Source organism: Roseivivax sp. (assembly GCF_054552075.1).
The window spans coordinates 167,493-222,805 of sequence record NZ_JBTOLZ010000001.1; the positions used below are offsets into that span (position 1 = coordinate 167,493).

Annotated in this window: 51 protein-coding genes, 1 tRNA gene and 2 riboswitches (2 of these 54 cut by a window edge); of the genes, 33 read left to right on the forward strand and 19 right to left on the reverse strand. The window is 69.8% G+C overall.

Features of this window, described 5'->3' with window-relative positions:
• Positions 1-949: the 3' portion of an NAD+ synthase gene (locus tag ACX938_RS00790; protein WP_459429590.1), read on the forward strand. Its footprint begins 713 nt before the window's first position; 949 of the gene's 1,662 nt are visible here — the last part of the coding sequence; its start codon lies beyond the left edge, outside the window; its stop codon occupies positions 947-949.
• A gap of 94 nt (positions 950-1,043) precedes the next feature.
• Here ACX938_RS00790 and ACX938_RS00795 read toward each other — a convergent pair whose 3' ends face one another.
• Positions 1,044-1,409, reverse strand: a complete 366-nt coding sequence (locus ACX938_RS00795) for a metallopeptidase family protein (RefSeq protein ID WP_459429704.1) — start codon at positions 1,407-1,409, stop codon at positions 1,044-1,046.
• Between the two features lie 129 nt (positions 1,410-1,538).
• Here ACX938_RS00795 and ACX938_RS00800 point away from each other — a divergent pair, with 129 nt between their 5' ends.
• The gene (locus ACX938_RS00800; RefSeq protein ID WP_459429591.1) at positions 1,539-1,967 is read left to right on the forward strand and encodes a DUF1801 domain-containing protein; all 429 of its coding nucleotides are present in this window, start codon (positions 1,539-1,541) and stop codon (positions 1,965-1,967) included.
• A gap of 753 nt (positions 1,968-2,720) precedes the next feature.
• On the opposite strand, the gene thpR is transcribed toward ACX938_RS00800, so the two are convergent.
• A complete protein-coding gene (gene thpR / locus ACX938_RS00805) occupies positions 2,721-3,251 on the reverse strand; it encodes an RNA 2',3'-cyclic phosphodiesterase (protein WP_459429592.1) in 531 nt (176 codons plus the stop codon).
• A gap of 142 nt (positions 3,252-3,393) precedes the next feature.
• On the opposite strand from thpR, the gene gltX reads away from it, so the two are divergent.
• A complete protein-coding gene (gltX, locus tag ACX938_RS00810) occupies positions 3,394-4,722 on the forward strand; it encodes a glutamate--tRNA ligase (protein WP_459429593.1) in 1,329 nt (442 codons plus the stop codon).
• Between the two features lie 530 nt (positions 4,723-5,252).
• Here the strand turns inward: gltX and ACX938_RS00815 are convergent.
• A complete protein-coding gene (locus tag ACX938_RS00815; RefSeq protein ID WP_459429594.1) occupies positions 5,253-5,819 on the reverse strand; it encodes a gamma-glutamylcyclotransferase family protein in 567 nt (188 codons plus the stop codon).
• Positions 5,820-5,911: 92 nt separating this feature from the next.
• Between ACX938_RS00815 and ACX938_RS00820 the strand changes: the two genes are divergently transcribed.
• From ACX938_RS00820 to gcvP, 4 genes are all read left to right on the forward strand, one after another.
• Positions 5,912-6,379, forward strand: coding sequence for an Rrf2 family transcriptional regulator (locus ACX938_RS00820; protein WP_232752447.1), 468 nt, complete (start codon positions 5,912-5,914; stop codon positions 6,377-6,379).
• Positions 6,380-6,385: 6 nt separating this feature from the next.
• A riboswitch (glycine riboswitch) is annotated at positions 6,386-6,472 on the forward strand.
• A gap of 1 nt (position 6,473) precedes the next feature.
• Positions 6,474-6,552: riboswitch (glycine riboswitch) on the forward strand.
• Between the two features lie 77 nt (positions 6,553-6,629).
• Positions 6,630-7,886: a glycine cleavage system aminomethyltransferase GcvT gene (gcvT, locus tag ACX938_RS00825; RefSeq protein WP_459429595.1), complete on the forward strand. Its 1,257-nt coding sequence runs from the start codon at positions 6,630-6,632 to the stop codon at positions 7,884-7,886.
• Between the two features lie 23 nt (positions 7,887-7,909).
• Positions 7,910-8,275, forward strand: coding sequence for a glycine cleavage system protein GcvH (gcvH, locus tag ACX938_RS00830; protein ID WP_232752446.1), 366 nt, complete (start codon positions 7,910-7,912; stop codon positions 8,273-8,275).
• A gap of 95 nt (positions 8,276-8,370) precedes the next feature.
• Positions 8,371-11,220 carry an aminomethyl-transferring glycine dehydrogenase gene (gcvP, locus tag ACX938_RS00835; RefSeq protein WP_459429596.1) on the forward strand — a complete coding sequence of 950 codons (2,850 nt, stop codon included), beginning with the start codon at positions 8,371-8,373 and terminating at the stop codon, positions 11,218-11,220.
• Between the two features lie 241 nt (positions 11,221-11,461).
• Here the strand turns inward: gcvP and ACX938_RS00840 are convergent, their stop codons facing one another.
• From ACX938_RS00840 to ACX938_RS00850, 3 genes are all read right to left on the reverse strand, one after another.
• Positions 11,462-12,322: an inositol monophosphatase family protein gene (locus tag ACX938_RS00840; RefSeq protein WP_459429597.1), complete on the reverse strand. Its 861-nt coding sequence runs from the start codon at positions 12,320-12,322 to the stop codon at positions 11,462-11,464.
• Positions 12,323-12,392: 70 nt separating this feature from the next.
• Entirely contained in the window at positions 12,393-14,906 is a 2,514-nt protein-coding gene (locus ACX938_RS00845; protein WP_459429598.1) for an ABC transporter permease, read from the reverse strand.
• A complete protein-coding gene (locus ACX938_RS00850) occupies positions 14,903-15,607 on the reverse strand; it encodes an ABC transporter ATP-binding protein (RefSeq protein WP_459429599.1) in 705 nt (234 codons plus the stop codon). The genes ACX938_RS00845 and ACX938_RS00850 overlap by 4 nt, the downstream gene beginning before the upstream one ends.
• Here ACX938_RS00850 and ACX938_RS00855 point away from each other — a divergent pair.
• On the forward strand, positions 15,606-16,313 hold the full coding sequence (locus ACX938_RS00855) for an arylesterase (protein WP_459429600.1): 708 nt from the start codon (positions 15,606-15,608) through the stop codon (positions 16,311-16,313). The two genes, ACX938_RS00850 and ACX938_RS00855, sit on opposite strands and share 2 nt — an antisense overlap.
• 197 nt (positions 16,314-16,510) lie before the next feature.
• Here the strand turns inward: ACX938_RS00855 and ACX938_RS00860 are convergent, their stop codons facing one another.
• Positions 16,511-16,717: a cold-shock protein gene (locus tag ACX938_RS00860; RefSeq protein ID WP_232752441.1), complete on the reverse strand. Its 207-nt coding sequence runs from the start codon at positions 16,715-16,717 to the stop codon at positions 16,511-16,513.
• A 286-nt stretch (positions 16,718-17,003) separates the two neighbouring features.
• On the opposite strand from ACX938_RS00860, the gene ACX938_RS00865 reads away from it, so the two are divergent.
• A complete protein-coding gene (locus ACX938_RS00865) occupies positions 17,004-17,234 on the forward strand; it encodes a hypothetical protein (protein ID WP_232752440.1) in 231 nt (76 codons plus the stop codon).
• A 90-nt stretch (positions 17,235-17,324) separates the two neighbouring features.
• Here the strand turns inward: ACX938_RS00865 and ACX938_RS00870 are convergent, their stop codons facing one another.
• The 3 genes from ACX938_RS00870 to ACX938_RS00880 form a co-directional block, all read right to left on the reverse strand.
• Complete coding sequence (locus ACX938_RS00870) at positions 17,325-17,504, reverse strand: hypothetical protein (RefSeq protein ID WP_459429601.1); 180 nt, start codon at positions 17,502-17,504, stop codon at positions 17,325-17,327.
• Positions 17,505-17,586: 82 nt separating this feature from the next.
• The gene (locus ACX938_RS00875; protein WP_459429602.1) at positions 17,587-18,798 is read right to left on the reverse strand and encodes a geranylgeranyl reductase family protein; all 1,212 of its coding nucleotides are present in this window, start codon (positions 18,796-18,798) and stop codon (positions 17,587-17,589) included.
• Between the two features lie 2 nt (positions 18,799-18,800).
• Entirely contained in the window at positions 18,801-19,361 is a 561-nt protein-coding gene (locus ACX938_RS00880) for a L,D-transpeptidase (RefSeq protein WP_232752437.1), read from the reverse strand.
• Between the two features lie 306 nt (positions 19,362-19,667).
• Between ACX938_RS00880 and ACX938_RS00885 the strand changes: the two genes are divergently transcribed.
• On the forward strand, positions 19,668-20,102 hold the full coding sequence (locus ACX938_RS00885; RefSeq protein WP_459429603.1) for an FKBP-type peptidyl-prolyl cis-trans isomerase: 435 nt from the start codon (positions 19,668-19,670) through the stop codon (positions 20,100-20,102).
• A 358-nt stretch (positions 20,103-20,460) separates the two neighbouring features.
• Here ACX938_RS00885 and metG read toward each other — a convergent pair whose 3' ends face one another.
• A complete protein-coding gene (metG, locus tag ACX938_RS00890; protein WP_459429604.1) occupies positions 20,461-22,173 on the reverse strand; it encodes a methionine--tRNA ligase in 1,713 nt (570 codons plus the stop codon).
• Positions 22,174-22,401: 228 nt separating this feature from the next.
• Entirely contained in the window at positions 22,402-22,830 is a 429-nt protein-coding gene (locus tag ACX938_RS00895; RefSeq protein ID WP_459429605.1) for an Lrp/AsnC family transcriptional regulator, read from the reverse strand.
• Between the two features lie 110 nt (positions 22,831-22,940).
• Here ACX938_RS00895 and ACX938_RS00900 point away from each other — a divergent pair, with 110 nt between their 5' ends.
• The 4 genes from ACX938_RS00900 (at position 22,941) to ACX938_RS00915 (ending at position 28,337) form a co-directional block, all read left to right on the forward strand.
• Positions 22,941-24,083, forward strand: coding sequence for a type III PLP-dependent enzyme (locus ACX938_RS00900; protein WP_459429606.1), 1,143 nt, complete (start codon positions 22,941-22,943; stop codon positions 24,081-24,083).
• Positions 24,084-24,130: 47 nt separating this feature from the next.
• Positions 24,131-26,431: a xanthine dehydrogenase family protein molybdopterin-binding subunit gene (locus ACX938_RS00905; protein WP_459429607.1), complete on the forward strand. Its 2,301-nt coding sequence runs from the start codon at positions 24,131-24,133 to the stop codon at positions 26,429-26,431.
• A 192-nt stretch (positions 26,432-26,623) separates the two neighbouring features.
• Complete coding sequence (locus ACX938_RS00910) at positions 26,624-27,091, forward strand: CoA-binding protein (protein WP_459429608.1); 468 nt, start codon at positions 26,624-26,626, stop codon at positions 27,089-27,091.
• Positions 27,092-27,095: 4 nt separating this feature from the next.
• A complete protein-coding gene (locus ACX938_RS00915; RefSeq protein ID WP_459429609.1) occupies positions 27,096-28,337 on the forward strand; it encodes an NAD(P)/FAD-dependent oxidoreductase in 1,242 nt (413 codons plus the stop codon).
• 38 nt (positions 28,338-28,375) lie between these two features.
• Here the strand turns inward: ACX938_RS00915 and ACX938_RS00920 are convergent.
• A tRNA-Tyr gene (locus ACX938_RS00920) sits at positions 28,376-28,459 on the reverse strand.
• A gap of 128 nt (positions 28,460-28,587) precedes the next feature.
• On the opposite strand from ACX938_RS00920, the gene rlmB reads away from it, so the two are divergent.
• On the forward strand, positions 28,588-29,376 hold the full coding sequence (gene rlmB, locus ACX938_RS00925) for a 23S rRNA (guanosine(2251)-2'-O)-methyltransferase RlmB (RefSeq protein WP_459429610.1): 789 nt from the start codon (positions 28,588-28,590) through the stop codon (positions 29,374-29,376).
• Between the two features lie 130 nt (positions 29,377-29,506).
• Here rlmB and ACX938_RS00930 read toward each other — a convergent pair whose 3' ends face one another.
• Positions 29,507-30,364 carry a DUF2189 domain-containing protein gene (locus ACX938_RS00930; protein ID WP_459429611.1) on the reverse strand — a complete coding sequence of 286 codons (858 nt, stop codon included), beginning with the start codon at positions 30,362-30,364 and terminating at the stop codon, positions 29,507-29,509.
• A gap of 521 nt (positions 30,365-30,885) precedes the next feature.
• On the opposite strand from ACX938_RS00930, the gene ACX938_RS00935 reads away from it, so the two are divergent.
• Positions 30,886-31,980 (forward strand): carboxynorspermidine decarboxylase, encoded by a 1,095-nt coding sequence (locus ACX938_RS00935; RefSeq protein WP_459429612.1) that lies wholly within the window; start codon positions 30,886-30,888, stop codon positions 31,978-31,980.
• Positions 31,981-32,018: 38 nt separating this feature from the next.
• Positions 32,019-33,263, forward strand: coding sequence for a saccharopine dehydrogenase family protein (locus ACX938_RS00940; RefSeq protein WP_232752425.1), 1,245 nt, complete (start codon positions 32,019-32,021; stop codon positions 33,261-33,263).
• Between the two features lie 266 nt (positions 33,264-33,529).
• Here the strand turns inward: ACX938_RS00940 and ACX938_RS00945 are convergent, their stop codons facing one another.
• On the reverse strand, positions 33,530-34,240 hold the full coding sequence (locus tag ACX938_RS00945; protein WP_459429613.1) for a DUF4336 domain-containing protein: 711 nt from the start codon (positions 34,238-34,240) through the stop codon (positions 33,530-33,532).
• A gap of 7 nt (positions 34,241-34,247) precedes the next feature.
• Positions 34,248-35,255, reverse strand: coding sequence for a GTP 3',8-cyclase MoaA (gene moaA, locus ACX938_RS00950; RefSeq protein WP_459429614.1), 1,008 nt, complete (start codon positions 35,253-35,255; stop codon positions 34,248-34,250).
• Between the two features lie 76 nt (positions 35,256-35,331).
• Here moaA and ACX938_RS00955 point away from each other — a divergent pair, with 76 nt between their 5' ends.
• Positions 35,332-35,823: a D-galactarate dehydratase gene (locus tag ACX938_RS00955; RefSeq protein WP_459429615.1), complete on the forward strand. Its 492-nt coding sequence runs from the start codon at positions 35,332-35,334 to the stop codon at positions 35,821-35,823.
• Between the two features lie 187 nt (positions 35,824-36,010).
• Here the strand turns inward: ACX938_RS00955 and glmS are convergent, their stop codons facing one another.
• The gene (glmS, locus tag ACX938_RS00960; protein WP_459429616.1) at positions 36,011-37,828 is read right to left on the reverse strand and encodes a glutamine--fructose-6-phosphate transaminase (isomerizing); all 1,818 of its coding nucleotides are present in this window, start codon (positions 37,826-37,828) and stop codon (positions 36,011-36,013) included.
• Positions 37,828-39,183: a bifunctional UDP-N-acetylglucosamine diphosphorylase/glucosamine-1-phosphate N-acetyltransferase GlmU gene (gene glmU / locus ACX938_RS00965; protein WP_459429617.1), complete on the reverse strand. Its 1,356-nt coding sequence runs from the start codon at positions 39,181-39,183 to the stop codon at positions 37,828-37,830. Before glmU ends, glmS begins: the two co-directional genes overlap by 1 nt.
• A gap of 107 nt (positions 39,184-39,290) precedes the next feature.
• Here glmU and ACX938_RS00970 point away from each other — a divergent pair, with 107 nt between their 5' ends.
• Positions 39,291-39,959, forward strand: a complete 669-nt coding sequence (locus ACX938_RS00970; protein WP_459429618.1) for an HAD-IA family hydrolase — start codon at positions 39,291-39,293, stop codon at positions 39,957-39,959.
• 41 nt (positions 39,960-40,000) lie between these two features.
• Positions 40,001-41,188 carry a DegT/DnrJ/EryC1/StrS family aminotransferase gene (locus tag ACX938_RS00975; protein ID WP_459429619.1) on the forward strand — a complete coding sequence of 396 codons (1,188 nt, stop codon included), beginning with the start codon at positions 40,001-40,003 and terminating at the stop codon, positions 41,186-41,188.
• A gap of 278 nt (positions 41,189-41,466) precedes the next feature.
• Here the strand turns inward: ACX938_RS00975 and ACX938_RS00980 are convergent, their stop codons facing one another.
• The gene (locus ACX938_RS00980; protein ID WP_459429620.1) at positions 41,467-41,937 is read right to left on the reverse strand and encodes a pyridoxamine 5'-phosphate oxidase family protein; all 471 of its coding nucleotides are present in this window, start codon (positions 41,935-41,937) and stop codon (positions 41,467-41,469) included.
• Positions 41,938-42,074: 137 nt separating this feature from the next.
• Between ACX938_RS00980 and ACX938_RS00985 the strand changes: the two genes are divergently transcribed.
• The 13 genes from ACX938_RS00985 to ACX938_RS01045 form a co-directional block, all read left to right on the forward strand.
• Positions 42,075-43,238 (forward strand): isovaleryl-CoA dehydrogenase, encoded by a 1,164-nt coding sequence (locus ACX938_RS00985; protein WP_232752416.1) that lies wholly within the window; start codon positions 42,075-42,077, stop codon positions 43,236-43,238.
• Positions 43,238-43,561, forward strand: a complete 324-nt coding sequence (locus ACX938_RS00990) for a hypothetical protein (protein ID WP_459429621.1) — start codon at positions 43,238-43,240, stop codon at positions 43,559-43,561. Before ACX938_RS00985 ends, ACX938_RS00990 begins: the two co-directional genes overlap by 1 nt.
• Positions 43,562-43,565: 4 nt before the next feature.
• The gene (locus tag ACX938_RS00995) at positions 43,566-45,131 is read left to right on the forward strand and encodes an AMP-binding protein (protein ID WP_459429622.1); all 1,566 of its coding nucleotides are present in this window, start codon (positions 43,566-43,568) and stop codon (positions 45,129-45,131) included.
• Positions 45,128-46,732 (forward strand): carboxyl transferase domain-containing protein, encoded by a 1,605-nt coding sequence (locus tag ACX938_RS01000; protein WP_459429623.1) that lies wholly within the window; start codon positions 45,128-45,130, stop codon positions 46,730-46,732. Before ACX938_RS00995 ends, ACX938_RS01000 begins: the two co-directional genes overlap by 4 nt.
• Positions 46,733-46,810: 78 nt before the next feature.
• The gene (locus ACX938_RS01005) at positions 46,811-48,757 is read left to right on the forward strand and encodes an acetyl/propionyl/methylcrotonyl-CoA carboxylase subunit alpha (RefSeq protein ID WP_459429624.1); all 1,947 of its coding nucleotides are present in this window, start codon (positions 46,811-46,813) and stop codon (positions 48,755-48,757) included.
• Positions 48,754-49,407: a glutathione S-transferase family protein gene (locus ACX938_RS01010; RefSeq protein WP_459429625.1), complete on the forward strand. Its 654-nt coding sequence runs from the start codon at positions 48,754-48,756 to the stop codon at positions 49,405-49,407. Before ACX938_RS01005 ends, ACX938_RS01010 begins: the two co-directional genes overlap by 4 nt.
• Before the next feature lie 3 nt (positions 49,408-49,410).
• Positions 49,411-50,283: a hydroxymethylglutaryl-CoA lyase gene (locus ACX938_RS01015; protein ID WP_459429626.1), complete on the forward strand. Its 873-nt coding sequence runs from the start codon at positions 49,411-49,413 to the stop codon at positions 50,281-50,283.
• 11 nt (positions 50,284-50,294) lie between these two features.
• Positions 50,295-51,080: a crotonase/enoyl-CoA hydratase family protein gene (locus ACX938_RS01020; RefSeq protein WP_459429627.1), complete on the forward strand. Its 786-nt coding sequence runs from the start codon at positions 50,295-50,297 to the stop codon at positions 51,078-51,080.
• A gap of 1,339 nt (positions 51,081-52,419) precedes the next feature.
• Positions 52,420-52,785: an NADH-quinone oxidoreductase subunit A gene (locus ACX938_RS01025; protein WP_232752409.1), complete on the forward strand. Its 366-nt coding sequence runs from the start codon at positions 52,420-52,422 to the stop codon at positions 52,783-52,785.
• Positions 52,785-53,309 carry a NuoB/complex I 20 kDa subunit family protein gene (locus tag ACX938_RS01030; RefSeq protein ID WP_459429705.1) on the forward strand — a complete coding sequence of 175 codons (525 nt, stop codon included), beginning with the start codon at positions 52,785-52,787 and terminating at the stop codon, positions 53,307-53,309. Before ACX938_RS01025 ends, ACX938_RS01030 begins: the two co-directional genes overlap by 1 nt.
• 13 nt (positions 53,310-53,322) lie before the next feature.
• Positions 53,323-53,934 (forward strand): NADH-quinone oxidoreductase subunit C, encoded by a 612-nt coding sequence (locus ACX938_RS01035; protein WP_232752408.1) that lies wholly within the window; start codon positions 53,323-53,325, stop codon positions 53,932-53,934.
• The gene (locus tag ACX938_RS01040; protein WP_232752407.1) at positions 53,934-55,154 is read left to right on the forward strand and encodes an NADH-quinone oxidoreductase subunit D; all 1,221 of its coding nucleotides are present in this window, start codon (positions 53,934-53,936) and stop codon (positions 55,152-55,154) included. The genes ACX938_RS01035 and ACX938_RS01040 overlap by 1 nt, the downstream gene beginning before the upstream one ends.
• A gap of 100 nt (positions 55,155-55,254) precedes the next feature.
• A protein-coding gene (locus ACX938_RS01045) for a hypothetical protein (protein WP_232752406.1) crosses the window boundary here: on the forward strand, positions 55,255-55,313 show its 5' portion. The gene runs 268 nt beyond the window's last position; only the first 59 of its 327 coding nucleotides appear in the window; it begins with the start codon at positions 55,255-55,257; the stop codon falls past the right edge of the window.

The following is a 55,313-nucleotide window of genomic DNA, read 5'->3' on the forward strand; positions in this document are numbered from 1 at the left end:
GGCGCATGTGGACCTGACCCGCACCGAGGCCGGCTGGCGCGCCGAGCCCGGCCCGATCGCGGCCCAGCCCGACACCTGGGAGCAGGACTACCGCGCCATGGTCGAGGCGCTGCGCGACTACCTCGGCAAGTCGGGCTTCTCGAAGGTGCTGCTGGGGCTCTCGGGAGGGGTCGATTCGGCGCTGGTCGCGGTGATCGCCGCCGATGCCATCGGGCCCGAGAACGTGCGCTGCGTGATGCTGCCTTCGGAGTATACCTCCGAGCATTCGCTCGAGGACGCCAAGGCGGTGGCCGGCAACCTCGGGTCGCCTTACGACTTCGTGCCGATCGCCAAGGGCCGCGACGCGATCACCGAGACGCTGGCGCCGCTCTTCGAGGGACGCGCGCCGGATGTCACCGAGGAGAACCTGCAGTCACGGCTGCGCGGGCTCCTGCTCATGGCGCTGTCGAACAAGTTCGGAGAGATGCTCCTGACCACCGGCAACAAGTCCGAGGTGGCGGTGGGCTATGCCACGATCTACGGCGACATGGCGGGCGGCTACAATCCGATCAAGGATCTCTACAAGACCCGGGTCTTCGAGACCTGCCGCTGGCGCAACGCCAATCACCGCAGCTGGATGAAGGGCCCCGAAGGTCTGGTGATCCCCGAGCGGGTGATCTCCAAGCCGCCCTCGGCGGAACTGGCCGCCGACCAGAAGGACAGCGATTCGCTGCCCGAATACGAGGTGCTGGACGGCATCCTCGAGGTGCTGATCGAAGAGGACGGCTCGATCGACGACTGCGTGGCGGCGGGCTTCGACCGCGCCGACGCGGTGCGGGTGGAGCACCTGCTCTATCTGTCGGAATACAAGCGCTTCCAGTCGGCGCCGGGGGTGCGGCTGACGCCCAAGGCCTTCTGGCTCGATCGCCGCTACCCGGTGGTGAACCGCTGGCGCGACGGGCGGCGGTAGGCGGGGGGCGCGGGGCTTGTCCGCCTCCGCGCCGCGGCGTCGGGGCGCGGGCGAGCTAGGCCGCGGCTTCGGTTGCGGCGGAGCTAGGCCGCGCTCATTCCCACCAGCGGTCGATCGTGGCGATGTCCTCGTCGGACCAGCCGAAGTGATGCGCCAGCTCGTGCACGGTGACATGGGCCACCAGGTTCTCGATCTCGACATCGCCGCGGTCGCGCCATTCGGCCAGGATCGGCTCGCGGTAAAGCCAGATCGTGTCCGGCCAGGGGGCAGGATCGGCGACGCTTTTCTCGGTCATCGGGATGCCGTCGTAGAGGCCGGTGAGCTCGATCGGATCGGGGATCTCCAGCTCGCGCAGGATCTCCGCGTCGGGCCAGTCCTCGACGCGCAGGACGATCTCGGCCGCTCCGCGCGCGAAGGCCGGGGGCAGGGCGGCGATCGCCCGCCGCGCCATCTCTTCCATCTCTTCGAGGCTGACCTCGGGCACCTGTCTCTCCCGTCTCGCGTCTGACGTTCCGCGAATGTGGGGCGGGCCGGGCGTGATGACCAGAGGCGGTTGGGCAAAGGCCGCGATTCGGGGCAGGCTGGGGGTATGGCAGAGTTGAAGACCCGCCCGATCGGCGCCTCGGTGCCCGCGTTCCTCGATGGCGTCACCCCCGAGCGTCGGCGCGCCGAGGGCGTGGCACTCGACGCGATCTTCCGCGCCGCGACCGGCTGGGAGCCGGTTCTCTGGGGCGAGAGCATCGTCGGTTACGGCAGCTACGATTACACCTATGCCTCGGGCCGCTCGGGGCATTTCCTGGCGACCGGCTTCTCGCCGCGGGCCTCGGCGCTGTCGATCTACATCCTGCCGGGCTACGCCGATTTCGGCCCGCTGCTCGCGCGGCTCGGGCCGTATCGCACCGGGCGGTCCTGTCTCTACGTGACCCGGCTCGAGCGGATCGACACCGGGGTGCTGGGCGAGCTGATCCGCGCCGGGCTCGAGGACCTGGCGCGGCACTGGCCGGTGCAGGGGAGTTGAGGGGGCTTTGGGGGGCGGTCTGATGTTGGGTGCTTTGGCGAGACGTGGGACCATGGTCAGGCAGTCGCTGCCTTGGGCAGCAACAGTGCGTCCCTCAAGACGGTGGTGACCTTCCCCCACCGCCGAAAACCCCACCACCGATGACTTCGCGCAATAGTCACCGCCCGCGCCACTTGCGCCCGAATAGCACCGCAGGTGCCGGGCGCGCGCCGGACCGGCCCGATGGGCCGGCGCTCCTTGGGGTGGCGTGCTTAGCTTTTCTCTAGTCCTGACCTTGCTGGGATTAAACGCCCCGCTCAGAGGTCGGCAGCGCCGGCCCCCAGTCCGCCGCGCGCCCTCTGGCGGGGCGTGTTGAGAGGGTGGCATGGTGCCAACTCTGCCGCGTGCTCACTGCACAACCCAACACCTCAAATCTCCGCGCCGCCCTTGCGCCCGAACAGCACCGAAGGTGCCGGGCGCGCGCCGGACCGGCCCGATGGGCCGGCGCTTCTTGGGATGGCGTGCACAGCTCATCGCGAGCCCTGACCTTGCGGGGATAAAGTACTTAGCTCCGAGGTCAGCAGCGCCGGCCCCCGTTCCGGCGCGCGCCCTTCTTCGACGTTGCGCTCGACGCGGCGCCGCCCCCCCGGTCCGTCGCGCCCTGCGGTGGCGTCGCGCTCAACCTAGCGACAGCACCTGGTCCGGCGCGCGCCCTGCGCCGGCGTCGCGCGCCCTGGGTCGGCGTCACCCACGACGCCGCAACGCCCCCCCCCCTCAGCTCAGCGGAAACTCCGCCAGCGGCTCGTAGACCGGGCCGTCCTTGGTCAGGATCGACTCGTAAAGCACCACCTCCTCGGCGGGGATCTCCTCGACCGCCATGCGGCTCTCCACGCCGAGGAAGCGCGCGAGCTTGCCCTCTTCCTCAAGCGTCAGCCGCTCGGGCAGGCGCGCGAAGGTGACATGCGGGCGGAAACGGCGGCGCTCGAGCACCAGCCCCGCGCCGACCAGCCGCGATTTCACCCGCGCCTGCAGGTCGCGCAGGGCGGCACCGCCCTCGGCCTCCATGGCCAGCGCGGTGCCGAAGCTCGCGATGCCGGAAAGCCGGAACTGGAACCGCGGCGGGCTCAGGGTTTCGAGCGCATCGGCGGCCTCGCGCAGGAGCGCCTCCTCGACCTCGCCCAGGAAGGCCAGCGTCAGATGCAGCGACTCCGAGGGCAGCGCGCGGCCGAAGCCCAGCCGCTCGCCCATGGCCTCCAGCACCTCGGCATCCGAGGGCGGCAGGGGCAGGGCGAGAAAGGCGCGCATGGGGAACCTCGCAAAACCGGGCAGGGTCAGGCCCGAGGCTTGACCCATGGCCGGGCCCCACGCAAGGGCCGCGATATGGACAAGACCCGGCCTTTGTGAAAGACGCAGCCTTCGTAGTCACCCCAAAGCCCGGGACAGGACCATGACCGTCACCCGCTTCGCCCCTTCGCCCACCGGCCATATCCACGTGGGCAACCTGCGCACCGCGCTGATGAATTACCTGATCGCGAAGAAGGCCGGCGGCACCTTCATCCTGCGCATCGACGACACCGACCCCGAGCGGTCGAAGGAAGAATACGTCGACGGCATCAAGCGCGACCTCGAGTGGCTGGGCCTCGGCTGGGACCGGGTGGAGCGCCAGTCCGAACGGCTCGAGCGCTACCATGCCGCCGCCGACGAGTTGCGCGAGAAGGGGCGGTTCTACGAGGCCTTCGAGACCCCCACCGAGCTGGACCTGAAGCGCAAGAAGCAGCTCAACATGGGTCGCCCGCCGGTCTATGACCGGGCGGCGCTGGCGCTCTCGGAGGACGAGAAGGCGGCCCTGCGCCAGGAGCGCGGCGACGGGCACTGGCGCTTCAAGCTCGAGCACCAGCGCATCGAGTGGGAAGACGGCATCCTCGGCGCGATCTCCATCGACGCGGCCTCGGTCTCGGACCCGGTGCTGATCCGCGCCGACGGGCAGTTCCTCTACACGCTGGCCTCGGTGGTCGACGACGTGGAGTTCGGCGTGACCCACGTGGTGCGCGGCTCGGACCATGTCACCAATACCGCGACGCAGATCCAGATCATGGCCGCGCTCGGCGCCGATCATCCGGCCTTCGCGCATCACTCGCTTCTGACCGGCCCGGCGGGCGAGAGCCTCTCGAAGCGGCTCGGCACGCTGGCGCTCAAGGACCTGCGCGAGGCGGGCGTCGAGCCCGAGGCGCTCTGGTCGCTGATGGCGCGGCTCGGCTCCTCGCAGCCGGTGGAGCTGCGGCTCTCGCTCGAGGAGGTGGCCGAGGGGTTCGAGCTCTCGCAGTTCGGCTCGGCGCCGACGAAGTTCGACGTGAACGACCTATATCCGCTGAGCGCGCGCAAGCTGCACCGGCTCTCCTACGAGGACGTGGCCGAGGAGATCGCGGCGCTCGGCGTGCCCGAGGACAAGGCGCCGCTCTTCTGGCAGGTGGCGCGAGAGAACATCACCACGCGCGGCGATCTCGCCGGCTGGTGGCGGATGTTCTCGGAAGGCGGCGATCCGAAGATCGACCCCGAGGATGCGGACTTCGTGGCCGAGGCCATGACGCTCCTGCCCCAGCCGCCCTATGACGCGGAGACCTGGGCGACCTGGACCCAGGCGGTGAAGGAGCAGACCGGGCGCAAGGGCAAGGGTCTCTTCATGCCGCTCCGCCGCGCGGTGACCGGCATGGACCGCGGGCCCGAGATGGCCGACGTGATGCCGCTCATGCAGGTGGTGCGGGCGAAGAAAGGGTGAGTTCGACGGGCGCGGAATTTGGGCGCGCCCGGGCCGGTTGGTCGGGAGTGGGGTGGCGCTGACGCCTGATCAATTTGCCTGTGGGCGGCAAAAGCGCCCCAAGGCGGTCCCCGCGCCCCTACAACGCCAACACCCTCGAACTAACGCAGACCCCCAAAGCACCCCCTTGCGCCCGAACAGCATCGAAGATGCCGGGCGCGCGCCGGACCGGCCCGATGGGCCGGCGCTCCTTGGGGTGGTGTGCGTAGATCGCCTCTAGCAATGACCTTGTTGGGATAAAGCGCCTCGCTCAGAGGTCAGCAGCGCCGGCCCCCGGTCCGGCGCGCGCCCTCTGGTGGGGCGTGTTGGAAGGGGGAGCGGGAGGAGAGGTCGTGTCGCGATCGTCCGGCCGGGCGCTTCGTCCCAAACTCGGGCCGGGCGCTTCGCCCCACACTCGGGCCGGGCGCTTCGCCCCACACTCGGGCAGGACGTTTCGTCCCAAACTCGGGCCGGGCGATTCGCCCCACACCCCGCGCACACCCCGCTTCCCCTTACCCGGTCACCTTCAACCCGCGCTCGGCGAGCGCCGCGTCGACCCAGGCGGTCTCGCCCGCGGTGAGCCGCTGGGCGCGCGGGTAGCGCGGCGTCGCGCGGTCGTCGAGGATCGGCGTGCCGCCCCAGCCGTCGGTGGTCTCGAAGAACCGCTGCGCGCCAGCCTCGCCGAACATGTCGAGATAGCCCTGCAGCACCACGTCGAGGTAGCTCAAGAGGATCGGCCGGCCCGCATGCGCCGGGGTCCGGGTCGCCGCGGGCACCGAGTAGATCGCGATCGAGGCCAGGTTCTCCACCTCGTGCACGACGACCGAGGTCGCATCCAGCCGGTCGTATTCCGCCTCGCGCTGATCGAGCTTTTCCCAGTCCCCGCCGGGGACCGCGGCGATCAGGCCCTCGATCTCGTCGCCGGCGGCCGGAACCGCGGTCAGAACCGCCAGCGGATGGGCCTCGACGGCCACCCAGGCACGGCGCCAGCCGGCCGCCCGGGCCACATGCGCGGGGCGGTTTTCATGGGTGCGCTGGTTCACCAGGGACCCGTAGCCGAAGAAAAAAGGTGTGGTCATGTGACCCTTTAAGGCTGCATGGTGCCGAGAATCAACCGCGTGTAGCCCTCACTGCACGCCCAAAATCCAAGCGGCATTCGGGAGGCGGACCGATGCGCGTCACCAAACGAACCAATATCGCGGTTCGTGTCTTGATGTATTGCGCGGTGCATCGCGACCGGCTTGTGACCAAGTCGGAAATCGCGGGAGCCTGCAACGCATCCGAACATCATCTGGGCCAGATCGTGAACCAGCTCGCGCAGCTGGGCTATATCGAGACCCGACGTGGGCGACACGGCGGGCTGAAACTGGGCCGCGAGCCGGGCGAGATCCGCCTCGGCGCGCTGTTCCGGGCCTTCGAGGCGAAATCGGCGCTGGCCGAGTGCTTCCTGGCCAAGGGCAACACTTGCCCGCTGGTCGGCGCCTGCCGGCTGCAGGGCGTCTTGCACAGCGCCGGAGAGGCCTTCTTCGACGCGCTCGAGGAGTTCTCGCTCTCCTATCTGGTCGACGACAACGCGGCGCTCGACAAGCTCTTCGCGCTGGTCGAGCAGCCGCTTGCCTCCGCGAAGGTGCTCGATTAACGTCTGGCCGCAGCAGCGGGAGAACCGGCCAAGGCCGGTGCCGAAGGAGCAACCGCCCCGGAAACTCTCAGGCTTCAGGACCGTTGCTGGTCAACACTCTGGAGAGAGGCCCGCGCGCCGAGGCGCGGCGGGTCCGCCGAAGGGATAGCGATCTCAGGCACCGGGACAGAGGGGGCGTTCCCGGCGGGCATATGTCCGCCGCCACCTGTGCCGGCGGCGCGCTGCCGGCCGAGACGACGGAGGGGACGCCGTGACCGAGCGGACAGCCGACAAATACGCCGACTGGCAGAGCCATGACTGCGGCTGCGGGATGCCGCATGGGCCCGACGGCGGCCATGCGCCGGGCTGCGACGGCGCCGCGCCTGCGGAGGGCGAGGCCCGCACCGAAGAGGGCCTTCTGAAGACCCCGCTCCATGCCCTGCACGAGGAACTCGGCGGCAAGATGGTCGAATTCGCGGGCTATTCTATGCCCGTGCAATACCCCATGGGCGTCCTGAAGGAACATCTGCACACCCGCGAGAAGGCGGGGCTCTTCGACGTCAGCCACATGGGCCAGGTGCTGCTGGTGCCGCGCAAGGCCGCCGCGGCCGAGAAGCTCGAGACGCTGGTGCCGCAGGATGTCATCGGCCTCAAGGAAGGCCGCCAGCGTTACGCGCTTTTCACCAATGACGCGGGCGGGCTCGAGGATGACCTGATGGTCGCCAACAAGGGCGATCACCTCTTCCTCGTGGTCAATGCCGCCCGCAAGGAGCCCGACATCGCGCGGCTGCGCGCGGGGCTCGAACCCGATGTGGTGGTCAAACATGTGACCACCCGCGCGCTCCTGGCGTTGCAGGGGCCCAAGGCCGAGGCGGTGCTGTCCGCGCTGGCCCCCGAGGTCGCCGAGATGCGCTTCATGGATTTGCGCGACGTGGTCGTCGACGGCGTCGAGCTCTGGGTCTCGCGCTCGGGCTACACCGGCGAGGACGGCTACGAGATCTCCGTGCCCGCCGATGCCGCCGAGGACTTCGCCCGCAAGCTCCTCGCGCATGACGACGTGGCGCCGATCGGGCTCGGGGCCCGCGACAGCCTGCGGCTCGAGGCCGGGCTCTGCCTTTACGGCCACGACATCGACGAGACCACGACGCCCGTCGAGGCGGCGCTTTCCTGGGCGATCCAGAAGGTCCGCCGCGCCGATGGCGCCCGCGCCGGCGGCTTCCCCGGGGCCGAGCGCATCCACGCCGAACTGGCCGAATCCGCCTCGCGCGTGCGGGTCGGGCTGACCCCCGAGGGCCGCGCCCCGATGCGCGAGGGCGTGGCGCTCTACGCCGCCGAGGACGGCGCCGAGCCGGTCGGCGTGATCACCTCGGGCGGCTTCGGGCCCAGCGTCGGCGGCCCGGTGGCCATGGGCTATGTGCCCGCCGCCCTGACCGCGCCGGGCACCGTCCTATATGGCGAGCTGCGCGGCCGCCGCCTGCCGGTCGCCGTGGCGAAGCTGCCCTTCGTCGCGGCCAATTTCAAACGCTGATCAGAAAGAACGAGGAACCCCGCGTGACCAAATACACCGAAGAACACGAATGGCTCGAGATCGACGACGAGAACGTCGTGACCGTGGGCATCACCCAACATGCCGCCGAACAGCTTGGCGATGTGGTCTTCGTCGAACTGCCCGATGCGCCCAAGACCGTCTCCAAGGATGACGAGGTCGTGGTGATCGAGAGCGTGAAGGCCGCCTCCGACATCCTCGCCCCGCTCGACGGCGAGATCATCGAGGTCAACGACGCCATCGTCGACGACCCCTCCAAGGTCAACGACGATCCCGAGGGCGAGGCCTGGTTCTTCAAGATGCAGATCGAGGACGCCTCGGCGCTCGACGAGTACATGGACGACGCGGCCTACAAGAAATTCATCGCCTGAACCGGCGCCGGGCCGGCGGGCGGACAGGGACCAACCGGGCCGCGGCGCGCCAGCAAGGGCGCGGCGCCGGCCCCCGATTTCGAGGGAAGGCGGAGATGAGCTTCAATCCCACCGATTACGACCCCTATGACTTCGCCAACCGGCGCCACATCGGCCCGTCTCCGGCGGAAATGGACGAGATGTTCGCGACCCTCGAGGTCGCCGACCTCGACGCGCTGATCGATCAGACGGTGCCGAAGAACATCCGGCAGGAGGCGCCGCTCGACTTCGGCGAGCCGCTGTCGGAGCGTCAGCTGATCTTCGAGATGCGGCAGATCGCCAAGAAGAACAAGGTTCTGACCACGATGATCGGCCAGGGCTATCACGGCACGGTCACGCCCCCGGCGATCCAGCGCAATATCCTGGAAAATCCCGCCTGGTACACGGCTTACACGCCCTATCAGCCCGAGATCAGCCAGGGCCGGCTCGAGGCGCTCCTGAACTATCAGACCATGGTGTCGGACCTCACCGGGCTCGAGATCGCCAATGCCTCGCTGCTCGACGAGGCCACGGCCTGCGCCGAGGCGATGACCATGGCGGGCCGGGTGGCCAAGTCCAAGAGCAAGACCTTCTTCATCGACGAGAACTGCCACCCGCAGAACATCGAGGTGATGAAGACCCGCGCCGCGCCGCTCGACATCGAGGTGGTGGTGGGCGCCCCCGAGGCGCTGGACCCGGCCTCGGTCTTCGGCGCGATCTTCCAGTATCCCGGCACCTACGGCGGGCTTTCGGACTTCTCCGAGGTGATCTCGCGGCTGCACGAGGCGGGCGCGCTCGGCATCGTCTCGGCCGATCCGATGGCGCTGTGCCTCCTGAAGGAGCCGGGCGCCATGGGGGCCGACATCGCCGTCGGCACCACCCAGCGCTTCGGCGTGCCGATGGGCTACGGCGGGCCGCACGCGGGCTATATCGCCACCAAGGACGCCTACAAGCGCGCGCTGCCCGGCCGTCTGGTCGGCGTCTCGGTCGACGCCCATGGCAACCGCGCCTACCGGCTGGCGCTGCAGACCCGCGAGCAGCACATCCGCCGCGAGAAGGCGACCTCGAACGTCTGCACCGCGCAGGCGCTTCTCGCGGTCATGGCGGGCTTCTACGCGGTCTTCCACGGGCCCGAGGGGCTGAAGGCCATCGCGCAGCGCATCCACCTCAAGGCCGCGACCCTGGCCAAGGGGCTCGAAGAGGCGGGCTTCGCGGTCGAGAACGACAGTTTCTTCGACACGGTGACGCTGGACGTGGGGCTCTTCCAGAAGGGCATCCTGGCGGCCGCGATGCGCGAGGGGGTGAACCTGCGCCCGGTGGGCCGCACCCGCGTGGGCATCACGCTCGACGAGACCACGCGCCCCGAGAAGATCGAATCGGTCTGGCGCGCCTTCGGGATCGACCGCGGCTATGCCGAGGTCGCCGACTACCGGCTGCCCGAGGGGCTGATCCGGCGGTCGGACTACCTCCAGCACGAGGTCTTCCACATGAACCGCGCGGAGACCGAGATGATGCGCTACATGCGCCGTCTCGCCGACCGCGACCTGGCGCTCGACCGGGCGATGATCCCGCTCGGATCCTGCACGATGAAGCTCAACTCCGCCGCCGAGATGATGCCGATCTCCTGGCCGGAGTTCTCGATGCTGCATCCCTATTGCCCTAAGGACCAGGCCGAGGGTTACTCCGAGCTGATCACCGATCTGAACGAGAAGCTCTGCGCGATCACCGGCTACGACGCGATCTCCATGCAGCCCAATTCCGGCGCGCAGGGGGAATACGCGGGGCTCCTGACCATCGCGGCCTACCACGCCGCCCGCGGCGAGGGGCACCGCAAGGTCTGCCTGATCCCGGTCAACGCCCATGGCACCAACCCCGCCTCGGCGCAGATGGTCGGCTGGAAGGTCGTGCCGGTGAAATGCGACGAGATGGGCTCCATCGACCTCGAGGATTTCCGCGCCAAGGCCGAGAAGCATTCCGCCGACCTGGCCGGGATCATGATCACCTATCCCTCGACCCACGGGGTCTTCGAGGAGACGGTGAAGGAGGTCTGCGAGATCACCCATCAGCACGGCGGGCAGGTCTATATCGACGGGGCGAACCTCAACGCCATGGTCGGGATATCCAAGCCCGGCGACCTCGGCGGCGACGTCAGCCACCTGAACCTGCACAAGACCTTCTGCATCCCGCATGGCGGCGGCGGTCCCGGCATGGGGCCGATCGGCGTGAAGGCGCATCTGGCCGAGCATCTGCCCTCGAACCCGGTGTCGGGCCAGGCGCCCGGTCCGGTCTCGGCGGCGCCCTTCGGCTCGCCCTCGCTGCTGCCGATCTCCTGGGCCTACATCAAGATGACCGGCGGCGCCGGGCTGACCCAGGCGACCAAGGTGGCGATCCTGAACGCCAACTACATCGCCAAGCGGCTCGAGGGCGCCTATGACGTCCTCTACAAGGGCCAGGAAAACGGCCGCGTCGCGCATGAATGCATCCTCGACGTGCGGCCCTTCCAGAAGACCGCGGGCGTGACGGTGGACGACATCGCCAAGCGGCTGATGGACTGCGGCTTCCACGCGCCGACGATGTCCTGGCCGGTCTCGGGCACGCTCATGGTCGAGCCGACGGAGAGCGAGACCAAGGCCGAGCTCGACCGCTTCTGCGACGCCATGCTGGCGATCCGCGAGGAGATCCGGGCGATCGAGGAAGGCCGGATGGATGCGGAGAACAACCCGCTGAAACACGCGCCGCACACCATGCAGGACCTGGTGAAGGACTGGGACCGGCCCTACAGCCGCGAGGCGGGCTGCTTCCCGCCGGGCGCCTTCCGGGTCGACAAGTACTGGCCGCCGGTCAACCGCGTCGACAATGTCTACGGCGACCGGCACCTGATCTGCACCTGCCCGCCGATGGAGGACTACGCCGAGGCGGCGGAATAGGGCTTCCGGGCTTTCCGTGAGAACAAGCGAAACGCGCCCCGGCCATCTGGTCCGGGGCGCGTTTGCGTTTGGGCGAGGGGGATCGGGCAGGGGGGGCTGCGGCGCAGGGCGGGGGCCGGTGCGGCGCAGGTTAGGGGAGCGATGATGGCGCCGGGAGAGGGTAGGGGCCAGGCAGGGCCTCTTCGGCCCTCACAGCTGCCCAAGAGGCCCCTCAGCAGGCCCTCCCGGCGCCCAAAGCCCCTCAGTCCAGCAGGAACGACCAGAGGTCGCGCAGCCGCTCCCAGGTGGGCTTGTCGGCGGCGGCGAGCAGGTAGCCCTCGCGCTGGCCGGCGCGGTAGTCCGACCCGTCGAGCATCGCCACATGGCCGCCCGCCTGTTTCGCGATCAGCGCGCCCGCGGTGTGGTCCCAGGGCGTGAGCCCGGCGGAGAAGACGAAATCCACCCCGCCCTGGGCGAAGACCCGGTATTCGTGGCAGCCGCAGCGCAGCTGCATCGCGCGCAGGAGCGTCGGGAAGGTCGCGGCCATGGAGGCGCGCTTCTCCTCGGGCAGGAGGCTCAGCCCGACGAAGCCCGCGAGGTCCTTGATCTCGCCGCCGCCACCGGCGCGGACCGGCAGCGCGCCCCGGCGGCTCTTCACGAATTCCGCGGCGCTTTCGCTGTCGGCCCAGATGCAATCGTCCATCACCGGGTCGTAATGCATCCCGAAGACCGGCACGCCGTAGCGCGCCACCGAGACGATCACCCCGAAGGTCGAGAGCCCGTTGGCGTAGTTCCAGGTCCCGTCCACCGGGTCGACGAGAAAGGCCATCTCGGCCTCGGCGATGCCCCTCTCGATCTCGGGATGCTCCGAGGCGGCCTCTTCGCCGACGATCAGCGCATGCGGGAACATCTGCTGGAGGCCGCGGGTCAGCATCGCCTCGGCGGCGCGGTCGGCCTCGGTCACGAGGTCCTGCGGGCCGGACTTGGTGGCGATCTCGGAAGGCGCGAGGCGGCGGAAGCGCGGCAGGATCTCGGCCCGGGCGGTGCGCCGGACGAGGTTCAGCACCTGGCGCTTCTGCGCGCGGGTCAGCGTGGTGATCGGGGCGGGAAGGCTGTCGGACATGGGCCGGGGGCTCCTGTTGTCTTGGTGCGCGGGGGCGAGGGGTAGACCAGCCCCGCCCCCGTGCCAAGTCTCATTCCCGGGCGCGCAGCACCTGGGCGGGCCGGGCGGCAAGGGGCCGCCAGACGAAGGCGAGCCCCGCCAGGAGCGTGGCCACCAGCCCGCCCGCCACGATACCGAGCGCCGAGGGCCAGATCACCGCGTAGCTCGTCTCCATCAGGAAGACCGAGACCGCCCAGCCGCCGAGGATGCCCGCGACGATGGCCACGAGCCCCGCGCCCGCGCCCAGGAGCGCCGAGCGCAGCGCGAAGCTTTTCAGGATGCGCGGGCGGCCCGCGCCCAGCGTCTTCAGCACCGCCGCCTCGTAGGTGCGCGCCTGTTCGCCCGCCGCCGCCGCGCCGATCAAGACCAGGAAGCCGGTGACCAGCGTCGCCGCCGCGCCCCAGCGCACCGCCTCGGCGATGCCGTCGAGCAGGGTCGAGACCCGGTCGATGGCGTCGCGCACGCCGATCGCGGTGATATTGGGATAAGCCTCCGAGACGGCGCGCAGGATGCGGGCCTCCTCTTCGGGGTCGGCATAGACGGTGGAGATGAAGGTATGCGGCGCCGCCTCGACCGCGGCGGGGTTCATGGTCATCACGAAGCCGATGCCCGCGGTGGAGAAATCCACCACCCGGAAGGAGGTGATCTCGGCGCTGATGTCGCGCCCGAGGATGTTGACGGTGATCACGTCGCCGAGGGACAGGCCCAGCTCCTGCGCCTCTTCTTGGGCGAAGCTGATCTCGGCGGGGCCCGTATGGTCCTCGGCCCACCATTCCCCGGCGACGACGCGGGTGCGCTCGTCGGGCTGGGCGGCATAGGTGATGCCGCGGTCGCCGCGCACGACCCAGTGATCGCCCGCCACCTCGGTCGCCGGCGCGCCGTTGATCTCGGTGATGACGCCGCGCAGCATCGGCGCGCTGTCGACGCGGCTCACCGCCGGGTCGTCGACGATCTCGCGGAAGCCCTCCATCTGGTCCTTCTGGATGTCCACGAAGAAATAGGAGGGCGCCACCTCGGGCAGGTCGCGGTCGATGGCGCTGCGCAGGTTGCCGTCGATCTGGCCGATGGCGGCCAGGACGGCGAGGCCGAGGCCCAGCGACAGGACGACCGAGGCGGATTCCTCGCGCGGGCCGCCGATCGAGGCCAGGGCCCATCTGAGCGCCGGGCGCCCGCGCGCCCCGGTGGTGGCCGCGCGCGCCGCGAAGCGGATCAGGTAGGCCGCGCCCACCAGGATCAGGAGCGAGCCGAGGATGCCGCCCGCGGTCCAGAGCGTCAGCTCCGCATCGCCCGAGAAGACCATGGCCGCGCCGACCAGCGTGACCAGCAGAAGCGCGGTCACCGCCAGGTAGATCGGCGCGGGCAGCGCCTTGGCCGAGGAGAGCGCGTCGCGGAAGAGCGTCGCGGCGCGGACCTCCTCGGCGCGGGCCAGGGGCCAGAGCGTGAAGAGAAGCGCGGTCAGCACGCCGTAAAGCGCGGCCTCGGCCAGAGGCGCGGGGTGCAGCGTGAAGAGCGTCGGCACCGGCAGCGCGTCCGAGATGAGCGGCGCGAAGGCCAGGGGCACGCCCGCGCCCAGCACCAGCCCGATGGCGATGCCGACGACCGCGAGCACGCCGACCTGCAGGAAGTAGGTGAGGAAGATCGTCTCGCGCGTGGCGCCGAGGGTGCGCAGCGTGGCGATGACCGAGGTCTTGCGCGCCAGGTAGGCCCGCACCGCCGCCGAGACGCCGACCCCGCCGACGGCCAGGCCCGAGAGGCCGACCAGCACCAGGAAGCCGCCGAGCTGGTCGACGAACCGCGCGGTGCCGGGCGCGCCATTGCGCGCATCGCGCCAGCGGATGCCGGCGTCGCGGTAGCGGTCCTCGGCCTCGGATTTGATCGCGTCGAGGTCGGTGCCCTCGGGCAGGAGCATCCGGTATTCGGTCTCGAACAGCGTGCCGGGTTCCAGAAGCCCCGCGCCCTCGAGCGCCTCGGTCCGCACCATGGTCCGGGGCCCGAGGTCGAAGCCGCCGCCCGCGTCGTCGGGCTCGGTCTCGAGGATCGCCGAGAGCGTGAAGGTCTTGGAGCCCAGCCGGAAGTCGTCGCCGGGGGACAGCCCCAGCCGGTCGGCGAGGATCGGCGCCATGACGGCGCCGTCGCCCGCAAGCGCCTCGGAAAGCGGCATCTCCGGGGCCAGCACCACCTGCCCGAGCAGCGGATAGGCCCCGTCGACCGCCTTGATCTGGGTCAGCCCGCGCTCCGCGCTCTCGCCTTCGCCGACCACGGCCATGGAGCGGAAGTCCACCACTTCCGAGATCTCGGTCGAGACGCTGTCGAGCCAGGCGCGCTCTTCCTCGGTGGCGTAGCGGTAGGTGAACTGCGCCTCCGCCTCACCGCCCAGCAGGACCGCGCCCTGGTCCTCGAGCCCGGCCTGGATCGCCGAGCGCACCGAGCCCACGCCCGCGATGGCGGCGACGCCAAGCGCGAGGCAGGCCAGGAAGACGCGAAAGCCCTTGAGACCGCCGCGCAGCTCGCGCCGGGCGAAGGTCGCCGCTGTCCGAAAGCTCATTCCGCCGCCTCGGCCATCTTCTCGGAGGCCAGGCGCCCGTCGTTCAGCGTCACCACCCGGTCGCAGCGCGCGGCAAGGTCCGGGGCATGGGTGACCAGCACCAGCGTCGCGCCGTGGCGGTCACGCAGCCCGAAGAGCATGTCCATGATCGCCGCACCGTTGACCCCGTCGAGGTTGCCGGTGGGCTCGTCGGCCAGGAGGATCTCGGGACGGGGCGCGGCGGCGCGGGCCAGGGCCACGCGCTGCTGTTCGCCGCCCGACATCTGCCAGGGGTAGTGATCGGCGCGGTGGCCGATGCCGATGGCCTCGAGCTCGGCACGGGCCTTGTCGAAGGCGTCGCGGTCGCCCGCGAGCTCCAGCGGCGTGGCGACGTTTTCCAGCGCCGTCATCGTCGGGATCAGGTGGAAGGACTGGAAGACCACGCCCATGTGATCGCGCCGGAAGCGCGCCAGCGCGTCCTCGTCCATGGCGGTCAGGTCGCGCCCGAGCGCCGAGACCCGCCCGGCGCTGGCGCGCTCGAGCCCGCCCATGACCATCAGGAGCGAGGACTTGCCCGAGCCCGAGGGGCCGATCAGGCCCAGCGTCTCGCCCTTGGTCACCGAAAGCGTGATGTCATGCAGGATCTCGACCATCCCGGCATTGCCGTTCAGGCTCAAGGTCACATCTTCAAGCGAAAGAACGTGATCCGAAGGTGAGGCCATGTCGCGCAAATTCCCGCCCGTGCAAATGTTCAATTCGTTCACATATGGGGCGCGTCCCGGCGCCTTCAACGCGCTGGCGGCGGTGGTTTTGCTGGTGGCGGGTGCCGGCGCGGCCGAGGCGGAAACCCTCGAGGTGGTGGCGCTGGGGGACTCGCTGACGCAAGGGTACGGGCTCGCGCAGGGCGAAGGGCTGGTCCCGGTGCTGCAGGGCTGGCTCGATGCGGCGGGTGCCGATGCCGAGATCGTGAACGCCGGGGTCTCGGGCGACACCACCGCGGGCGGGCTGTCGCGCGTCGGCTGGTCGCTCAGCCCCGAGAGCGACGCGATGATCCTGGCGCTCGGCGGCAACGACATGCTGCGCGGCATCGCCCCCGAGGTCGCCCGCGAGAACCTCGACGGCATCCTGGCCGAGGCCAGCGCCCGCGAGCTGCCGGTGCTGCTGGTCGGGCTGGAGGCGCCCTCGAACTACGGGCCGGACTACAAGCAGGCCTTCGACGCGATCTATCCCGAGCTGTCGCAGACCTATGACACGCTGCTCTATCCCGCCTATTTCGCCGCGCTGACCGAGGCGGGCGACACCGCCGAGGCGGCGCGGGCCTACATGCAGCCCGACGGGATCCACCCCAACGCCGAGGGCGTGGCCCGGATCGTCGAGGACCTGGGGCCGGTGGTGCTCGACCTGATTGAGCGCGCACGGGCGGAGTGAGGCGGGGGCAGGGGGCTTGCCTGGCCTCGAGGAGCAGGCGGCTGGCGGGGTGACTTGGTCACAGGTCGTCACAGCGCCAAGCCTCTGCACCGCCAACAGCGTCCAGAGGCGTCGCCGCCGCTCTCACCCTCTCCCGCCCAAGAAAAAAGGCGCCCCCGCCGGGGCGCCTTTTCGGTCACATGAGGATGTGCCCTCGGTCAGACCAGCTCGAGGTTGACCGCCGAAGCCCGGCCATCGCGACCGGTCTGCAGCTCGTAATTGACTTTCTGGTTGTCGGCGAGGCCTGTGAGGCCGGACCGCTCGACCGCCGAAATGTGGACAAAGACATCCTTGCCGCCGGATTCCGGGGCGATGAAGCCGTAACCCTTGGTGGTGTTGAACCATTTGACGGTGCCAGTGGCCATCGTCGTGCTCCTTAGTCGTAATATAGTCCTGCCCGCGGTATTGCGGCAGGCCGGCCTAGTCAGTGGAAATCGAGAGACTGGCCTTGGTCGAAGGAGCAGGTCGATTGTCGTAACGCAGCAAGGGCAGGATTCTTTTTTTTGTCGCGTCTGGCAAGAATTTTTGCGCGCGTCCGAAATGCGCTGACGAAGCCGTGATTGACCGGGGACGCACTTGCCGGACGGGTTCCGCGCGCCATTTCTGAAGGTGGGAAAACCCCTGGGTCATTTGGTGACGAGGAGCAGGAAAATGACACGAAACGAGATGCTTGAGCGCTACAGTCGGCAGAAGGCGCAGCTCATGCGCCACCGCGACATCGAGGACGGGCAGGCCGGCGGGCTGGCCTATGCGGCCTTCGCCACGAAGTCCGCCTTCGACCAGAGCCCGGCCTTCCGCGGGCTCGCGCACGCCGCGAAATTGTTCAACATCGCGGCCGCGGGCGTGATCCCGATTCTGCTCGTGCTCTACATGATGGGCTGAGCCCCAACCGGCGCGGGCAGGGGCCCGGGCCGGGCGGCACCGGCGGTCGCAGGGTCAGCCTGTCGGATCTGTGGGGAAGATGCGCGCCCTTCAGGCGTCGTGCAGGTCCGGGCGCAGCAGCATGGCCGCGGCGAAGAGGCTGACGCCCAGCAGCGAGGCCAGAACGTAGAGGGTGAACGCCGCCCCGAGGCTCATCCCGAAGAAGGCCCAGCCGGCGGCACTGGCCACGGCACCTGCGAGACTTGCTGCGATGAGGGCGATCACCAACATTCCGCGCCTTTCCTGAGGGAGCTTCGGGCAGCCTCGCTGCCGGGCGTCAATAAACCGTTTACGCCCCTCATTTGCGGCAACTTCAAGGCAGGCGCGCGGCGATCCCGTGCCGTTTGTCGCGCGGCAGCGTCAGCGCCCGCCAGATGTGCCGCGGCATCCGCGCGGCGAGCTTGCGGGTGATGTCGGCATATTCCAGCTCTCCGGCCAGAAGCCGCAGGTAGTCGTCCTTGAGGCTGCGCGAGTTGCGGAAGCCTGCGACGAAGGCGTCGCGCAGGAGCGGCTGGAACAGCACCGGGCGGATCAGCCGCGCATGGGCCATGGCGCGATGGGTGGGCCCGAGCGCCCGGCGGTAGCGGATCAGCGCGCGCTCCGGGCGGCCCTCGGACAGCGCGGCCTCTGCGGCCTCGGCGGCAAGCCGGCCACTTTCCATGGCATAGGCGATGCCCTCGCCGGTGATCGGATCGACCAACCCCGCCGCATCGCCGGCAAGCATGACGTGGCCTGCCCCCGGCACCCGGCGCGGCGCGCCGAAGGGCAGGTATTGGCCCTTGATGCGCGGCGTGCCCCTGACGCCACGCTCCGCCAGATAGGCCGCGAGGCTCTCGCGCATCCTGGGGTTCCGCGCGTGGATGCCGCCGAGACCCACCGTCGTGCCGCAGGTCTTCGGGAAGACCCAGCCATAGCCCCAGGCGGCGGCACCGAAGTCGATGCGGAACTCGGGCGGGTCGCGGTCCTCGGGCAGCTCCACCTCGAGCGCGAAGCCGATCTCCTTGGGGTCGAAGGGCCGCCCGAAGAGCGCCCGGGCAACGCCGCTCGAGACCCCGTCGGCGCCGATCAGAAGCTGCGCGGAGAGCTCGGTTTCGCCCACCCGTAGCGCGGGGCGGGGGCCCTCTAGCGCCAGTCCTTCGGGGGCCTGGCCGGTGAAGGTCCGGGCGCCCGCGGCACGGGCCGCTTCGAAAAGCGCCAGGTCGAGGCTGCGCCGCATGGTCAGATGGATCGGGGGGATGTCCTCGAAATGCCCGAGCGTCTCGCCGAAGGCACCGAAGGTGATCGCGCTCCGGGTCAGATGCGGCGCCTCGGGCATCGCGCCCCCGAAGGCCCGGGCGAAGGCGCCCTGCGCCCGCCCCGAGAAGGCCCCGCCGCAGAGCTTGTCGCGCGGGAAGTCGGCGCGGTCGACGAGAGCCACCGACAACCCCGCCCGGGCCGCCGAGGCCGCCGCGGCGCTGCCCGCCGGTCCGGCACCGACGACGATCAGATCGAACTCGATCCGCCGCGCTGGCCCGGGTCCGCCCACGTTCAGATGACCGTGACCTTGGTCCCCGTGGGCACCCGGTTGTAGAGGTCGATCACGTGATCGTTGATCATCCGGATGCAGCCGTTCGACACCGAGCGCCCGATCGAGGAGGGCTGGTTGGTGCCATGGATGCGGTAGAAGGTGTCGCGGCCGTTCTGGAAGAGATAGAGCGCACGGGCGCCGAGCGGGTTGTTCGGGCCGCCGGGCTGCACGTAGTCGGTGCCGCGGAACTTCTCGTAGGCCTCGGGCTCGCGCTCGATCATCTCGTCGGTCGGGCGCCAGGTCGGCCATTCCTTCTTGACCTCGATCACCGCCTCGCCCTGGAACTCGAGCCCGGCGCGGCCGACGCCGACGCCGTAGCGGCGCGCCTGTCCCGGCGCGTCTACGAAATAGAGGAAATGCGCGCGCGGCAGCACGATGATCTGCTGCGGCGCCAGCGAGGATTTCACCTTCACGGTCTGCGGCTGGTAGATCGGCTCGAGCTGGAAGCCCTGGGCGCGGGCCAGGCTCGGTGCCGCCAGCGCGGCCGTGGCGGCGGCGACGAATGTGCGACGGTTGATCATGGACGGTCCCCTTCGGTTCGAGCAGCCTTGCCGGTATCTGCCCATTGTCTGCGCTTCGCCCGGCCGGGCAAGATGACGGCCGGTCAAGCCTTGGTGTGCATGTCGCGCCGGTCACACCCCGCGAAGGGGCCGCCCCGGCGTCTGGACAGGAGCAACACGCAGCCCGCACCGCCAGTTCCCGGCAGCGAATTCGCCGCGCCCCCTTTCATTCGCAAGCCGGAATCCTTAGTATTCGCGCCAAGTGGCGAGAACCTGCCCAGCTGCGGCCTCGCCGAAACCCACTCCCAGAACAGAATTGGATGTTCCATGACCGAGGTGAAAACCGGCGACACCGTTCTTATTCATTATACCGGAACCCTGACCGATGGCTCGACCTTCGATTCGAGCGCCGGCCGGGACCCGCTCGAGTTCACCGTGGGCTCGGGCCAGATCATTCCGGGCCTCGACAAGGCACTGCCGGGCATGACCGTCGGCGACAAGAAGTCGGTCGAGATCCCCGCTGACGAAGCCTATGGCCAGCGCCAGGACGAGGCCTTCCAGGCCGTCCCGCGCGAGCAGATCCCCGAGGATATCCCGCTCGACATCGGCACCCAGCTGCAGGTGCAGACGCCGAACGGCCAGGTGATGCCGGTGACCGTGGCGGAGGTGAACGACAGCGAAGTTACGCTCGACGCGAACCACCCCCTTGCAGGCAAGGACCTGAACTTCGATATCGAACTTGTCGAGATCAAGGCAGCCTAAGCCGAGATCCAAGACAAACCTCGAAGGCGCGTCCCCATAGCGGGGCGCGTCTTTTTTTGTTGGTTTTTGGCAGTTTAGTGGGTCCGGGCCGCCTGCGGCGCCCCGGACCGGGGGGCTCTGCCCCCTCAGCGGGCGTGCCGCCCGCATTCACCCCCGAGGTATTTGGACCAACCTGAAGCAGGTGGGGTGGGGCGCGGGTGGTTGGTGCTGCGCTTTGGGTTAAGGCGGGCGCGGGTTGGGAGCGCGCGCGTTTTGTCCGGCGGCGTGCGGGCTGTGAGGTCGGGACTTTGGTGTGGGCCCGAGGGGGCGCGCGGGGCCGGCCTTCTGAGCGAGGCCCGGCGCGCGGCCAGAGGCGGGATCAGTCGCGGCGGCCGGAGAACCGCGCTTGCCAGTCCTCGCGCTCGGCGTCGGTGATCTTGCGGAAGGTCACGTCGGGCACCGTGAAGGCATGGCCGGGCGCGAGCGCCTGCAGCGCGGCGTCGACATCCTCGGGCCAGGCGGCCTCGGGGTCCTGCATGGCCTCGAGAAGCTGGGCGGCGGCATCGGGGATGAAGGGCTCGGAGAGCACCGCGAAGAGCCGGATCAGATTCAGCCCGAGGCGGATCTGCATGGCCGCCTGCGCGGGGTCCTCCTTGAAGGTCGCCCAGGGCGCGGCCTCCTGCAGGTATTCGTTGCCGAGCACCCAGATCCCGCGCAGCGCCATGGCGGACTTGCGGACCTCCATGGCCTCCATCTGGCGGCTGTACTCGCCGAGCTTCTCCTGCAGGTCGGCGACGAGCTGGCGCTCGCGCTCGGTGAAGGCGCCGCCCTCGGGCACCTGCTCGCCGAACTTCGAGCGGCAGAACTTCGTCACCCGGCTGGCGAAATTGCCCAGGACGTCGGCGAGGTCCTTGTTCACCGAGCTCTGGAAGTTCTCCCAGGTGAACTCGGCGTCGGAGCTTTCAGGCGCATGGCTCAGGAGCCACCAGCGCCAGTAGTCCGCCGGCAGGATCTCGAGCGCCTGGTCCATGAAGACGCCGCGCCCGCGCGAGGTGGAGAACTGCCCGCCCTCGTAGTTCAGGTAGTTGAACGACTTGATGTAGTCGACGAGCTTCCAGGGCTCGCCCGAGCCGAGGATCGTCGCCGGGAAGGACAGGGTGTGGAAAGGCACGTTGTCCTTGCCCATGAACTGGGTGTAGCGCACGTCCTCGGCGCCCGCGTCGGTGCGCCACCAGCGCTGCCAGTCGGTGCCCTTGCCGGCCTCGACCCATTCCTGGGCGCTGGCGATATATTCGATCGGCGCGTCGAACCAGACGTAGAAGACCTTGCCCTCCATGCCCGGCCAGTCGGCGTCGCCGCGTTTGACCGGGATGCCCCAGTCGAGGTCGCGGGTGATGCCGCGGTCCTGCAACCCGTCGCCGTCGTTCAGCCATTTCTTGGCGATCGAGGTGGTCAGCACCGGCCAGTCGGCCTTGCCGTCGATCCAGGCCTCGAGCTCGTCCTTCATCTGCGACTGGCAGAGGAAAAGGTGCTTGGTCTCGCGCATCTCCAGGTCGGTGGCGCCAGAGATCGTCGAACGCGGGTCGATCAGGTCGACCGGGTCGAGCTGCTTGGTGCAATTGTCGCATTGGTCGCCGCGGGCGCTCTCGAAGCCGCAGTTCGGGCAGGTGCCCTCGATGTAGCGGTCGGGCAGGAAGCGGCCGTCCTGCGGCGAATACATCTGCGTCTCCGAGACCTCGCGGATCAGCCCTGCCGCGGCGAGCCGTCCGGCGAAATGCTGGGTCAGCGCGTGGTTCTGCGGCGAGGAGGAGCGTCCGAAGTGGTCGAAGGAGAGGCGGAAGCCCTCGGCGATGCGGGACTGCACTTTGTGCATCTCGGCGCAGTATTCGGCGACCGGCTGGCCGGCCTTCTTGGCGGCGAGCTCGGCGGGGGTGCCATGCTCGTCGGTGGCGCAGAGGAAGAGCACCTCGTGGCCGCGCGCGCGCTGGTAGCGGGCAAAGAGATCGGCGGGCAGCTGGCTGCCCACGAGGTTGCCGAGATGCTTGATCCCGTTGATGTAGGGGATCGCGGAGGTGATGAGATGTCGCGCCATATGCGCCCCTTGTCGCTGGCCGGGGTATCGGGTTCGGCGCTCCTCCTAGCGGATGCTTGGCCGGGTGAACAGAGGGGGCGGGGGTGAGGTGGTGTGTGTGGGGCTTTGGGGAGCGCGGCCTAAAGGGGCTTGGGTTGCCGGGTGTTGTTGTCGGGCCGGGGCGCTCCCGAGCGCGGGGCACGGCATTGGCGACCCCGACCCAAAATCGACGCCAGCCGGGCGCGCGCCCTACCGCGCGATCTTCGTCGTCAGGTGGATCAGGCTCTCCGAGGACCGAACCCCCTTCGCCTCGCCGATCCGGTCGAGCAGGGCGTCGAGCGCCTCGGTGGTCTCGGCGGTGACCTCGACCAAGAGGTCGGTCCGCCCCGAGGTCGTGGTCGCGCGCATCACCCCGGGCAGGGCGCGCAGGCGCTGGATCACCGCGGGCTCGGCGCGGGGCTCGACCGAGACCAGGACCGAGGCGGTCAGCGCCGGGGTCAGCCCCGGGCCCTTGCGGATCGTGTAGCCGCCGATGGCGCCGCCGCGCTCGAGCCGGTCGAGCCGCGCCTGCACCGTGGTGCGCGCAAGCCCCGTCGACCGCGCGAGCTTGGCCACCGGGGCGCGGGCGTTCTCGGCCAGAAGCGCGATGAGCTGCCGGTCCATGTCGTCGATCTGCATGATACACCCTGCGATATGCCCAAGATCTTGCTCACTCTGCAGGAAATGCCAAGTGAAAGCGACGAAATTCTGCCCGAGACTGAAGGCATAACAACAGGCAGGAGGCAGCTTTGGTCCGGCAGGAACGCATCTTTTCCGACGAGACGGCGCATCTCGCCGCGACCCGGCCCGAGGGTCCGGTGCTCTACTTCCGGCCGGGCGCGCTGTCCGCGCGGGCGCGCGCCTTCCGCGCGGGCTTTCCCGGCGAGGTGACCTATGCGGTCAAGGCCAACCCGGCGCGGGCGGTGCTCGAAACCCTGGCCGCCGAGGGCATCGCGGCCTTCGACGTCGCCTCGCCCGAGGAGATCGACTGGCTCGCCTCGGTGCTGCCGGGGGCGGCGCTGCATTACAACAACCCGGTGCGCGCCAAGGCCGAGATCGCCCATGCCCGGCGGCTCGGGGTGCGCTCCTGGTCGGTCGACCGGCCAGGCGAGCTGGCCAAGCTCGGCGAGTTGCGCGGCCAGGAGGTCAGCGTGCGGCTGAAGCTGCCGGTCAAGGGCGCGGCCTATGAGTTCGGCGCGAAATTCGGCGCCGATCCCGAGGCGGCGGTGCTGCTGCTGGTCGCCGCCGCCGAGGCGGGCGCCCGGCCCTCGATCTGCTTCCATCCCGGCACCCAATGCGCCGATCCCGCCGCCTGGGTCGCCTATATCGAGGCCGCCGCGCGCGTGGCCCGCGAGGCCGGCGTGCGGCTCTCCCGGCTGAACGTCGGTGGCGGCTTTCCGGCCGCCCGGGGCGGGGCGGAGCCGGACCTCGGGGCGATCTTCACCGCCATCGGGGAGACGGTCGCCCGCGCCTTCGGGCCCGAAGCCCCGGCGCTTCTTTGCGAGCCCGGGCGGGCGCTGGTCGCCGATGCCGCCTCGCTTGCGGTGCCGGTCAAGGCCACCAGCGGCGCCTCGGTCTTCCTGGCCGACGGGATCTACGGCCACCTGGCCGAATGGCGCGACCTAAGCGCCGGGGGCGGGGTCACCTGCCTCAGTCCCGAGGGCCGGCCGCGCCAAGGCCCGATGCGCCCGCGCATCGTCTTCGGGCCGACCTGCGACAGCCTCGACCGTCTGCCCGAGCCCTTGCCCCTGCCCGAGGACCTGGCCGAGGGCGACTACCTGGTGATCCCCGGCATGGGCGCCTATTCGAGCGCCATCGCCACGGCCTTCAACGGCTATGGCCGCGCCGAGACCGTGACCCTCAGCGGCGCGGGCGGGCCCACTGGACACTGAGGCGCGGGGCCTTAAGGTCCGGGCGAGATCAACGCCCGGAGGCCCCCATGGAGAAGTTCGGCAAGAGCCAGCCCGTCACCCGCCGCGAGGACCTGCGGCTGCTTACCGGGGCGGGCCGCTACACCGATGACACGGTGCCCGAGGGGGCGCTCTACGGCGTCTTCCTGCGCGCGCCGGTGGCGCATGGTCGCCTCACCGCGCTGGACATCGAGGAGGCGCAGCAGGCCCCGGGCGTCCGCCTCGTGCTGACCGCCGAGGACCTGCGCGCGGCGGGCGTGACCGAGGGGCTCTTCACCGTCATGGTCAAGAACCGCGACGGCAGCCCGGGCATCGCGCCGCGCCGCCCGATCCTGGCCGAGGACCGCGTGCGCTTCGTCGGCGAGCCCATGGCGCTGGTGGTGGCCGAGACGCTCGACGCGGCCAAGGATGCCGCCGAGCTGATCATGCCCGAGATCGAGGATCTGCCCGTCCACCTGGAGATGGCCCCGGGCGGCGAGCCGCTGCACGCCGAGGCCCCCGACAACCGCGCCTTCACTTTCGGGCTCGGCGACGAGGAGGCCGTCACCGCCGCCTTCCAGCGCGCCGAGCATGTGGTCGACCTCGAGGTCGAGGACAACAAGATCATCGCCAATGCGCTCGAGGGCCGGGCCTGCACCGCCTCCTGGGACGGGGCGCGGCTCAGCTTCGACATGTCGAGCCAGGGCGTCTGGACCCACAAGAGCCAGCTCGCCAAGGTGCTGGGCCTCGACGAGGACGCGGTGCATGTCACCACCGGCGACGTCGGCGGCGGTTTCGGCATGAAGACCATGGTCTACCCGGAGTATTTCGCCGTCGCCCAGGCCGCGCGCATGCTGGGCGCCACGGTGCGCTGGGCCGCAGAGCGGGGCGAGGGGATGCTCTCGGACAACATGGGCCGCGACCTGGTCTCGCGCGGGCAGCTTGCCTTCGACGCCGACCACCGGATCATCGGCTACCGCGTCGACACGCGCTTCAACCTCGGGGCCTATGCCAGCCAGTTCGGCCCGCTGATGCAGACACAGCTCTTCAGCCGGGTGATGACCGGGGTCTACGATGTGCCCGCCGCCTACCTGCAGTCCGAGGCCTTCTTCACCAACACCTGCCAGGTCGACGCCTATCGCGGCGCCGGCCGTCCCGAGGCGATCTACGTGCTCGAACGCATGATGGACCGCGCCGCCCGCGAGCTGGGCGTCAGCCCCTGGGAGCTGCGGCGCCGCAACTTCATCCCGGTCGAGGCCTTTCCCTACAAGACCGTCCCCGGCGAGACCTATGACGTCGGCGATTTCGCCCGGGTGCTGGCCCATGCCGAGACGGCGGCGGATCTGCCCGGCTATGCGGCGCGCCGCGCGGCCTCCGAGGCCAAGGGCCGGCTCCGCGGCCAGGGGCTGGCCTGCTACATCGAGGCGATCCTCGGCGCCCCCGACGAGGGCGTCCGCGTCGAGTTCGAGGAAGCGGGCGCGGTGATCTACGTCGGCACCCAGTCGAACGGCCAGGGACACGAGACCGTCTATGCGCAGTTCCTCTCGGACCAGAGCGGCATCCCGGTCGAGAAGATCCGCGTCGTGCAGGGTGATTCGGATCTCATCGCGCGCGGCGGCGGCACCGGCGGCTCGCGCTCGGTCACGGTGCAGGCCAATGTGACGCTGACGGCGGTCTCGGACATCGTCACCGCCTTTTCGGGCTTCCTCGCCCGCGAATTCGACGTGCCCGAGGATCAGGTCAGCTTCGACGACGAACGCTTCCGCATCCCCGGCTCGAACGAGACGCCGGGGCTTCTCGAGGTGGCCGAGATGGCCCGCGCGAAGGGCGAGACGGCGCTTCTGAGCTTCTCCGCGCATGAGGCGCTCGAGGCGCGCAGCTTCCCCAACGGCTGCCATGTGGTCGAGGTCGAGATCGACCCCGACACCGGCGAGGTGAAGATCGACCGCTACCAGGTGGTCGATGATTTCGGCAATCTGATCAATCCCTTGCTGGTCGAGGGCCAGGTCCACGGCGGGATCGCCCAGGGCGCGGGCCAGGCGCTGATGGAGCGGGTCGTCTACGACGAGACCGGCCAGCTTCTGACCGCCTCCTTCATGGATTACGCCATGCCGCGCGCCAAGGATCTGCCCTTCTTCCGCTTCGAGACCGAGCCGGTGCCCTCGACCGCCAACCCGATGGGCATGAAGGGCTGCGGTGAGGCCGGCACCGTGGGCGCGCTTGCCGCGGTCTCCAACGCCGTGCAGGATGCCCTCTGGGAGCGCGGGGTGCGTCAGGCCGACATGCCCTTCACCCCGCATCGGGTCTGGCAGATGTTGCGGACCGAAGCAGCGGCACAGGCGGCGGAATGAAAAAATCGGAAACTGCAACCCTTTTGTTCACGCTTTCGCGACCGGGCTACAAACTGTGACTTTCGCGCCCACATTATTAGAAGGCTCGCAGGCTCGGAACGCCTGCGACACCTTCACTGTCCCTCGTTCCGTGACTGGCGTCCGGGCTTTGGCCCGGGCGCCTTTTTCCGTTCCGGGTCTCGGGGGGACGGCATGAGCTACTCCGACGCCTTCCTGCGCGACGTGCTGAAGCGGACCCGGGTGATCGCGATGATCGGGGTCTCGCCGAACCCGGTGCGGCCCAGCCACTACGTCGGCCGCTACCTCTCGACCAAGGGCTTCGAGGTGCATCCGGTCAATCCCGGCCACGCGGGCAAGACCCTCTTCGGCCGCGAGGTCGCGGGCGGCATGGCGGATGTCAGCGCCGAGGTCGACATGGTCGACATCTTCCGCCGCTCCGAGGCGGTGCCCGGCATCGTCGAGGAGGCGCTGGAGCGCTTCCCCAAGCTCCGCACCGTCTGGATGCAGATCGGCGTGGAAAGCCCCGAGGCCGCCGCCATGGCAGAGGCCCGCGGCATCGACGTGATCCAGAACCGCTGTCCGAAGATCGAATACCAGCGGCTCTTCGGAGAGCTGCGCATGGGCGGCTTCGCGACCGGCGTCATCTCCTCGAAGCTCTGATCCCATGCGGGTGGTGGTCATCGGGGCCGGGATCGTGGGCGTCTCATCGGCGCTCTGGCTGCAGCGCATGGGCGCCGAGGTCACGCTGATCGACCGGGACGCGCCGGGGCAGGGGGCCTCCTTCGGCAATGCCGGCGTGCTGGCGGCCTCGGCGGTGCGCCCCTCGATCGACGCGGGCGCGATCCGGGCGGCGCCGGGCATGTTGCTTGACCGCGACAAGCCCTTGTTCCTGCGCTGGTCCTATCTGCCGAAGCTCCTGCCCTGGCTCCTGCGCGCCGCGCGCCACGCGGGCCGGGCCGAGGTCGCGCGCATCGGCGCCGCGCTGGGTGAGCTTGTCACCGATGCGGTGGCGGCGCATGAGGCGCTGGCCCGGGGCACCGAGGCCGCAAGCTACCTCGCGCGCTCGGATTACGTCTATGCCTACCCGGACGCGCGGGCCTATGAGGCCGACCGCGCCGCGCTCGAGATCAAGGCGCAGGCCGGGTTCCGGCATCTGCGCATCGCCGGGAGGGATGTGCGCGACTACGACCCGGCGCTGGGGCCGGGGCTCGGGTGCCTCGCGGTCCTGAAGGATCACGGCTTCGTCGCCGACCCCGGTGGCTATGTCGCGGCGCTGGCCCGCGCCTTCGAGGCCGAGGGCGGCAGGCTCCACCGGGCCGAGGTCGACGCGCTGCGCATCGAGGATGGCGCGGTGTCCGGGGTCATGGCCGGGGGCGAAGCGCTCAGCGCCGACCGGGTGCTGGTCACCGCGGGCCTGGGCGCGCGGGCGCTTCTGGCGCAGCTGGGCCTCACGCTCCCGCTCGAAAGCGAACGCGGCTACCACTACCAGCTTGGCAATGCCGAGGGCGGCCCGCGCCAGCCGGTCATGGTCGCCGAGGGCGCCTTTGTCGCCACGCCCATGGCCGCGGGCACCCGGCTCGCCGGCGTGTTGGAGTTCGGCGGCACCGAGGCAGGGCCCTCCGAGGCGCCTTTCGCGCTGATCCGCAAGCAGGGCGCGCGGGCCTTCCCCGGGCTCGACTGGCAGGGCGCGACGCGCTGGATGGGCCATCGCCCCGGTCTGCCCGACAGCCTGCCGCTTCTGGGCGAGGTCGGGCCGAAGGGTCTCTGGGCCGGGGTCGGGCATCACCACGTCGGGCTGACGGCGGGCCCGAAAACCGGGCGGCTCCTGGCCGAGGCGATGCTCGACCGGCGGCCCAATATCGACCTCGCGCCCTACGGCGCGGCGCGCTTCGGCCTGACCCGCTGAGCGGCGGAACAAGGTGCCTGAAAAGGAAGGGGGGGAAGTGGTGGGCGACCCTGGAATCGAACCAGGCGTGGGTCTCCCCGGCGGATTTACAGTCCGCTGCCGCACCTTGCAGCTCGTCGCCCGACACCGGGCTGCCCCGGCGCGTGGTGGGTCGAATACAGATGGCCCAATTTCCCGTCAACCGGAAAATCCCTTGCTTTGGCCCGCGGGTTTCGACAGGGGAAAGGCCTTAACGCGAAGGGCATGAGCGATGGCGAAGAAACCCCGCTGGGTGATCGAGAAGGAACAGGCGCGCCGGGCCTCGGCGGGCGAAACCGTCTGGCTTTTCGGCCTGCACGCGGTGCGCGACGCGCTGGAGAATCCCGCGCGCGAGAAGCTGCGCCTGGTGCTGACGCCGAACGCCGCGGAGAAGCTGAAGGAGGCCCTGGCGCAGGCCGAGATCGAGCCCGAGATCAGCGATCCGCGCAAGTTCGCGGCACCGCTCGATCCGGGCTCGGTGCACCAGGGCGCGGCGCTCGAGGTGAAGCCGCTCGATTGGGGGCCGCTTGTCGAGGTGGCCCAGGGCGACGGCACACGCCCGCCGCGGGTGGTGCTGCTCGACCGGGTGACCGACCCGCATAACGTGGGCGCGATCCTGCGCTCGGCCGAGGTCTTCGGTGCCCGCGCGGTGATCGGCACCAAGCATCATTCCGCGCCCGAGACCGGCGCCCTGGCCAAGACCGCCTCGGGGGCGCTCGAACGGCAGCCCTACCTGCGCGAGGTGAACCTCGCCCGCGCGATGGAGCAGCTGAAGGACATGGGCTACCTGGTGCTTGGCCTCGACGGCACGGCCGAGGTCAGCCTCGAAGTGGCGCTGGAGGAGGCCGGCGACCGCGCCGTCGCCCTGGTCCTCGGCGCCGAGGGCCCGGGCCTGCGCCCCAAGACCCGCGAGACCTGCGACGCGCTGGTCCGCATCGACTTCGCCGGGGGCTTCGGCTCGCTGAACGTCTCCAACGCCGCCGCCGTGGCGCTCTACGCGGCCCGGGCCGGGGCGCGGTAAGCTGCTGCTCGGCGGGCAGGGCGGTCATGGGATCGCGGGCCCGTCGGTAAAGAAAGGGGCGCGCCGGGTCTGTCCGACGCGCCCTTTCACTCTCCAGCCGCCAGCCGAAACCGGCCCTTCAGACCTCCGCTCAGAAGCTCACCGCGCGGCGGTAGAGGTGCCAGGTCGCATGGCCCAGGAGCGGCAGCACGATGATCAGCCCGATGAAGGCCGGGATCGAGCCCAAGACCAGGAGCGCGGCGACCATGGCGCCCCAGGTCATCATCACCCGCGGGTTGGCGCGGAACACCTTGTAGGAGGTGGCGATGGCCGCGGGCACGCCGATGTTTCGATCAAGCAGGAGCGGGAAGCTCACCGCGCTGGTCACCAGGACCGCCAGCGCGAAGACGAAGCCCACCGCGATGCCGATCACCATCATTGCCCAGCCCGCGCCTGTCGTCAGCACCGCGCTGGCGAACGCCGCGATGGAGGCAGGCGGCACCGGGCCGAGGGTCAGCGCCCAGATCGTATGGGCGGTCAGGAGCCAGGCCAGGAAGAGCGCCGCGAGATAGAGCCCGAGGACCACCATGGCCCCGAAGTTCGGCGAGCGGATGACGTTCAGCGCCGCCAGCCAGGAGACCTCCTGTCCCGCCTCGCGCTGGCGGCTCACCTCGTAGAGCCCGACCGCCGCGAAGGGGCCAAGGAGGGCGAAGCCCGCCGCCACCGGGAAGAGGATCGGCAGCATGTTCATGTTGAGCCCGAGGGCGGCCAGCATCAGCCCCATGGCGGGATAGATCAGGCAGATGAACATCACGTCGGTCCGCGCCGCGGCGAAATCCGCCCGGCCCCGTCGCAGCGCCTCGCGCAGGTCCTCGTGGGTGAGGGTCCTGACCCTGGGCGTGACATGCTCCTGCCCGCCGATGCGCTCGACCGTCTGGGTGACATGATCCGCCGCATCGGCCAGGCCGTGCATCGTCCATGACAGCGGATTTCCGATTGTTTTGACCATAGGGCATCCTCCGATGTGCCAGCCACATCCGGGAGAAGACCACCATCGCCCGGTAGGCCGGACCGCGTCCCTTAACGCTATGAAAACGGTAGCAGAGAAGCGGGGCGAGTTCACTCACGAATGCGACATCCCGCCGCGGGTGTGGGTTTCTGGTGCGGGGACGGCGGTTGGCGGGGTGGTGTTGCGTGGCTCGGGCTGGGGGTGAGCGGCCCAGAGGCGAGGGCGCAAAGCTGACCCGGAGAGCCACCCGCTCCGCCCGGCTCGCCTCGGCGCCTAGGGGCAAAGCATGAAGCCCGGCCCTACGCCGGACCGCGCCGCACTCCTTGCCTTAACCCGACCCACCCGCACCCGCGCCCCGCCATGCGGATGGCGCGGGTTTTGCGCAAACCACCACTCGTTCCGCCCGCAGCCGCCCCCTAAACAGCCATATCCCCCGCCATTCCCCGCAGTTTCTTGCCCCCCGCGGCACGGGGACTTATATGGCGCGCAACGCCGCGGCAGCGAGGAGGGGAGAGCGCCCGATGCAGACGCCCTATTACCTGATCGACAAGGCCCGACTTCAGCCCAACATGGAGAAGATCGCCTGGCTGCGCGAGGCCTCCGGGGCCAAGGCGCTCCTGGCGCTGAAGTGCTTTGCCAGCTGGGGCGTCTTCGACTTCATGCGCGAGTATATGGACGGCACGACTTCGTCCTCGCTCTTCGAGGTGAAGCTCGGCGCCGAGACCTTCGGCAAGGAGACCCATGCCTATTCCGTGGCCTGGGCCGAACACGAGATCGACGAGGTGCTCTCGGTCTCGGACAAGGTGATCTTCAACACCGCGAACCAGCTGCGCCGCTTCGAAGACCGCAGCGCCGGGCACACCCGCGGGCTCCGGGTGAACCCCGGCGTCTCGACCTCGGATTTCGACCTCGCCGACCCCGCGCGGCCTTTCTCGCGGCTGGGCGAACACGCGCCCGAGGACATCGAGCCGGTGGCCGATCTGATCTCGGGCTTCATGTTCCACAACAACTGCGAGAACGCCGATTTCGCCCGCTTCGACGCCATGCTCGACCAGATCGAGGCGCGCTTCGGACACCTGATCCGCCGGATGGACTGGATCAGCCTCGGCGGCGGCATCCATTTCACCGGCGAGGGCTATCCGCTGGAGCAGCTGGCCGAACGGCTGAAGCGTTTCGCGGGCGAGAACGAGGTGCAGGTCTACCTCGAGCCCGGCGAGGCGGCGATCACCAATTCGACCTCGCTCGAGGTGACGGTGCTCGACACGCTGCACAACGGCAAGAACCTCGCCATAGTCGACAGTTCGGTCGAGGCGCATATGCTCGACCTCCTGATCTACCGCGAGAGCGGCAAGATGCTGCCCGACGCCGGCCCCGAGGAATGGATGATCTGCGGCAAGTCCTGCCTCGCCGGTGACATCTTCGGCGAGTTCCGCTTTCCTCAGGCGCTGTCGCCGGGCGACCGGCTGTCGATTGCCGACGCGGGCGGTTACACCATGGTCAAGAAGAACTGGTTCAACGGCGTAAAGATGCCCGCTATCGCCATCCGCGAGCTCGACGGCACCGAGAGGCTGGTGCGCGACTTCGGCTACGAGGATTTCCGTGCCGCGCTCTCCTGAGCGGGGCAAACCCACCCGAGACGACAAGGGGGACCGCCATGACGGATTCCGTTCTCATCATCGGCGCCGGCGGCGTCGCGCAGGTCGTGGCGCATAAATGCGCGCAGAACAACGATATTCTGGGCGACATCCATATCGCGTCGCGGACGCTCTCGAAATGCGAGGCGATCATCGACAGCGTGCGCGAGAAGGGCGCGATGAAGACCGACCGGGCGCTCTCGGCGCATGAGATCGACGCCCGCGACACGCCGGCGGTGGCGCAGCTGATCCGCGACACCCGCGCCGAGATCGTGATCAACGTGGGCTCGGCCTTCGTGAACATGTATGTCCTCGACGCCTGCATCGAGACCGGCGCGGCCTATATCGACACCGCGATCCACGAGGAGCCCGACAAGATCTGCGAGACCCCGCCGTGGTATGCCAACTACGAGTGGAAGAAGCGCGACCTCTGCGCCGAGAAGGGCGTGACCGCGATCCTCGGCGCGGGCTTCGATCCGGGCGTGGTGAACGCCTTCGCGCGCTTTGCCATCGACCGCATGGACGAGGTCCGCTCGATCGACATCGTGGACGTGAACGCGGGTTCGCACGGCAAGTATTTCGCCACCAACTTCGACCCCGAGATCAACTTCCGCGAGTTCACCGGCACGGTCTATTACTGGGAAGACCGCCAGTGGAAGGAGAAGTCGATGTTCGAGAGCGGGCGCGACTGGGATCTGCCGGTCGTCGGCAGCCAGCGCGCCTACCAGTCGGGCCACGACGAGGTGCATTCGCTGGCGACCAACTACCCCGAGGCCGACGTGCGCTTCTGGATGGGCTTCGGCGATCACTACATCAACGTCTTCACCGTGCTGAAGAACATCGGGCTTCTCTCCGAGCAGCCGGTGACCCTGGCCGAGGGCCAGGAGGTGGTGCCGCTGAAGGTGGTGAAGGCCTGCCTGCCCGATCCCTCGAGCCTGGCGCCGGACTACACCGGCAAGACCTGCATCGGCGACCTCGTGCGCGGGGTGAAGGACGGCGAGGAGGTCGAGCTCTTCGTCTACAACGTCGCCGACCACAAGGAAGCCTACGAGGAAGTGGGCAGCCAGGGCATCTCCTACACCGCGGGCGTGCCGCCGGTCGCGGCGGCCATGCTGATCGCCCAGGGCGATTGGGACGCCAAGACCATGAAGAACGTCGAGGAGCTGGACCCCAAGCCCTTCTTCGAGGTGCTCGACCGCATCGGCCTGCCGACGCGGATGCAGATCGGCGGCCTCGGCGGCGAGGACCGCGCCTGGAACGAGTGACAGGCGCCCCGCGGCGGGCCGGGTCCGGCGCCTGAAAGGGCGCGGGCCGGGCCGTCGCGGGGATTGATTTTAAAGGGAGGGCTCGGGCCTTTGAGGGCTAGAGCCGGGCGTTTAGGGTACGCGGCTCATGGCGCGGCGGGCGAAACCCGCGCGCTGTCCTTCGGGTCTTTGGGGCCAAGCCCTCGCCCCACCCTTCGGCCACTGAGGTTTGAGCCCCTGCACCACGCCTCGCCCCCTCCGGGCGGCGCTTCAGCGCCCGCCCCGCCTCAATCCCGCATCAGCCAGCGGAAGGCCCGGGCGATCTCGGCCTGCGCGCCGCTGTGGATCACCGGCCCATGCGCCATGACCAGCCGTTCGGCGGGCCAGGCCAGGACCGTCTCCAGCGTGCGGCGCGCGGCCTTGCGGTCGCCGAAGGTGCTGCGGAACTTGCGCGGCACCTCGGGATGCGCCCCGGTCATCAGGTCGAGCTTGGCCACCTGCCGGCGCCAGCCGGTGAACCAATCCTCGGGAAACTGCTGGATCAGGTCGGTGAAGATCACCGTGCCGCTGGGATGGTGGAAGGCCACGACCTCGTCGGTGATGGCATTGCCCTCGATCACCTGCAGCGAGATCTCCCCCGCCCAGGCGGCGGGCGGCTCTTCGAGCGCGCCCGAGAAGGGCAGGTCGCCCCGCATCTCGGCCAGCCGCGGCGGGGCCAGGAGCGCCGCCTGCGGGGCCGCGCCGATCCACTGGTCGATGAAACTGTCGTGCAGCGTGTTCGGCGCCACCAGGTAGCGCAGCCGCCCCAGCGCCCGGAGCGCGTCGTGCAGCGCGCTGGAATAGGCCACCGGCGACCAGAGCACCAGTTCGCCCGAGGCCAGCCGGATCACCGTCATCCGGGTCGGATAGGAAAAGCCCACCAGCGCGGTGAGCACGGGCCCCTCGGCGACCCAGATCTCCGGGCCGATCTCGTTCAGAAGAGAGGCGCTGTCTTTCACCGCAAGGTCAGCCGCCCGTATGGCTCATGTGGCGCGACACCCGCCCGTCGACGGATTGGCGCGAATAGTCGAAGTCATGCCCGCGCGGCTTGCGGTCGATCGCCGACCGGATCGCCGCCTCGAGCGGCGCGTCGTCGCCGGGATGGTTGCGCAGCGCGCTGCGCAGATCGGCGTTGTCTTCCTGGCCGAGGCACATGAACAGCTCGCCCGTGCAGGTCAGCCGCACGCGGTTGCAGCTCTCGCAGAAGTTATGCGTCAGCGGCGTGATGAAGCCGATCTTCTGGCCGGTCTCCTCGAGCCGGACGTAACGCGCCGGGCCGCCGGTGCTCTCGGGCAGGTCGGTCAGCGAGTACTCTTCGGCCAGCCGCGCCCGCAGGTCGGTGAGCTTCCAGTATTGGTCGATGCGGTCCTCGTTGCCGATGTCGCCCATCGGCATGACCTCGATCCAGGTCAGGTCCATGTCGCGCTCGGCCGCCCATTCGGTCATCGGGAAGAGCTCGTCCTCGTTGAAGCCCTTGAGCGCCACGGCGTTGATCTTGACCCGCAGGCCCGCGGCCTGGGCGGCGTCGATGCCGCGCAGCACCTGAGGCAGGCGGCCCCAGCGGGTGATGTCGGCGAACTTGCCCTCGTCGAGCGTGTCCATCGAGATGTTCACCCGGCGCACGCCCGCGTCGTAGAGGTCCTTGGCAAAGCGCTCGAGCTGGCTGCCGTTGGTGGTCAGCGTCAGCTCCTTCAGGTCGCCCGCGTCGAGATGCCGGGTCATGGCGCGGAAAAACGTCATGATGTCCCGCCGCACCAGCGGTTCCCCGCCGGTGATGCGCAGCTTCTCGACGCCGAGTCGCACGAAGGTCGAGCACATGCGATCGAGCTCTTCCAGCGTCAGAAGCTCCTTCTTGGGCAGGAACTGCATGTTTTCGGACATGCAATAGACGCAGCGGAAGTCGCATCGATCGGTGACCGAGACGCGCAGGTAGCTGATCGGACGATGGAACGGATCGATGAGCTTGGGAGTCATGGTGAGACCCTAGTAATTCGCGGTCACGCGGGCAAGTATCCGCGGTGAGTCACAGGCACGACAAAGGTCTATTCACATGCAGTCCATCCGCATCGCATCGCTTCTCTGTGCCGGCCTCCTGGCGGGCTGTTCCCAGGTCGAGGGCTTCGGCACCTCGGGCGCCGGGGGCAGCGCCGGGGCCTCGGTGGAAGCGGGCGCCGAGGCGCAGAACCCGGCCCGCGCCGCGCCGCCCACCGGGGCGGCCAGCGCCGAGGCCTTCGACACCACCAGCGAAGAGGAACGCGCCGCCGCCGCCGCGCCCGGATCGGCCGGGGACAGCGCGCTCGGCACGGTGGTGGTCTCGCTCGGGGCGCCGGCCGAGCCGGGCTTCTGGCTCGAGACGCCGCTCGTGGACGCGGTGACGCCGGGGCGGGTGGAGCTGGCCGACGGCACCTCGGCCCAGGTCGAGCTGCGCCCCGCGCCCGCGGGCAGCGGCAGCCGCCTCTCGCTGCCCGCGATGCGGCTTCTGGGCGTGGCGCTGACCGATCTGCCCGAGGTCACGGTCTACACCCGCGCCGAGGGCGCGTAAGGCGGGGTCTTGTCGGGGCAGGGTGGGCGCGCTGCCCTGCGGGGCCGAACCGGAGCCCCGTCGTTTGGTCGGATGATCCGGCCGGTCTGGCCCGGCAAACCCCTGGCTCCGCACATGAAAAAGCCCCTGGCGCATCCCACGGCGCCAGGGGCTTTACTGTTCCGGCAGGGGCCAAAGGCCCCCGGCCTCACTCAACCGTGACGGATTTCGCCAGGTTGCGCGGCTGGTCCACGTCGGTGCCCTTGGCCACCGCCGCGTGATAGGCCAGAAGCTGCGCCGGCAGCGCGTAGAGGAGCGGCGCCAGCACCTCGGAGACCTCGGGCAGCACGATGCTGCGCCAGACGTTCTCGGCGGCCTCCGCGGCGCCCGGCGCATCGGTCACCAGCAGCACCTGTCCGCCGCGCGCCATGACCTCCTGCATGTTCGACACGGTCTTGTCGAAAAGCGAGTCGCGCGGCGCCATGACCACCACCGGCACGCTGTTGTCGATCAGCGCGATCGGCCCGTGCTTCAGCTCGCCCGAGGCATAGGCCTCGGCGTGCACATAGCTGATTTCCTTGAACTTCAGCGCGCCTTCCAGCGCCAGCGGATACATCAGCCCGCGCCCCAGGAAGAGCACGTCGCGGGCCTCGACCATGTCGCGGGCGGCCTCGGCGATGGTGGCGTCGCGCTCCAGCGCGACGTTGAAGACGCCGGGCAGGGCGCGCAGGTCGGCGAGGTGCCGGGCCTTCTCCTCGGGGGTCATGCGCCCGCGCTGCACCGCCGCCTCGAGCGCCAGGAGCAGCAGCACGTTGAGCTGGCAGGTGAAGGCCTTGGTCGAGGCCACCCCGATCTCGGCGCCGGCATGGATCGGCAGGGCCACGTCGCTTTCCCGCGCGATCGAGCTTTCCTGCACGTTGACCACCGACAGGATCCGGTCGGCGCGGTCGCGGCAGTAGCGCAGGGCGGCCAGCGTGTCGGCGGTCTCGCCGGACTGGCTGACGAAAAGCGCCGTGGTGCCGGGGCTGATCGGCGGCTCGCGGTAGCGGAACTCCGAGGCGATATCGACCTCGACCGGCAGGCCCGCGAGCTTCTCGAACCAGTATTTCGCGGTGAGGCAGGCGTAGAAGGCCGTGCCGCAGGCGACCATGGTCAGCCGCTCGACCCGGGTCAGGTCGAGCCCGCCCTCGACCAGGTTGATCTGGTCGCCGTCGAGATAGGCGTTGAGCGCGCTGGCCAGCACCGTCGGCTGTTCGGCGATCTCCTTGGCCATGAAGTGCTTGTGGCCGGCCTTGTCGACGCGGGCGGCGTCGATGCGCACCTGTTTCACCGGGCGGTTCACCAGGTTGCCGGCCTCGTCGCGGATCTCCACGGTCTCGCGGGTCAGGACCGCGCGGTCGCCTTCCTCGAGGTAGGTGATCCGGTCAGTCAGCGGCGCCAGCGCGATGGCGTCGGAGCCGACGTAGACCTCGCCCTCGCCGTGGCCCACGGCCAGCGGGCTGCCCTTGCGGGCGGCGACCATGAGATCCTCCTGCCCGTCGAACAGGAAGACCAGCGCGAAGGCGCCTTCGAGCCGGGCGATGGTGGCCTCGGCGGCGGCGACATGGTTCATCCCGCCGTCGATGTATTTCTGGCAGAGCATCGCCACGGTTTCGGTGTCGGTCTCGGTGGTGAAGCCGCGGCCGTCCTCGGCCAGCTCGGCGCGCAGGGCGCGGAAGTTCTCGATGATGCCGTTGTGCACCACGGCGACCGGACCGGCCTTGTGGGGGTGGGCGTTGACCTCGGTCGGCGAGCCATGGGTGGCCCAGCGGGTGTGGCCGATCCCGGACTTGCCCGGCAGCGGGTCGTGGACCAGCAGGTCCGAGAGGTTCACCAGCTTGCCCACCGCGCGGCGGCGGTCGAGCGTGCCGTCATGCACGGTGGCGATGCCGGCGCTGTCATAGCCGCGATATTCGAGGCGGCGCAGCGCCTCGACCAGAACGGGCGCGACCTCGTTGCGGCCCAGGACTCCGATGATCCCGCACATCAGCGTGCTCCTTCCTGAAGTTTGCGCTTCTTGGCCCGCAGCATCTCCATCAGACGCTTGCCGTAGCCGGGCTTGGTGTCCTGGCGCGCGCGGGCGAGCGCCAGCGCGCCGTCGGGCACGTTCTCGGTGATGACCGACCCCGAGCCGGTCAGCGCCGCGTCGCCCACGCTGACCGGGGCGACCAGCATGGTGTTCGAGCCGATGAAGGCCCCCGCGCCGATCGAGGTCTTGTGCTTGAAGACCCCGTCGTAATTGCAGGTGATCGTGCCCGCGCCGATGTTGGCACCCGCGCCGATCTCGGCGTCGCCCAGGTAGCTCAGGTGGTTGGCCTTGGCGCCCTCGGCCAGCGAGGCGTTCTTGATCTCGACGAAATTGCCGACATGCACGTCCTCGGCCAGCTCCGCGCCGGGGCGCAGGCGGGCATAGGGGCCGACCACCGCGCCGCGCGAGACATGCGCGCCTTCGAGGTGGCTGAAGGCGCGGATGCGCGCGCCGCTTTCCACGGTGACGCCGGGGCCGAAGACCACGTTGGGCTCGATCTCGGTGTCGCGGCCGATGACGCTGTCGAAGCTCAGGAAGACGGTGTCGGGGGCCTGCATCATCACCCCGTCATCGATCAGCGCGGCGCGGGCGCGGGCCTGGAAGGCGGCCTCGGCCTCGGCCAGCTCGGCGCGCGAGTTGATGCCCAGGGTCTCGGCCTCGGCGCAGGTCACGGCGGTGGCGCTGAGGTTCTCGGCGCGGGCCAGCGCGACGATGTCGGTGAGGTAATATTCCCCCGAGGCATTGTCGTTGCCGGTCTTGCCGATCAGCCCGAAGAGCGTCGCGCGATCAGCCGAGAGCACGCCCGAGTTGCACAGCGTGATGGCGCGTTCGGCCTCGGTCGCATCCTTGAACTCGACGATCTTCTCGAGGTGGTCGCCGTTGGTGACCAGCCGCCCGTAGCGGCCCGGGTCCGCCGCCTCGAAGCCCAGGACCACCACGTCGGAGCGCCCGCGCGCCTCGGCCATGGCCTCGAGCGTCTCGTGGCTGATGAAGGGGGTGTCGCCGTAAAGCACGATCACGTCACCGTCGAAATCGGCCAGCGCGGCCTCGGCCTGGGCCACAGCATGGCCGGTGCCCTTCTGTTCGGACTGGATCACCACCTCGCAGTCGGGGTCGTAGTCCCGCGCCGCCTTGGTGACCGCCTCGGCGCCATGGCCCGCGACGACGATGCAGCGCTCGGGCTCGAGGCTGGCGCCGGCCTGCATCGCGTGATGCAGCATCGGCGCTCCGCCGATCTTGTGCAGGACCTTGGGCAGGTCCGAGTCCATCCGGGTCCCCTTGCCGGCGGCCAGAATGACGAGGGCAATGCTCATAAAAAATCTCTTTGCTTTGACACCGGGCCCGTTTTAACCGGACGGCTCATGGCAGCAAGGCATTCTCCATCACGGGTTGTGTCGGGCTGTGACAAGGGGGCGAAAACATGCGCACGGTGATCTTCGACCTGGACGGCACGCTGGCCGACACGAGCGGCGACCTGATCGCCGCGGCCAATGCCTGTTTCGCGGAGATGGCGCTTTCCGCGCGGCTCGACCCCGAGGGCGACGCGCTGACCGCCTTCCGCGGCGGGCGGGCGATGCTGCGGCTGGGTCTCGAACGCGCCGGCAGCAGCGACGAGGCCGAGGTCGATCGCTGGTATTCGCGCCTGCTGGAGCATTACGGCGCGCGCATTGCCGTCCATACCACCCTTTATCCCGGCGCCATGGCGGCGGTGGAGCGGCTGGCGGCCGAGGGCTTCGCCGTGGGGATCTGCACCAACAAGCCCGAGGCCCTGGCCGAGGCGCTCCTGCGCGAGCTGGGCGTGCGCGGGGCCTTCGCCTCGCTGATCGGGGCGGACACGCTGCCGGTGCGCAAGCCCGATCCCGCGCCGCTGCACGCGGCCATCGCCGCCGCCGGGGGCACGGCGGGGCGCGCCTGCCTGGTCGGCGACACCGAGACCGACCGCGAGACCGCCCGCGCGGCGGGGCTGCCCTCGATCCTGGTGGGCTTCGGCCCCGAGGGCCGCGGCATCACGCGGCTCCTGCCCGAGGCGGTAATCGACCATTTCGACGAGTTGCCCGCGACCGCAGGCCGCCTGCTCGGGGCCGCATGAGCGATTGACGTGGGCTGCGTTTGCGCGTGTTCTCGGGCGCCATGAGCGACAGGTTTACTGGCAATTTCACCCAGCAGGAGGCCATCCCCGAGGAGGGGATCGAGGCCGCGCTCGCGGTTCTGCGCCACGGGCGGCTGCACCGCTACAACCTCGCCGAGGGCGAGCTGGGCGAGGCCGCGCTTCTCGAACAGGACTTCGCGGCGCTGACCGGCGCGCGCTACTGCCTGGCGGTGGCCTCGGGCGGCTACGCGCTGGGCGCGGCGCTGCGGGCGCTGGGCGTGGGCCCGGGCGAGCCGGTCCTGACCAATGCCTTCACGCTGGCCCCGGTGCCCGGCGCCATCGCCGCGCTGGGCGCCCGGCCGGTCTTCGTGGAGACCACCGAGGAGTTGACCATCGACCTCGACGACCTGGCCGAAAAGGCGGGCGAGGCGCGGGTGCTGATGCTCTCGCATATGCGCGGCCATATCGCCGACATGGACCGGCTGACCGAGGTCTGCCGCGAGGTCGGGCTGATCCTCGTCGAGGATTGCGCCCATACCATGGGGGCGCGCTGGAACGGTGTGCCCTCGGGACGGCACGGGGTGATCGGCTGCTATTCGACCCAGACCTACAAACACGCCAATTCCGGCGAGGGCGGGCTTTTGATCACCGACGACGAGGGGCTGGCGGCGCGGATGATCCTGCTGTCGGGCAGCTACATGCTGTATGAGCGCCACCTCGCCGCGCCGGGGCCCGAGGCCTTCGAGAACCTGCGCTACGAGGTGCCCAACATCTCGGGGCGGATGGACAACCTGCGCGCGGCGATCCTGCGCCCGCAGCTCTCGCGGCTCGAGGGGCGGGCGGCGGACTGGCTGGAGCGTTACCGCGCGCTCGAGGTCGGGCTCTGGGGCGCGCCGGGGATCACCCTGCCGCATCGCCGCGAGGCCGAGGCGTTCGTCGGGTCGAGCTTCCAGTTCCTGGCGCTCGACTGGCCCGAGGACCGGTTGGCCGAGCTGGTGACCCGCGCGGGTGCGCGGGGCGTGGAGCTGAAGTGGTTCGGCGCCGAGACGCCGCGCGGCTTCACCTCGCGTTACGATCACTGGCACTACGCCGCGCCGCTGCCGCTCCGGCGCACCGACCGGGTGCTGAAAGGTCTGATGGACCTGCGGCTGCCGCTGACCTTCACGGTCGAGGATTGCCAGCTCATCGCCCGCATCCTGCACGAGGAGGTCGCCGCGCTGGCGCCGTGAAGGGGCGGTTGCGGGAGCGGGAGCGGAGAGATGGGCGGGGCAGGGCATCTGCCCGGCGGCTGAGGTTGGCGCAGACGGCGTAGGGTGCCACACAGAAGGCGCGGCCCGCGTTCGCAGCTCTCCCGCGCCGAGGTCCGCAAATCGTGGCAGGCTGAGAAAGCCAATCCACCCCGGCCCACGTCAGCGCCAGCCCGGACACCCTCCGCCCACCCAAAGCCAAAGAAAAAGCCCGGTCACACCGGACCGGGCCTTCTCTCTGAACCATGCGGCGGCGGCGATCAGAACGCCAGCCGGCCGTGCTCGCCCGCGTCGGGCGTGCGGTTGGAGACCTGCGCGCGGGCGATCTCGTAGAGGAACCCCGCCGATTTCTCGGTCGCCCAGACCTCGCCCTCGTGCGGGGTGAATTTCACCAGGCGCACCGCCTCGTCGTTGCGGCCGTCCTCGAACCAGGCCCCGGCCACGGCGCTCCAGATCTCGTCGAGCTTGTCGCCGTCGTCGACGATGGTGATCTTGCCGTCGAGATTGGCATAGAGGTTCGCCTTCGGATCGGCGACCTGGAAGCTCGCGTCGTCACCGCTGTGCCCGGCGCGATCGGCGGCCGAGCCGCGCGCGGTGATGAACCACAGCGCCTTCTCGTCACGGTCGGCATGCGGCGCCATGGGCACCGGGCGCTCGCCAGCGGCCGAGAGCAGCCCCGCCTGCACGTCATCCATGCGTTTCCAGAACATATCCTTGAGGTCGGTTGCCATGTGGAAATCCTTTCGATCAGGTGCTTCCCATGCAACCCTGCCCCCGGGGCCGAGGTTCCGGGGCCATTGACGGGACCGGGGCCGGGGGAGTAGGGAATAGAACGGTTGTTCAATAAATGCCGGGAGGAGGCAGGCCGATGTTCAACGCGGTGATGAAGTTCGACCTGGGCGAGGATGTCGACGCCCTGCGCGAGACGGTGCACGGCTGGGCGCAGGAGCGGGTGAAGCCGCTGGCCGCCGAGATCGACCGGACCAATGCCTTCCCCAACGAGCTCTGGCGCGAGATGGGCGAGCTGGGCCTTCTGGGCGTGACCGTCGAAGAGGAGTTCGGCGGCGCCGAGATGGGCTACCTGGCCCATACCGTCGCCATCGAGGAGGTGGCCCGCGCCTCGGCCAGCGTCTCGCTGTCCTACGGGGCGCATTCCAACCTCTGCGTGAACCAGATCCGGCTCAACGGCAACGAGGAGCAGCGCAAGCACTACCTGCCGCGGCTGGTCTCGGGCGAACATGTCGGCGCGCTGGCCATGTCCGAGGCGGGCGCGGGCTCGGATGTCGTCTCGATGAAGCTGCGCGCCGAGAAGCGCAACGACCGCTATGTGCTGAACGGCTCGAAATACTGGATCACCAACGGGCCCGACGCCGATACGCTGGTGGTCTATGCCAAGACCGACGCCGACGCGGGCTCCAAGGGCATCACCGCCTTCCTGGTCGAGAAGGAGATGAAGGGCTTCTCCACCAGCCCGCATTTCGACAAGCTCGGGATGCGCGGCTCGAACACCGCCGAGCTGGTCTTCGAGGACGTGGAAGTGCCCTTCGAGAACGTCCTCGGCGAAGAGGGGCGCGGGGTGCAGGTGCTGATGTCGGGGCTCGATTACGAGCGCGTCGTGCTGGCGGGCATCGGGCTCGGCATCATGGCCGCCTGTCTCGACGAGATCATGCCCTATTTGGCCGAGCGCAAGCAGTTCGGCAAACCCATCGGGTCGTTCCAGCTCATGCAGGGCAAGATCGCCGATATGTACACGGCGATGAACTCGGCGCGCGCCTATGTCTACGAGGTCGCCAAGGCCTGCGACCGCGGCGAGGTCACCCGCCAGGACGCCGCCGCCTGCTGTCTCTATGCCTCCGAGGAGGCGATGAAACAGGCGCATCAGGCGGTGCAGGCCATGGGTGGCGCGGGCTTCATGAACGAGACCCCGGTGAGCCGCATCTTCCGCGACGCCAAGCTCATGGAGATCGGCGCCGGCACCTCCGAGATCCGGCGGATGCTGGTCGGCCGAGAGCTCATGGCGGCGATGGGGTGATGCCCAGATGGGCCCTGTTCCTGCCCTTCGCGCTGATCGTCGCGCTCGCCGGCCTCTTCGGCTGGCGGCAGGGCTGGCTCGTGGCCAATGTCTCCGAGACCGAGGTGATCGCGGCCTATGCCGAGCGCTACCTGGCCGACCGCCGCGCGGCGGGCACAGGGCCCGGGGCGCCGTCGGACTGCCGCGCGCGCCCCGCGCCCGAGGGGGCGGGCTGGCTGGTGGTGATCTGCGGGCCCGAGCCGCACGACCCGGCGCGGCATTACACCTATTACGTCAACCGCTTCGGCGGGCTGGAACGCCAGGTCGGGCCGGAAGGCGGCTGAGCTGATGCTGCGAAAACGCCCCTATGACGCGCTTTATGCCGGGTTCCACTGGGACCTGCCGGAAGAGCTGAACCTGGCGCATCAGGTCTGCGACGGCTGGGCGGCGGTCGAACCCGAGCGCATCGCGCTGATCGACCTCTCGGGCGGCGGGCGGCGCGACGTGACCTACGGCCAGCTCTGGGAGCTGTCGCGCCGGGTCGAGGTGGCGCTGATCGAGAAGGGCGTGATGCGCGGCGACCGGGTCGGCGTGCTCTTGTCGCAGTCGCCGCTCTGCGCCGCGGCGCATGTCGCGGCCTGGCGGCTGGGCGCGATCTCGGTGCCGCTGTTCAAGCTCTTCGGCCGCGAGGCGCTGGAAACCCGGATCGACGATTCGGGCCTGGGCGTGGTGGTCACCGACGCCGAGGGGCAGGCGGCGCTCGCGGGCTTCGGGCTGGGGCTTGTCACCGGAGAGAGCCTGCCGCGCCAGGCCGGCGGCACCAAGGCCGGCGTGCCGACCGAGCCCGACGACGCGGCGGTGCTGATCTACACCAGCGGCACCACCGGGCGGCCCAAGGGCGCGCTGCACGGCCACCGCATCCTGACCGGCCATCTACCCGGCGTGGAGATGAGCCACGATTTCCTCGGCCAGCGCGGCGACGTCTTTTGGACGCCGGCCGACTGGGCCTGGATCGGCGGGCTCTTCGACGTGCTGATGCCGGGACTGGCGCTGGGCGTGCCGGTGGTCGCGGCGCGGACGGCGAAGTTTACGCCCGCCGATTGCGCCCGGATCTGCGCCGAGGCGGGGGTGAAGAACGTCTTCTTCCCGCCCACCGTCCTGCGCATGCTCAAGGCCGAGGGCGCGACGATCCCCGGCCTGCGTTCGGTCGCCTCGGGCGGCGAGCCGCTCGGCCCCGAGATGCTGGCCTGGGGGCGCGAGGCGCTGGGCGTGACCATCAACGAGTTCTATGGCCAGACCGAATGCAACATGGTGGCCTCCTCCTGTGCGGCGCTCTTCGAGCCGCAGCCCGGGGCCATCGGCCGCCCGGTGCCTGGCCACAGGCTCGCGGTGATCGACGCCGAGGGCCGCGAGACCGAGGGCGAGGGCGACATCGCGATCAAGCGCGGCTCGGCGGCGATGATGCTGGAATACTGGCGCAACCCGCGCGCCACGGCGGCCAAGTTCCGCGGCAAGTGGATGCTGACCGGCGACCGCGGCACCTGGCAGGACGGCTACCTGCGCTTCGTCGGGCGCGAGGACGACGTGATCGCCTCGGCGGGCTACCGCATCGGCCCCGCCGAGATCGAGGACTGCCTGCTCACCCATCCCGCCGTCGCCACGGTGGGCGTCGTGGGCAAGCCCGACGAGATCCGCGGCGAGATCGTGAAGGCCTATGTCGTACCGCGCCCCGGCGCAGAGACGGAAGGGCTGGCCGAAGAATTGAAAGGCTGGGTCCGCGCGCGGCTCGCCAGCCATCTCTACCCCCGCGAGGTCGCCTTTCTCGATGCCCTGCCGATGACGGTCACGGGCAAGGTGATCCGCAAGGAACTGAAGGCCCGGGCCCGGGCCGAGACCAAGGAGGAGCGGTCGTGAAACTGCAATCCCAGGCGATGGCCGGATCGGAGGAGTTCAAGGCCAACCGCGCCGCCCATCTCGAGGCGCTGCGGGTGGTCGAGGAGGCGGCGGCCCAGGCCGCGGCGGGCGGCGGCCAGCGGGCGCGCCAGCGCCATCTCGACCGCGGCAAGATGCTGCCGCGCGACCGGGTGGCGGGGCTGCTCGACCCCGGCTCGCCCTTCCTCGAGGTCGGCGCCACGGCGGCGCATGACATGTATGACGGGGCCGCGCCCGCGGCGGGCGCCATCGCGGGCATCGGGCGGGTCTCGGGGCAGGACTGCATGGTCCTGGCCAATGACGCCACGGTGAAGGGCGGCACCTATTACCCGATGACCGTCAAGAAGCACCTGCGCGCCCAGGAGATCGCCGAGGAGAACCATCTGCCCTGCATCTACCTGGTGGATTCGGGCGGCGCGAACCTGCCCAACCAGGACGAGGTCTTCCCCGACCGCGACCACTTCGGGCGGATCTTCTACAACCAGGCCCAGATGAGCGCCAAGAACATCCCCCAGATCGCGGTGGTCATGGGCTCCTGCACCGCCGGCGGCGCCTATGTGCCCGCGATGTCCGACGTGACGATCATCGTGAAGGACCAGGGCACGATCTTCCTCGCGGGCCCGCCCCTGGTGAAGGCCGCCACCGGCGAGGAGGTCAGCGCCGAGGACCTGGGCGGCGGCGACGTGCACACCCGGCTCTCGGGCGTGGCCGACTACCTCGCCGAGGACGACTACCACGCGCTGGCGCTCGCCCGCCGCGCGGTGGCCGGGCTCAACCGCGACAAACCGGCGGGCGTGCGCTGGGAAAGCCCCGAGCCGCCCGCCTACGACCCCGAGGACATCCTCGGCGTGGTGCCCGCCGACTTGCGCACGCCCTATGACATCCGCGAGGTCATCGCCCGCGTCGTCGACGGCTCGCGCTTCGACGAGTTCAAGCCGCGCTTCGGCGACACGCTGGTCACCGGCTTCGCCCATGTCGAGGGCTGCCCGGTGGGCATCGTCGCCAACAACGGCGTGCTGTTCTCCGAGGCCGCGCAGAAGGGCGCGCATTTCGTCGAGCTCTGCTCGCAGCGGAAGATCCCGCTGGTCTTCCTGCAGAACATCACCGGCTTCATGGTGGGTCGGAAATACGAGAACGAGGGCATCGCCCGGCACGGCGCCAAGATGGTGACCGCCGTGGCGACCACCAGCGTGCCGAAGATCACCATGCTGGTCGGCGGCTCCTTCGGGGCGGGCAACTACGGCATGGCGGGCCGGGCCTACAGCCCGCGCTTCCTCTGGACCTGGCCCAACAGCCGGATTTCGGTCATGGGCGGCGAACAGGCCGCGGGCGTGCTGGCCACGGTCAAGCGGTCTGCCATGGAGAAATCCGGCGAAAGCTGGTCCGAGGCCGCCGAGGCCGAGTTCAAGCGCCCCACCATCGAGATGTTCGAGCGCCAGTCGCACCCGCTTTACGCCTCGGCGCGGCTTTGGGACGACGGCGTCGTCGACCCGCGCAAGACCCGCGAGGTGCTGGCGCTCTCGCTCCGCGCGGCGCTGAACCGGCCGATCGAGGACACGCGCTTCGGCGTGTTCCGGATGTGAGGAGGGCCCCGATGATGATCAATGAGACCCAATCCCACACGCGGAACCACTGGCACAAGCAAGGGAAAGGCGGCGCGGATGTTTGACAGGATCCTGATCGCCAACCGCGGCGAGATCGCCTGCCGCGTGATCGAGACCGCCCGGCGCATGGGCGTGGGCACGGTGGCGGTCTATTCCGACGCCGACCGCGACGCGCGGCACGTGGCCCTGGCCGACCGGGCGGTGCATATCGGCCCGCCGGCGCCCTCGGAAAGCTATCTCGATGGCGAGCGCATCATCGAGGCCGCGCTCTCGAGCGGCGCCGAGGCGATCCATCCGGGCTACGGCTTCCTCTCCGAGAACCCCGATTTCGTCGAGGCGGTGGAGGCCGCCGGGCTGACCTTCATCGGCCCCTCGGCGGATGCGATCCGGCGCATGGGCCTCAAGGACGCGGCCAAGGCGCTGATGGAAGAGGCCGGCGTGCCGGTGGTGCCGGGCTACCACGGCGCCGACCAGGACGACGCGCTCCTGGCGCGCGAGGCCGGGCGCATCGGCTACCCGGTGCTGATCAAGGCCGTCGCGGGCGGCGGCGGCAAGGGCATGCGCAAGGTCGAGGCCGAGGGTGATTTCGCCGAGGCGCTGGCCTCGGCCCGGGCCGAGGCCAAGGGCGCCTTCGGCAATGCCGCCGTGCTGATCGAGAGATTCGTCACCAAGCCGCGCCACATCGAGGTGCAGGTCTTCGGCGACGGGACCTCGGCGGTGCATCTCTACGAACGCGACTGCTCGCTGCAGCGCCGCCACCAGAAGGTCATCGAGGAGGCCCCGGCTCCTGGCATGACGCCCGAGATGCGCGCCGCCATGGGGGCCGCCGCGGTGCGCGCCGCCGAGGCCATCGGCTACAAGGGCGCGGGCACGGTGGAGTTCATCGTCGACGGCTCGGGCGGGCTCTCGCCCGACGGGTTCTTCTTCATGGAGATGAACACCCGCCTGCAGGTCGAACACCCGGTGACCGAGGCGGTCACGGGCCTCGACCTGGTGGAATGGCAGCTCCGCGTCGCCGCCGGTGCGCCGCTGCCCCTGGGCCAGGACGAGATCCCGCTTCAGGGTCATGCCTTCGAGGCCCGGCTTTACGCCGAGGACGTGCCCAAGGGCTTCCTGCCCGCGACCGGGCGGCTCGATCACCTGCGCTTCCCCGAGGGTGCGCGCTCGGATACCGGGGTGCGCTCGGGCGATGTGATCACCCCCTATTACGACCCGATGATCGCCAAGATCGTCACCCATGGTCCGACCCGCGCCATCGCGCTGCGGCGGCTCGCCCGCGCGCTTTCCGAGACCGAGGTGGCGGGCACGGTCACCAACCTGGCCTTCCTGGGCGCGCTGGCCGCGCACCGGGGCTTCGCGGCGGGCGATGTCGACACCGGGCTGATCGACCGCGACCTCGACGCGCTGACCGAGGTGCCGGAACTGGCGGCGGCGCATCTGGCCGAGGCGGCGCTGATCGCGGCGGGCCTTGACGGTCCCGCGACCCCGCAGCAGGGCTTCGCGCTCTGGCAGCCGCTCTCGCAGCGGCTGGTGCTGAAGCGCGGCGGCGAGGACCTGGTGATCTACCTGCGCGCCCGCGGCGCCGACCGGATCGAGGTCGAGCTGCCCGGCGCCACGGTCCTGGCCGAACGCCTTGGGCACGCCTGGCGCTTCGACGGGATGCCGGCCCAGGGCGGCGTGCGCCACGGCGAGCGGATCACCGTCTTCGCCCATCACGGCATCGGGCTCGAGGTGGTCGACCCGCTGGCCCGCGCCGCCGCCGCGCATTCCGCCGATGTCATCGAGGCGCCGATGCCGGGCCGGGTGGCGCAGGTGCTGGTCGCCGCCGGTGACGCGGTCGAGGCGGGCCAGCGGCTCGCGGTGCTGGAGGCCATGAAGATGGAGCACGGGCTCAAGGCCGGGCGCGCCGGCACCGTGGCCGAGGTCATGGTCGCAGAGGGCGACCAGGTCGAGGCCGGTGCCGCGCTTCTGCGGCTCGAAGAGGACGACGGAGCGGCGGCATGATCCGGCTGCACCACGCGCCCCAGACCCGCTCGATGCGGACGCTCTGGCTCCTGCACGAGCTGGGCCTCGACTTCGAGGTGGTGGAGCGGCCCTTCGACAAGAGCCTGCGCGCGCCGGACTACCTGGCGCTCTCGCCCGCGGGCCGGGTGCCGAGCCTGGAGATCGACGGCGAGACCCTCTTCGAGACCGGCGCCATCGCCGAATACCTCTGCGAGCGCTTCCCCGAGGCGGGGCTGGGCGTCGCGCCGGGAGGTGAGGGCCGGGCCGACTGGCTGATCTGGCTGCATTTCGCGGAGACCCTCAGCCAGCACGCCGCCGCGCTGACCCAGCAGCACATCATGCTCTACGAGGATTCCATGCGCTCGCCGGTGGTGATGAAGCTCGAGGCGGCGCGGCTCGGCAAATGTTACGCCGCGATCGAGGCGCGGCTCGAGGGGCGCGACCACCTGGCCGCCGGGCGCCTTACCGCCGCCGACATCGGCGTGGCGCAGGCGATCTACATGGCGCGGCATTTCGCGCCGATCGAGGACTTCCCGCGGCTGGCCGCCTGGTATGCCCGGATGACCGCGCGGCCCGCCTTCGCGGCGAGCCTGCCGGGCGAAGGCGCGCGGCTTTACGCCAAGGATTTCTACCCCGCCTGGGAGGGCTGAGCCATGGCCGAGACGGTCGAGATATTCGAGGTCGGCCCGCGCGACGGGCTGCAGAACGAAAAGGGCGAAATTTCCGTCGCCGAGAAGGTGCGGCTGATCGACTGCCTGAGCGCGGCGGGTTTCCGGCGCATCGAGGTGGCCTCTTTCGTGAGCCCCAAATGGGTGCCGCAGATGGCCAATTCCGGCGAGGTTCTGGGCGCGATCCGGCGCGCGCCGGGGGTCTCCTACGCGGCGCTGACCCCGAACATGAAGGGGCTCGAGGGCGCCCTGGCCGCCCGCGCCGACGAGGTGGCGATCTTCGGCTCGGCCTCCGAGGGCTTCTCCAAGGCCAATATCAACGCCAGCATCGCCGAGAGCCTGGAGCGTTTCGCCCCGGTCGCCGAGGCGGCGCGCCAGGCCGGGCTGCCGGTCCGGGGCTATATCTCCTGCGTGGTCGAATGCCCCTACGACGGGCCGGTGGCACCAGAGGCGGTGGCCCGCGTCGCCGCTGCGCTGCGCGAGATGGGCGTCTACGAGGTGAGCCTGGGCGACACCATCGGGCAGGGCCGCCCCGAGGCGGTCGACGCCATGCTGGGCGCGGTGCTGGAGGAGATCCCGGCGGCGCGGCTCGCCGGGCATTTCCACGACACCTCGGGCCGCGCGGTCGAGAACATCGAGGTGGCGCTGGCCCGCGGGCTCCGGGTCTTCGACGCGGCGGTCGGCGGGCTCGGCGGCTGTCCCTATGCGCCCGGCGCCAAGGGCAACGTGGCGACCGAGACGGTCGCGGCGCGGCTTGCGGAACTGGGCTATGAGACCGGGCTCGACCTCGCGCGCATCGCCGAGGCGGCCGAGATCGCGCGCGGGCTGCGGCAGGCGTCCGCGGGCGCGAAGACGTAAGGGAGAGGACTTTGGCAGACCTGGTGAATGTCAGCCGCGACGCGCGCGGCGTGGCCACGCTGGCCCTGGCGCGGGCCGAGAAACACAACGCGATGTCGGCGCAGATGATGACCGAGCTCGTGGAGGCCGCCGAGGCGCTGGCCCGCGACCCCGAGGTCCGGGTGGTGATCCTGGCCGCCGAGGGGCCGACCTTCTGCGCCGGGGGCGACCTGGCCTGGATGCGCGAGCAGCGCGAGATGGATGCCGCGACGCGCAAGCGCGAAAGCCGCCGTATTGCCGAGGCGCTGGGCGCGCTGGCGCGGCTGCCGCAGCCGCTGATCGGGCGGATCCACGGCAATGCCTTCGGCGGCGGCGTCGGGCTGATCTCGGTCTGCGACGCGGCGATCGGTGTCGCGGGCGCCAAGCTCGGGCTGACCGAGGTGCGGCTGGGGCTCCTGCCCGCCAACATCGGCCCCTACGTGGTGGCCAAGATGGGCGCCGCGAAGGCCCGCGAGATCTTCATGAATGGGCGGATCTTCCCCGCCGAGGAGGGCGTGCGGCTGAACCTCCTGAAGGACGTGGTGGCGCCCGAGGCGCTCGATGCCGCGGTCGAGGCCGAGGTCGCGCCTTACCTGACCTGCGCGCCGGGGGCCGTGGCTGAGGCCAAGGCGCTGCTCGGCGCGCTGGCGGGCCGGGTCTCCGAGGCGGATGTCGACATGGCGATCGACGCGCTGGCCGACCGCTGGGAGACGGCGGAGGCCGAGGAGGGGCTGAGCGCCTTCTTCGACAAGCGCAAGCCGCGCTGGGCCGGGGGCTGAAGGCGCCCGCGCGCCGGGAGCCTTGCGAAGACCTGCGCCGCGCCTCTCGGGGGGCGGCGTTGTCTTGTGCTGGGCGCCGCGCCGTGCCTCTTTGCCTGCGGCGCTGTCACTGTCGGGCCGCTTGCGCCCAGCCAGATTCGCGGCGCGCCTCGCGTGCGGGCGCCCGTGACCCTTTGAAGCTTAAAGGAAATCCGCCCCTGCCGGGCCTCGCGGCACCATGCCGCCCGCATTCCTATCCGAAGGGATAGGTCGGCGATCCGAAATGCGCGTTTCCTATGCTCCCGTTGCCATGAAGCGCCGCGGGCGAGCTGCTAGTGTCATCCCTGCCGGGAGATAGATGAGAGGTCTTCCGGCGGCGCGCGCCGGTCCGAGTGTGACGGAGCGGCGCGCCGGGGAGCCGGCCGGGACGCGGGGGTGTCCCGGCGGCGAACCCTGAAACGGTGAGCCCCGGAGCGTGGCGTATGGAGCGCAGGGGCGTGACGAGTGACCGGCCAGGGAAACAATGGCCTTAACGAGTGTGGTATAGTGTCAGTGCGGGTCGGTGTGCCGGGCCTCCAGCCTTGTCCAATGTGCGGGCAAGCGCGGGTAGGACGCTCCGGGCGGCCCGATGGGTTGGACCAGTGACGTCCGGGTCTCGGACATCCGCGGACTCCCGATTTGTTCGCGGGACAATTGTGCAAGTGGTCAGTGATCGCGCCGCGGTGATCCGCGGCCAGGGGAATGAGCCGCGGGTGAAGACCCTCCGCGCGCGATTGAGTGCAAGAATGCGTCCGCTTCGGCGGGCGCATTTTTGTTTGGGGCGGGCGGGGCAGGGGGGATGTTTGGTCGCTCATGGGTGGGGACTGAACGGACGTCCGGCTCGGCGCGTAAGGCGGGGCAGGGGAGCGCTGCTCTTCCGACGCAACGGGTGATGAAACGCCATCCGATGGCCTAAGGAGGCACCACAGCCCCCAAACTCCAGCACCAGATGATCAAAAACCCGGCACCCGCGCGGCCGGGATCCCCGCCGCCACGTCACGAAATCGCCCCGCCGTCCCACCTCTTTGCTCCACCGCCGGGTGGTCTGCTATGCTCTAGCCACGAAGACACCGGGCCCGCGCCCGCCGGCCTGCCCGGGGCCCCGCGCCCAGGCGCAAAGCCCCCGGCGGCAGGCATAAGCCCGCGCGCCGCGCCCGGAGCGCCGCGCCCCGATGGGGGCACCGGGGACCCCGGCACTTCGCCGCGCCCCGTTGACCCCCCATGGCGGCGCGGATAGATGGTGGCAAGACCGACTAGCAACCGGTGATCCGCGCCGTAATCCGTGGGCTCTCCGGCCAGCGAATGGAAAGGACAGACCCCCGTGGAAGAGATGCTGAGGGAATACCTCCCGATCCTCGTTTTCCTCGCCATTGCCATCGGCCTGGGCCTGGTGCTCATCCTCGCCGCTCTGGTGCTGGCCGTGCGCAACCCCGACCCCGAGAAGCTCTCGGCCTACGAATGCGGGTTCAACGCCTTCGACGACGCACGCATGAAGTTCGACGTGCGCTTCTACCTGGTGTCGATCCTGTTCATCATCTTCGATCTCGAGATCGCCTTCCTGTTCCCCTGGGCCGTCGGCTTCCAGGACATCTCGATGGCGGGTTTCTGGTCGATGATGGTGTTCCTCGCGGTTCTCACCATCGGCTTCGCCTATGAATGGAAGAAAGGGGCGCTCGAATGGGAGTGATGACAGGCGCGAACACGGCCGCCGCCGACCGCGACGTCGCCGTTCAGGACCTCAACCGGGAGCTCACCGACAAGGGCTTCCTGCTGACCTCGACCGAGGACATCATCAACTGGGCGCGCACCGGCTCGCTGCACTGGATGACCTTCGGCCTGGCGTGCTGCGCGGTCGAGATGATGCAGACCTCGATGCCGCGCTACGACCTCGAGCGCTTCGGCGTGGCGCCGCGCGCCAGCCCGCGCCAGTCCGACGTGATGATCGTCGCGGGCACGCTAACCAACAAGATGGCGCCGGCGCTGCGCAAGGTCTACGACCAGATGCCCGAGCCGCGCTACGTGATCTCGATGGGCTCCTGCGCCAACGGCGGGGGCTATTACCACTACAGCTACAGCGTCGTGCGCGGCTGCGACCGGGTGGTGCCGGTGGACGTCTATGTGCCCGGCTGCCCGCCGACCGCGGAGGCGCTGCTCTACGGGGTCATGGCGCTGCAGCGGAAGATCCGCCGCACCGGCACGCTGACACGCTGAAGGAGACCCGCCCATGAGCAGCGAAATGCAGGAACTCGGCGGCTACATCGAGGCCAAGCGCCCCGATTGCGTCGTCTCCTGGGAAGTGACGCAGGGCGAGCTGACCATGCAGGTCGCCGCCGCCAACATCCGCGGCCTGGTCGAATGGCTGAAGGAGGAACCCACCTGCCGGTTCTCCACGCTGATCGACATCACCGCGGTCGACTACCCCGAGCGCGCCAAGCGCTTCGACGTGGTCTACCACTTCTTGTCGATGCACCAGAACCACCGCATCCGGCTGAAGGTCGCGATCCGCGAAGAGGACCTGGTGCCCTCGATCGTCACGGTGCACCCCTCGGCCAACTGGTTCGAGCGCGAGATCTTCGACATGTTCGGGATCCTCTTCTCGGGCCACCCCGACCTGCGCCGCCTGCTGACCGACTACGGCTTCCGCGGCCACCCGCTGCGCAAGGACTTCCCGACCACCGGTTACGTCGAGGTCCGCTACGACGAAGAGCGCAAGCGCGTCGTCTACGAGCCGGTGAGCCTGGTGCAGGAATACCGCCAGTTCGATTTCATGAGCCCCTGGGAAGGCGCGGAATACGTGCTGCCGGGCGATGAGAAAGCCGAAGAGGGGGCGAAGTGATGGACGGCTCCAAAGGGTTCGACGACGCTCAGACGCAAGAGCAGAAAATCCGCAACTTCAACATCAACTTCGGTCCGCAGCACCCCGCGGCGCACGGCGTGTTGCGCCTCGTGCTCGAGCTCGACGGCGAGATCTGCGAGCGCTGCGACCCGCATATCGGGCTGTTGCACCGCGGCACCGAGAAGCTGATGGAAAGCCGCACCTACCTGCAGAATCTGCCCTATTTCGACCGGCTCGACTACGTCGGCACGATGAACCAGGAGCACGGCTGGTGCCTGGCCATCGAGCGGCTGACCGGCACCGAGGTGCCGCGCCGGGCGCAGCTCATCCGGGTGCTCTTCTGCGAGGTCGGCCGGGTTCTGAACCACCTTCTCAACGTCACCACGCAGGCCATGGACGTGGGCGCGCTGACGCCGCCGCTCTGGGGCTTCGAGGAGCGCGAGAAGCTGATGTATTTCTACGAGCGGGCCTCGGGCGCGCGTCTGCACGCGGCCTACTTCCGGCCCGGCGGCGTGCACCAGGATCTGCCGCCCGAGCTGCTCGACGACATGGAGACCTGGTGCAAGGAATTCATGCCCGTCCTCGACGACATCGACGGGCTCCTGACCGAGAACCGGATCTTCAAGCAGCGCAACGTCGACATCGGCATCGTCTCGCAGGAAGAGGCCCAGGAATGGGGCTTCTCGGGCGTCATGGTGCGCGGCTCCGGCATGGCCTGGGACCTGCGCCGCAGCCAGCCCTACGAATGTTATGACGAGTTCGACTTCCGCATCCCGGTGGGCAAGAACGGCGACTGCTACGACCGCTACCTGATCCGCATGGAAGAGATGCGCCAGTCGGTGCACATCATGGAACAGGCCATCGAGAAGCTGCGCCTGCCCGAGAACCAGGGCGACATCCTGGCGCGCGGCAAGGTCACCCCGCCGAAGCGGTCGGAGATGAAGACCTCGATGGAAGCGCTGATCCATCACTTCAAGCTCTACACCGAGGGCTTCCACGTCCCCGAGGGCGAGGTCTACGCCTGCGTCGAGGCGCCGAAGGGCGAATTCGGCGTCTACCTGGTCGCCGATGGCAGCAACCGGCCGTACCGCGCCAAGATCCGAGCGCCGGGCTATGCGCATCTGCAGGCCATGGACCACCTCTGCAAGGGCCACCAGCTCGCCGATGTCTCGGCGGTGCTGGGCTCGCTCGACATCGTGTTCGGGGAGGTGGACCGCTGATCGCGGCGGCCCCGGGCGCAAGCGCGGGGCCCTTGCCCGGAGGCGGGCGCAACGCCAGAAGCGGCGGAACAGCCGCGACAGAAGAACGAGGGACGCTGACATGAAACGCCTGTTTGCACTGGGGGCGGTGACGCTCCTGGCGGCCTGCGAAACCCCGCC

What these genes read in the sequence shown, in the direction of transcription:
- ACX938_RS00795 (WP_459429704.1), bottom strand. Translation starts at nt 1,409, where the DNA reads ATGGAAGAGATGGCGCGGCGGGCGATCGCCGCCCTGCCCCCGGCCTTC.
- ACX938_RS00800 (WP_459429591.1), top strand. Translation starts at nt 1,539, where the DNA reads ATGGCAGAGTTGAAGACCCGCCCGATCGGCGCCTCGGTGCCCGCGTTC.
- thpR (WP_459429592.1), bottom strand. Translation starts at nt 3,251, where the DNA reads ATGCGCGCCTTTCTCGCCCTGCCCCTGCCGCCCTCGGATGCCGAGGTG.
- gltX (WP_459429593.1), top strand. Translation starts at nt 3,394, where the DNA reads ATGACCGTCACCCGCTTCGCCCCTTCGCCCACCGGCCATATCCACGTG.
- ACX938_RS00815 (WP_459429594.1), bottom strand. Translation starts at nt 5,819, where the DNA reads ATGACCACACCTTTTTTCTTCGGCTACGGGTCCCTGGTGAACCAGCGC.
- ACX938_RS00820 (WP_232752447.1), top strand. Translation starts at nt 5,912, where the DNA reads ATGCGCGTCACCAAACGAACCAATATCGCGGTTCGTGTCTTGATGTAT.
- gcvP (WP_459429596.1), top strand. Translation starts at nt 8,371, where the DNA reads ATGAGCTTCAATCCCACCGATTACGACCCCTATGACTTCGCCAACCGG.
- ACX938_RS00840 (WP_459429597.1), bottom strand. Translation starts at nt 12,322, where the DNA reads ATGTCCGACAGCCTTCCCGCCCCGATCACCACGCTGACCCGCGCGCAG.
- ACX938_RS00845 (WP_459429598.1), bottom strand. Translation starts at nt 14,906, where the DNA reads ATGAGCTTTCGGACAGCGGCGACCTTCGCCCGGCGCGAGCTGCGCGGC.
- ACX938_RS00855 (WP_459429600.1), top strand. Translation starts at nt 15,606, where the DNA reads ATGTCGCGCAAATTCCCGCCCGTGCAAATGTTCAATTCGTTCACATAT.
- ACX938_RS00850 (WP_459429599.1), bottom strand. Translation starts at nt 15,607, where the DNA reads ATGGCCTCACCTTCGGATCACGTTCTTTCGCTTGAAGATGTGACCTTG.
- ACX938_RS00860 (WP_232752441.1), bottom strand. Translation starts at nt 16,717, where the DNA reads ATGGCCACTGGCACCGTCAAATGGTTCAACACCACCAAGGGTTACGGC.
- ACX938_RS00865 (WP_232752440.1), top strand. Translation starts at nt 17,004, where the DNA reads ATGACACGAAACGAGATGCTTGAGCGCTACAGTCGGCAGAAGGCGCAG.
- ACX938_RS00870 (WP_459429601.1), bottom strand. Translation starts at nt 17,504, where the DNA reads ATGTTGGTGATCGCCCTCATCGCAGCAAGTCTCGCAGGTGCCGTGGCC.
- ACX938_RS00880 (WP_232752437.1), bottom strand. Translation starts at nt 19,361, where the DNA reads ATGATCAACCGTCGCACATTCGTCGCCGCCGCCACGGCCGCGCTGGCG.
- ACX938_RS00885 (WP_459429603.1), top strand. Translation starts at nt 19,668, where the DNA reads ATGACCGAGGTGAAAACCGGCGACACCGTTCTTATTCATTATACCGGA.
- metG (WP_459429604.1), bottom strand. Translation starts at nt 22,173, where the DNA reads ATGGCGCGACATCTCATCACCTCCGCGATCCCCTACATCAACGGGATC.
- ACX938_RS00895 (WP_459429605.1), bottom strand. Translation starts at nt 22,830, where the DNA reads ATGCAGATCGACGACATGGACCGGCAGCTCATCGCGCTTCTGGCCGAG.
- ACX938_RS00905 (WP_459429607.1), top strand. Translation starts at nt 24,131, where the DNA reads ATGGAGAAGTTCGGCAAGAGCCAGCCCGTCACCCGCCGCGAGGACCTG.
- ACX938_RS00910 (WP_459429608.1), top strand. Translation starts at nt 26,624, where the DNA reads ATGAGCTACTCCGACGCCTTCCTGCGCGACGTGCTGAAGCGGACCCGG.
- ACX938_RS00915 (WP_459429609.1), top strand. Translation starts at nt 27,096, where the DNA reads ATGCGGGTGGTGGTCATCGGGGCCGGGATCGTGGGCGTCTCATCGGCG.
- rlmB (WP_459429610.1), top strand. Translation starts at nt 28,588, where the DNA reads ATGGCGAAGAAACCCCGCTGGGTGATCGAGAAGGAACAGGCGCGCCGG.
- ACX938_RS00930 (WP_459429611.1), bottom strand. Translation starts at nt 30,364, where the DNA reads ATGGTCAAAACAATCGGAAATCCGCTGTCATGGACGATGCACGGCCTG.
- ACX938_RS00935 (WP_459429612.1), top strand. Translation starts at nt 30,886, where the DNA reads ATGCAGACGCCCTATTACCTGATCGACAAGGCCCGACTTCAGCCCAAC.
- ACX938_RS00940 (WP_232752425.1), top strand. Translation starts at nt 32,019, where the DNA reads ATGACGGATTCCGTTCTCATCATCGGCGCCGGCGGCGTCGCGCAGGTC.
- moaA (WP_459429614.1), bottom strand. Translation starts at nt 35,255, where the DNA reads ATGACTCCCAAGCTCATCGATCCGTTCCATCGTCCGATCAGCTACCTG.
- ACX938_RS00955 (WP_459429615.1), top strand. Translation starts at nt 35,332, where the DNA reads ATGCAGTCCATCCGCATCGCATCGCTTCTCTGTGCCGGCCTCCTGGCG.
- glmS (WP_459429616.1), bottom strand. Translation starts at nt 37,828, where the DNA reads ATGTGCGGGATCATCGGAGTCCTGGGCCGCAACGAGGTCGCGCCCGTT.
- glmU (WP_459429617.1), bottom strand. Translation starts at nt 39,183, where the DNA reads ATGAGCATTGCCCTCGTCATTCTGGCCGCCGGCAAGGGGACCCGGATG.
- ACX938_RS00970 (WP_459429618.1), top strand. Translation starts at nt 39,291, where the DNA reads ATGCGCACGGTGATCTTCGACCTGGACGGCACGCTGGCCGACACGAGC.
- ACX938_RS00975 (WP_459429619.1), top strand. Translation starts at nt 40,001, where the DNA reads ATGAGCGACAGGTTTACTGGCAATTTCACCCAGCAGGAGGCCATCCCC.
- ACX938_RS00980 (WP_459429620.1), bottom strand. Translation starts at nt 41,937, where the DNA reads ATGGCAACCGACCTCAAGGATATGTTCTGGAAACGCATGGATGACGTG.
- ACX938_RS00985 (WP_232752416.1), top strand. Translation starts at nt 42,075, where the DNA reads ATGTTCAACGCGGTGATGAAGTTCGACCTGGGCGAGGATGTCGACGCC.
- ACX938_RS00990 (WP_459429621.1), top strand. Translation starts at nt 43,238, where the DNA reads ATGCCCAGATGGGCCCTGTTCCTGCCCTTCGCGCTGATCGTCGCGCTC.
- ACX938_RS00995 (WP_459429622.1), top strand. Translation starts at nt 43,566, where the DNA reads ATGCTGCGAAAACGCCCCTATGACGCGCTTTATGCCGGGTTCCACTGG.
- ACX938_RS01005 (WP_459429624.1), top strand. Translation starts at nt 46,811, where the DNA reads ATGTTTGACAGGATCCTGATCGCCAACCGCGGCGAGATCGCCTGCCGC.
- ACX938_RS01010 (WP_459429625.1), top strand. Translation starts at nt 48,754, where the DNA reads ATGATCCGGCTGCACCACGCGCCCCAGACCCGCTCGATGCGGACGCTC.
- ACX938_RS01015 (WP_459429626.1), top strand. Translation starts at nt 49,411, where the DNA reads ATGGCCGAGACGGTCGAGATATTCGAGGTCGGCCCGCGCGACGGGCTG.
- ACX938_RS01030 (WP_459429705.1), top strand. Translation starts at nt 52,785, where the DNA reads ATGACAGGCGCGAACACGGCCGCCGCCGACCGCGACGTCGCCGTTCAG.
- ACX938_RS01035 (WP_232752408.1), top strand. Translation starts at nt 53,323, where the DNA reads ATGAGCAGCGAAATGCAGGAACTCGGCGGCTACATCGAGGCCAAGCGC.
- ACX938_RS01040 (WP_232752407.1), top strand. Translation starts at nt 53,934, where the DNA reads ATGGACGGCTCCAAAGGGTTCGACGACGCTCAGACGCAAGAGCAGAAA.